Below are 57,671 nucleotides of genomic sequence, written 5' to 3' on the forward strand. Positions count from 1 at the left end.
AGATCGTGGACACCGTCGTCACCGGTCCGGTCGGGTTGCCGACGCGCTCCCATTTCGCGATCCTCGGCGACGGGTCGACGGCGGTGGTCGAGATGGCGGCGGCCGCGGGTCTCCGCCTGGTGCCCGCCGATCGGCGCGATCCCGGGCGCACCACCAGCCGGGGCGTCGGCGAGCTGATGATCGCCGCGCTCGACTCGGGGTGTTCGTCGGTGCTCGTCGGCTGTGGCGATTCCGGCGTGTCCGACGGCGGGGCCGGGGCGCTCCAGGCGCTGGGTGCCCGGGTGCTCGATCGCGCCGGTCAGGAGGTGGGACCCGGCGGGGCGGAGCTGGCGCGGGCCCGGCATATCGACGTGTCCGGCCTCGATCCGAGACTCGCGGGCACCGAACTCCGGCTGGCGGTCAACCCGCACAACGTCCTGTGCGGCCCCCGCGGCGTCGCCAGGGTGTTCGGCCCGCAGAAGGGCGCCACTCCCGAGCAGGTGGAGCGCCTGGCGGCGGCGCTCGACCACTGGGCCGACGTCCTGCGCCGCGATCTGGGCGCCGACGTCGCGCTCGTCCCAGGATCGGGTGCTTCCGGCGGTCTCGGCGCGGGGCTGTGCGCGGCGCTGGGAGCCCGGCTGCTGCCACGCTTCGAGGTCCTGCTGGACCACGTCGACCTCGACGCGCGGCTGGCGGCGGCCGATCTCGTGGTCACCGCCGAGGGCACGATCGACGCCCAGACCCCGCACGGGAAGGTGCCCGCCGAGGTCGCGCGCCGGGCCAAGGCGCACGGCAAGCCGGTGGTCGCGCTCGCCGGGCGGATCGGCATGGACGCCGACACCACCTACGCGGTCGGCATCGACGCCTTCCAGGCCATCCAGCCCGGTCCGGTGGATCTGGACGAGGCGATCCTGCGCGGCGCGGAGTTCCTCACCGACGCCGCCGAACGGTTGCTGCGGATGGTGCTGGTCGGCACCCGTCTGTCCGCGCCCGTTATGTGAAGATTCCTTCATCTTGTCCTCATCTTCGCCACATCGACGACCGGAAGGGTGGAGCCATGGCCCGTTCGCCGCGTATCGCCCTGCTCATCGCCGCCGTGGCGCTCCCGCTCGGTGCGGCCGCGGTCACCTGGGCATGGCCGGAGCCGCCCGCACCGCAGGCGCCGATCGAGGTGAAACTGAAGGAACATCCGACGTCGACCACCCAGCCCCCTCCGCCGAGCAGTTCCACGCCGGTGGTCGTGCCACCGCCCCCGGTGGTCCCGCCCGGCGACGACCAGGACGACGACGGTGCTGACGACGACTGAAACCAGGATGCGGGCGATCCCCGCGCGCGTCCGGATCATGGGCTGGCTGCTGCTGCTCGTCGCCGTGGTGACGGTGTCGACGACGCTGGTCACGTACAACCTTTTGCTGCGCGAGGTCGACAGCGACGTCAACGCCGCACTCGAACAGGAGGCCGCCGAACTCGGCCAGGTGCTGGCAGAAGGGGTGGACCGCGCCACCGGGCAGCCGTTCCCGGACGTGCGGTCCGCGCTTTCGGCGCATCTGCGCCGCCAGTACGTCGACGACGACGAAGTGGTCCTGGCCTGGACGCCGTCATCCGGGCCGATCCTGCAGGACCGCGAGGAACCGTTCCGGCTGGGCGAGAGCCCGGCGGTGCTGGATCCGATCCTCGCCGACCCGGCGCGCAGCGGCAGCGTCGAGACCCCCGCCGGGGAGATGCGCTGGATCCGGGTCGACGCGTCCGGCACCCGAGAGGGTGACCGCGGTTCGTTCGTCGTCGGTTACTTCGTGGACCGCGACCGCGCCGAGATCGCCACCACCGTGCGGACCCTGCTGTTCGTCGGGCTGCTCGGGCTCGTCCTGGCCGGGGCCGCGGCGTGGCTGGTCGCCGGGCAGATCCTCGCCCCGGTGCGGCTGGTGCGCCGCGCCGCCGCCGAGATCACCGAACACGATCTGACCCGCCGCATCCCGGTGGACGGCCGCGACGACGTCGCCGCGCTCGCCGAGCAGTTCAACGCCATGCTCGACCGGCTCGACCTCGCGTTCGCCACCCAGCGGCGCTTCCTCGACGACGCCGGCCACGAACTGCGGACACCCATCACGATCGTGCTCGGCCATCTCGAACTGCTCGACGACGACCCGGTCGCGCGGGCCGAGGCGATCCGGCTGTGCGTCGACGAACTGGACCGGATGAACCGCATCGTCGGCGATCTCCTGCTGCTGGCGAAGGCCGAGCAGCCCGACTTCGTCACCCTGGCTCCCACCGACGTCACCGAGCTGACCAGCGATCTTTACGCCAAGGTCCGCACCATCGGCGATCGGCGCTGGCGGCTGGAGGCGCTCGGCGAGGGCCAGGTGCCGCTCGACGAGCAGCGCACGACCCAGGCCGTGGTGCAGCTGGCCCAGAACGCCGTCCAGCACACCGAAGACGGCGACGAGATCCTGATCGGCTCGGCCGTCACCGAGGACACCGTGTCGTTCTGGGTGGCCGACCACGGCCCTGGAGTGCCGCGGGAGGACGCCGACAAGATCTTCCAGCGGTTCAACCGGGGGCCGTCGGGCGGTCATCGGAGCGGGGCCGGGCTCGGGCTGGCGATCGTGCGCGCCATCGCCGAGGCGCAGCACGGCCTGGTGCGCCTGGAGTCGGCACCCGGCCGCGGCGCGCGGTTCACCATCGAAATCCCGGTCCGTTCAGCCGAAGGAGGCACGCTGTGGCCCGTATCCTGATCGCCGAGGACGAGGAGCGCATCGCGTCGTTCGTCCGCAAGGGGCTCGTCGCCAACGGCTTCACCACCACCGTCGTCGCGGACGGTGAGCAGGCCCTCCAGTACGCCCTCGGTGACGGCTACGACCTGCTGGTGCTCGACCTCGGCCTGCCCTCCCGCGACGGCCTGTCCGTGCTGCGGACGCTGCGCGAACACCACAACACCACCCCGGTGGTGATCCTCACCGCGCACGATTCGCCGCAGACCACCCTGGCCGGGCTGGAGGGCGGCGCCGACGACTACATGGCCAAACCGTTCCGCTTCGACGAGCTGCTGGCCAGGATCCGGCTCCGCCTGCGCCGCACCGAACTCGTCGCCGAGACCACGGTGCTGCACGCGGGCCCGCTGTCGCTGGATCTGCGCACTCGCCGCGCGGACGTCGACGGCACCGGCGTCGACCTGACGTCGCGCGAGTTCGCCCTGCTGGAGCTGTTCATCCGTCACCAGGGCCAGGTGCTGACCCGTGAGCAGATCCTCTCCCACGTGTGGGGGTACGACTTCGACCCGGGCTCCAACATCGTCGACGTCTACGTCCGCACCCTGCGCCGCAAGATCGGGGCGGGCCACATCCGCACCGCACGCGGGATGGGGTACGCGTTCGACCCCGGTCACACATCACCTTGACTCCCGCCTGAGCGCACCGGAGAGTGAACTCGACCCATGCGACGGCAGAGGGAGGAACCCGGTGAGAGTCCGGGGCGGTCCCGCCACTGTCACCCTCCCGGCACGGGAGGGGAGCCAGGAACTCCGGCCGTCGCGACCACCCGACCCGGGGCGCGGACACCCCGAGTGAGGACTGCCGTGATCCTGCTTCTGTCCACTTCGGACACCGACCTGCTCAGCGCCCGCTCCAGCGAAGCCGAGTACCGGCTGGCCAACCCGGCCCGCCTCGATCTCGCCGAGCTGCCCGCCCTGCTCGACGGCGTGAAGATCGTCGTCGTCCGGATCCTCGGCTCCGAGCGCAGCTGGCAGGAGGGTCTCGACACGGTCCGCGCGAGCGGCGCGCACGTCGTGGTCCTCGGCGGTGAGCAGACGCCGGACGCGCAGCTCATGAAGCTGTCCACCGTCCCGGCGGGCACGGCGGCGGAGGCGCACGCGTATCTCGCGCAGGGCGGCCCGGCCAACCTCACCCAGCTGCACCGGTTCCTGAGCGACACCCTCCTGCTCACCGGTGACGGCTTCGAGCCGCCCGCCGTGCAGCCGCTGTGGGGCGTCCTGGAGCGCGAACCGAAGAGCACCGAGGGCCCGATCGTCGCGATCCTCTACTACCGGGCGCACCACCTGTCCGGGAACACCGAGTTCGTCCACGCCCTCGCCGACGCCGTCGAGGACGCCGGTGGCCGCGCGCTCCCGATCCACTGCGCCTCCCTGCGCACCCGCGAGCCGGAGATGATGGCCGAACTGGCCAAGTCCGACGCGCTCCTGGTCACCGTGCTGGCGGCCGGCGGCACGCGGCCGTCCGAGGTCGGCGCCGGTGGCGACGACGAGGCGTGGGACGTCGCCGAGATGGCCGCGCTCGACATCCCGATCCTGCAGGCACTGTGCCTCACCAGCGATCGCGAGACCTGGTCCGCGAACGACGACGGCCTCTCCCCGCTCGACGCGGGCAACCAGATGGCCGTCCCCGAGTTCGACGGCCGCCTCATCACCGTCCCGTTCTCGTTCAAGGAGATCGACGACGACGGCCTCCCCAAGTACGTGCCGGACGCCGAGCGCGCTTCGCGGGTCGCCAAGATCGCGCTCGCGCACGCCCGCCTGCGCCACACTCCCCCGCCGGAACGCCGGATCGCGCTGATGCTGTCCGCGTACCCGACGAAGCACTCCCGCGTCGGCAACGCCGTCGGCCTCGACACGCCCGCGTCCGCGATCGAACTGTTGCGCCGCATGCGGGACCAGGGTTACGACCTCGGTGAGGATCCGTTCCCCGGCGTCGAGCCCACCGGCACCGACCAGCCCGACGGCGACGCGCTGATCCACGCGCTCATCGCCGCGGGCGGCCAGGATCCGGAGTGGCTCACCGAGGAACAGCTGTCCGGCAACCCGATCCGTGTGCCCGCGGACAAGTACCGCGAGTGGTTCGCCGAGCTGCCCGCGGAACTGCGCGAGGGCATGGAGGAGCACTGGGGCCCGGCGCCCGGCGAACTCTACGTGGACAACGGGGACATCGTGCTGGCGTCGCTGCAGTCCGGCAACGTCATCCTGATGATCCAGCCGCCGCGCGGTTTCGGCGAGAACCCGGTGGCGATCTACCACAACCCGGACCTCCCGCCGAGCCACCACTACCTGGCCGCGTACCGCTGGCTGGAGGAGGAATTCGGCGCGCACGCCGTAGTCCACCTCGGCAAACACGGTTCGCTGGAATGGCTTCCCGGCAAGACCGCGGGTCTCTCGGACTCGTGCGCGCCGGACGCCGTCCTGGGCAATCTGCCGCTGATCTACCCGTTCCTGATCAACGACCCCGGCGAGGGCGCGCAAGCGAAACGGCGCGCGCACGCCACGATCGTCGACCATCTGATCCCGCCGATGGCCCGCGCCGAGAGCTACGGCGACATGGCCCGGCTGGAACAGCTCCTCGACGAGCACGCCAACATCGCCGCGATGGACCCGGCGAAACTGCCCGCGGTCCGCGCACAGATCTGGACGCTGATCCAGGCCGCGAAACTGGACCACGACCTCGGTGTCGAAGAACGCCCGCACGACGCGGAGTTCGACGACTTCCTGCTGCACATCGACGGCTGGCTGTGCGAGGTCAAGGACGCCCAGATCCGCGACGGACTGCACATCCTCGGCGCCGCGCCGGTGGGCGAAGCGCGGATCAATCTCGTGCTCGCCATGCTGCGCGCCCAGCAGATGTGGGGTGGCAAACAGGGCGCGGTCCCGGGCCTGCGGTCCGCGTTGGGGCTCAAGGAGAACAGCGACGCCCCACTGTCCGAAGTGGACGCCATCGAGCAGACGGCGCGCTCACTCGTCGAGGCGATGGAGGCCAGGGACTGGTCCCCCGCCGCCGTCGCCGAGGTCGTCGCCGAGGTGCCGGAGCACCAGGAGGTCGCCCGCGTGCTGACCTTCGCCGCCACCGAGATCGTGCCGCGCCTGGCGGGCACCGGCGCCGAGATCGACGCCGTGCTCCACGCGCTCGACGGCGGCTACATCCCGGCGGGCCCCAGCGGTTCTCCCCTGCGCGGCCTGATCAACGTGCTGCCGACCGGCCGCAACTTCTACACCGTCGACCCGAAGGCCATCCCGAGCCGCCTCGCGTGGGAGACCGGACAGGCGCTCGCGGACTCGCTTCTCCGCCGCTACAAGGAGGACACGGGCGACTGGCCGCGTTCGGTCGGTCTCTCGGTCTGGGGCACCTCGGCGATGCGCACGTCGGGTGACGACGCGGCGGAAGTCCTCGCCCTGCTGGGTGTCCAGCCGGTTTGGGACGAGGCTTCGCGGCGTGTCACCGGCATCGAGGCGATCCCGCTCGCCGAACTCGGCCGTCCGCGGATCGACGTCACCGTGCGGATCAGCGGGTTCTTCCGCGACGCCTTCCCGCATGTGATCACCCTCCTGGACGACGCCGTGCGCCTGGTGGCGAACCTCGACGAGCCGGACGAACAGAACTTCGTGCGCGCCCACACTCGCGCGGATCTGGCCGCGCACGGCGACGAACGCCGGGCCACCACGAGGATCTTCGGCTCCAAGCCGGGCGCGTACGGCGCGGGCCTGCTGCCGCTGATGGATTCCGGGAACTGGCGCGACGACAAGGATCTCGCCGAGGTCTACGCGGTCTGGGGCGGGTTCGCCTACGGCCGCGACCTCGACGGCAGGCCGGCGCGCGAGGACATGGAGAACTCGTACAAGCGGATCGTGGTCGCGGCCAAGAACACCGACACCCGCGAACACGACATCGCCGACTCCGACGACTACTTCCAGTACCACGGCGGGATGATCGCGACGGTCCGCGCGCTGACCGGGACCGCGCCCGCGTCCTACGTCGGCGACAGCACCACCCCGGACGCCGTCCGCACCCGCACGCTCGGCGAGGAGACCGCCCGCGTCTTCCGGGCCCGCGTGGTCAACCCGCGCTGGCTGGCGGCGATGCGCAAGCACGGTTACAAGGGTGCTTTCGAGCTGGCGGCGACGGTCGACTACCTGTTCGGTTTCGACGCCACCGCGGGTGTGGTCGGTGACTGGATGTACGAGAAGCTCACCGAGTCCTACGTGCTCGACGAGGTCAACCAGGAGTTCCTGCGCCAGGCCAACCCGTGGGCGCTGCGCGGCATCATCGAGCGGCTGAACGAGGCGGCCGATCGGGGACTGTGGGCGGAGCCGGACGCCGATCTTTTGGCTCAGCTGCGCGAGGTCTACCTATCGCTGGAGGGGGATCTCGAATCGTGACATCACCCGCTGGAGCAGTGCCGTGGCACTCCCGGCGGTACCACTGTCGTATGCGCAGAACTTAGCGTGACAAGGGCGGTGGGACGTCAATGATCGGGAGGACAGCGATGATCAAGCGTCTGTTGAGGGTCGTGCTTCGCCACGGTTGCTGCTCGGCGTGCACCGGTCAGGGCTGCGGCTGCTGCGACGCCTGCAAGTAGCTCACAGGTGGACACCCGGGATATGGGTGTTCGCGCGGCGGACGTCGGCGGCGAGGGCGGGTACCTCGATCACCCGGCGTCCGGCCGCCTCCAGTGTCTCGGCGCCGACGCAGTCGACGAACACCGACGGCTCGCGCCAGGCGAAGACGACGCGCGGGATGCCGGCGTCGAGGATGAGCTGGGTGCAGCTTCGCGGATGTGACGTCCGCGAGCTGCACGGCTCCAGTGACGTGTACATCGTCGCCTCCGCCAGCCTCGGATCCCCCGGTTCGAGTTTGGCGAGCGCGGCTTCTTCGGCATGGTTGGCGGGATCGCCGTCGCCCGAGAAACCGGTGGAGAGCACTTCGCCGTCGGCGGCGGTGATCACCGCGCCGACGCGGAACGTGCGCGGCGGGCAGTTCTCCGCCAGCGCGATGGCCTCGCGCAGGCGCCGGATGTCCACATCGGACGGTTCCGGCGTCGCGTGGTACTCCAGAACGGCGATGTCGCCCAGCCTTGTGCTTTCGACCAAGGTCAGCCCGCGCGGGTACGCGCCTGGCCCTACGAAGCGCGGCGCGTTCGGGTCGCCGACGAAGAACGGCGCGACGGCCAGATGCAGCTCGTCGACCAGGCCCTCGGTGAGGAACTGGGTGTGGATCGCGCCGCCGCCTTCGACCATCAGCCGCCGGATGCCGCGCGCGTGGAGATCGGCCAGCATTTCATTCAGGCCGGACAGTTCGACGACGGTCGCCTTCACCCCTGTGACGACGCCGGGCGGCGCGTAGACGAGCTTCTCGGCATCGCCGACAGTGAAGAACTGCGCCGCCGGATCGAGTGACCCGCTCCGGGTGAGGGTGACCTTGACCGGTTGCTCCGGGCGTCCTTCCGCGACCCTTGTCGCCACGAGCTCCGGCGAACGCACCAGCAACCGCGGGTTGTCCGCACGCACCGTGTTCGCGCCGACGAGGATCGCGTCCGACGCGGCACGCAGGCCGTCCACCCTGGCCCAGTCCTCCTGGTTCGACAGCACCAGCCGGGTGTCGCTCGCGTCGTCGAGGTAGCCGTCGAGCGAGACCGCGGCGGAGAGCAGGACATGAGGGCGTTCGATCACGCTCGCCAGTATGCCTCTCGCGGGTCTTTGGGACAGGCCGTGACTCGGGGCTCTGTGGCGGGTCGTTCGTTGCCGGGATTCGGCGACGGCCCGAGCCGGGGTCGGGTGTCGCGTCGGGGCGACGCTCTGGTGCCGTTGCCGGTATTCGGCGACAGCGCCTGCCGGGGACCGGCCCGATGCCGCATCAGGGCCGACGCACCTGGCGGCCGTTACCGCAATTCGGCAACGACCACCTGCGGGAACCGGGACCGGCCCGACGTCACGTGACCGAGACCGACACGCCTGCACCGTTGCCGGAAATCGGCGACAACACCTGCCGACACCAGGGACCACCCCAGCACCGAATCAGGGCCGACCGCACCGGCGACCATTGCCGCAATTCGGCAACGACCGCGGAATCCACGACGCTAACCGCAGCCACATGACCGACTCCCCCGCGTTGCCGCAATTCGACGACAGCGCCTAGGGCACCAGGAACCGTCCCCGTGTCGCCGAATATCGACGACGGTGGTTGCGGTCGCATGATCCAGAGCTGCGACCGGGCCCACGAAAATCGGTCGCCACCCGGCCACCCAAGAGCTACCCTGCCACGGTGATCTTCTGAGACGAACCTGCGCCCTCATCCACCTCCTTCGCAGGGAGTCTCATGTCTTCTTCCTTGACGCTTTCCGACGTCACCTTCACCTGGCCCGACGGCGCCCCGGCGTTCGAGCGCCTTTCGCTCACCCTCGGCACCGGCCGCACCGGCCTGGTCGGCACCAACGGATCCGGCAAATCCACGCTGCTCAGGCTGCTCGCCGGCGAGCTGCGGCCCACGACGGGTTCCATCACCACACCGGGTGAACTCGGCTACCTGCCGCAGAACCTCGTCCTCGACACCGGACGCCGCGTCGACGACGTGCTCGGGGTCACCGCGATCCGCGCGGCGATCAGGGCCGTCGAGGACGGTTCCGCCACCGAAGAGCACTTCGCCACCATCGGCGACAACTGGGACGTCGAGGAACGCATCCGCGCGATCCTCGACCGGCTCGGCCTGGCAGCCGTCCGCCTGGACCGGCGGGCGGGCGAGCTGTCCGGCGGCGAACTCACGTTGCTCGGGCTGGCCGCCCTGCTGCTGCGCCGTCCCGCCGCGTTGCTGCTCGACGAGCCCACGAACAACCTCGACCTGCGGGCCCGTGAACTCGTGCACCGCGAGGTCGCGGGCTGGGGCGGGATCCTCGTCGTGGTCTCGCACGATCGCGAACTGCTCCGGCTGGTCGACCGGATCGCCGAGGTCCGGGACCACGAGGTCACCTTGTACGGCGGCAACCTCGCGGACTACGAACACGCCGTCGAGGTCGCGCAGGAGGCCGCCCGGCGACATGTGCGCGCGGCGGAGTCGGACGTCAAACGACAGAAGCGGGAGCTGGTCGAGGCCGGGATCAAACTCGCCCGGCGGGCCCGCTACGGCCAGCAGATGTGGGACCGGAAACGCGAACCCAAGGTGCGGATGCGCAAACGTCAGGAGGACGCGCAGATCGCCGCGGGCAAGTACCGGAACCTGCACACCGACCGGCTGGAAGGCGCCGTCGAGGCGCTGAAGGCCGCGGAGGAACTGGTGCGGGAGGACGCCGAGATCCGCGTCGAGCTGCCGGAGACGACCGTCGCCCGCGGCACGGACGTGCTCCGCATCGACGCCGTGCCCCGGTTCGGCCCGGCGGTGGACCTGCACGTCATGGGCCCCGAGCGGATCGCGCTCACCGGCCCGAACGGGTCGGGGAAGACCACCCTGCTGCGGACGATCGCCGGCGAGCTGCCGCCGAAGTCGGGTGAGGTGGGGCTCTTCGTCCCTGCGAGGCTGCTCCCCCAGCGGATCGACGTACTGGACGACACGCTGTCCATTGTGGACAACGTGCGGCTGGTCGCACCGTCGCTCACGGACAACGAGATCCGCGCGAGGCTCGCGCGGTTCCTGTTCCGGGGCAAGGCGGCCGACCGCGAGGTGGCGTCGTTGTCCGGCGGCGAGCGGTTCCGGGCGGCGCTGGCGACGTTGCTGCTGACCGAGCCCACGCCGCGGCTCCTGCTGCTCGACGAGCCGACGAACAACCTCGACCTGGCGAGCGTGCGGCGGCTCACCGAGGCGCTGCTGGCCTACCGGGGCACGCTGATCGTGGCGAGCCACGACCGGCCGTTCCTCGCCGACATCGGCATCACCCGGTGGCTCCCCCTCCGCAATTAGTCCTCTGGATGCGGTACTTGCACACGCAAGTACCGCATTCAGAGGACGAAACGCGGGGGTGGGTCAGGCGTCGAAGTCCACGGTGACGGCATCGGAGACGGGCACCGACTGGCAGGTGAGGACGAAACCGGCGTCGACTTCGGCCTTTTCCAGCGCGAAGTTGCGCCGCATGTCCACCTTGCCGTCGCAGATCTTCGCCCGGCAGGTGCCGCACACGCCGCCCTTGCAGGCGAACGGCAGATCCGGGCGGAACTTCTGCGCGCCGTCGAGCACCGAAGTCCCGCGCGGCAGCGTCATCGTCGTCGACCGGCCGTCGAGCACCAGCGTGACCTCGCTGGACGCCCCCACGACGGCCGGGTCGACGTGATGCACCGGCTCCGGCGGAGTGTCCACATAGAACAGTTCCTGATGCACGCGTTCGTCGGCGACGTCCAGCGAGCGCAGGAGTTCCTGCGCGCCGGTCACCATCTCGAACGGCCCGCACAGCCACCAGTGCGCGACGTCCTCGACCGGGATCAGCACGCTGCACAGGCGCCGCAGCTTCTCCACGTCGAGCCGCCCGGTGAACAGTTCGGCCTCGCGCGGCTCACGGGAGAGCACGTGGACGAGTTCGAGCCGCGCGGGGTAACGGTCCTTCAGATCCGCGAGGTCGTCGGCGAACATGACGGTGTCCGTGCGGCGGTTGCCGTAGAGCACGGTCACCGTCGCGTCGGAGTCGCTGAGCAGCGAAGACGCGATCGACAACACCGGCGTGATCCCCGATCCCGCCGCGATCAGCACGTGATGCCCGGCCGCTTCCAGATCGGGGCTGAAGTTGCCGGTCGGCGGCGCCACCTCGATCTCGTCGCCGGGTTTCACGTCGCGCACGAGCCACGACGAGAACAGCCCGCCCGGCACCTCGCGGACGCCGACCCGCGGCGCCGCGCCGGCGGGCGCGCAGATCGAGTACGACCGGCGCTCGTCGCGGCCGTCGATCTCGCGGCGCAGGGTCAGCGATTGCCCCGCCTTGAAACGGAAGGTGTCCGCGAGCTCTTCGGGCACGTCGAAGGTCACCGCGACGGCGTCGTCGCACAGGCGCTGGACGTCCGCCACCTTCAGGGCGTGGAATCCCGTGCGGCGCAGGGTTGCGGTCACGCTAGATCTCCTTGACGTGTTCGAACGGTTCGAGGCAGAACCGGCAGCGGCGCAAGGCTTTGCACGCCGTCGCGCTGAACCGGGACTGCTCTTCGGTGTCCGCGGAACCACAGTTCGGGCAGCGGACCGACGACACCGCCGGGCTCAGCGTGAGCGGGATCGGCCCGGCCCGCCGCGGCGCGGCGCCCGGCGGCGCGATCCCGGCCTCGGCCAGTTTCCGTTTGCCGTCTTCGGTGATCCAGTCGGTGGACCAGGCGGGCTGCAGCACCGTGCGGACCTCGACCTCGCCGTAGCCCGCGCCGGTGAGCGCGTGCACTAGGTCGTCGCGCATGGTGTCCATCGCCGGGCAGCCGGTGTAGGTCGGGGTGATCGCGACGACCACCCGACCGTCCTCTTCGGACACTTCTCGCAGCACGCCGAGGTCGGCGAGGGTGAGCATCGGCAGTTCCGGGTCGGTGACCGTGGCCGCCACGGCGTACGCGGTCACCATGTCGCGTCCGGATGTTCCCTGGCGACACTCTGCAGCGTCGCCAGCAGGTAGCCCATCCGCTCGGTGTGCACGCCGTCGCGGCCCATCCGACCGGAAACCCCGGCGAGGGCACCGGCTTCGGGACGTTTCAGCGTCGCGGCGGCCAGCACCTGATCCAGGATCGCGTCGAACTCCGGCCGCAACGACGGCGACTCGACGAACTCGACCTCGTGCGCCGCGAAAAGCTCGTCCACGTACGGCCAGACCGCGTCGAGGCCTTCCTGCATCCGCGCGTGGGACAGCTCGGTGCCGTCGCCGAGGCGCACGGCCCACTGGGCGGCGTAGTCGCGGTGGTACGCGACTTCCTTGACCCCCTTGTCCGCGATGGCCGCGAGCACGGGGTCCACAGAGGACTGAAGCCGTTGCAGCAAAGCGAGCCGCCAGATCGAGAACACCAGCAGCCGCGCGATCAGATGCCCGAAGTGCCCGCCTTCGAGCTCGGCCAGCCGGACGTTGCGGTACTCCTGCTCGCTCCGGAAGAAGGCGTACGAATCCTCCGAACGCTCGCTGCCGTCGGCCTTGCCCGCGCGGGCCAGCAGCAGCCGGGCCTGGCCGAGCAGGTCGAGCGCGATGTTGGCGATCGCGACCTCGTCCTCGAGTTCGGGCGCGTTCGTGCACCACTCCTGCAGCCGGTGCGAGAAGATCAGCGCGTCGTCGCCGAGCATCAGGCAGTAGGCCGCCAGCCTGTCACCGTCCACACCGGACGGGACCGTGGTGTCCACACCGGACAGCGGATCCTCGAACCCGGTGCCGAAGGCCCAGCGGGAGTCGTTCTCCTCGGTGATCGCCTCGTAGGCGTTGTCGAAGCTCATGTCAGATGTGGGGGACGTTGTCGGGGATTTCGTAGAACGTCGGGTGCCGGTACACCTTGTCGCCGCTGGGCGCGAAGAACGGGTCCTTCTCGTCCGGCGAGGAAGCGGTGATGTCCGACGCGCGCACGACCCAGATCGACACGCCCTCGTTGCGGCGGGTGTACAGATCCCGCGCGTGGTGCAACGCCATGTCGTCGTCCGCCGCGTGCAGCGAACCCACGTGCACGTGGTTCAGCCCGCGCTTGCCCCGGACGAACACCTCGTACAACGGCCAGTCGTGTTTCATCGCGAACCCTTCTTCGCTGCGTGCGCCGAGGCGGCTTCCCGCACCCACGCGCCGTCTTCCTGGGCCCGCCGCCGGTGCGCGACGCGCTGGGCGTTGCATGGGCCGTTGCCCTTCAACACGTTCTTGAACTCGTCCCAGTCGACGGCGCCGAAGTCGTAGTGCCCGCGCTCGGCGTTCCACTTCAGGTCCGGGTCCGGGAAGGTGACCCCCAGCGCCTCGGCCTGCGGAATGGACATGTCGACAAACCGCTGGCGCAGCTCGTCGTTGGTGTGCCGTTTGACCTTCCACGCCATCGACTGCGCGGTGTTCGGCGAATCCGCGTCCGGCGGGCCGAACATCATCAGCGACGGCCACCACCAGCGGTTCACCGCCTCCTGCACCATCTCGCGCTGCTTCTCGGTGCCGCGCATCATGGTCATCAGCAGTTCGTAGCCCTGCCGCTGGTGGAAGGACTCCTCCTTGCAGATGCGGATCATGGCGCGCGCGTACGGCCCGTACGAGCTGCGGCACAACGGGACCTGGTTGCAGATCGCCGCGCCGTCCACCAGCCAGCCGATCACGCCGACGTCGGCGAAGGTCAGCGTCGGATAGTTGAAGATCGACGAGTACTTCTGCTTGCCGTTGATCAGCTTGTCGGTCAGATCCGCGCGGTCGGCGCCGAGCGTGGCGGCCGCGGAGTACAGGTACAGCCCGTGCCCGGCCTCGTCCTGCACCTTCGCGAGCAAGATCGCCTTACGCCGCAAGGAAGGCGCGCGGGTGATCCAGTTGCCCTCCGGCTGCATGCCGATGATCTCCGAATGCGCGTGCTGCGCGATCTGCCGGATCATCGTCTTGCGGTAACCCTCGGGCACCCAGTCACGCGGTTCGATGCGCTGGTCGCGCTCGATCGTCGCCTCGAAATGCCGTTCGAGGTCTTCTTCCGGCAACGTCGCGGTCATGACTGCTCCTTCGCCACCAGGGTGAGGACGTCGTACTTGGCGACCGAGTCACCGTCGGCGTTGGTGACGTCGGCGTCCCAGCGGACCTCGCCGTACTCCTGGTCGATCCGCGGGGTGATCTGCTTGGCGGTCAAGGTCACGGTCAGCGAGTCGCCGACCTTGACCGGGGTGAGGAACCGCAGGTTCTCCAGGCCGTAGTTCGCCAGCACCGGGCCAGGCTCCGGCGAGACGAACAGGCCCGCCGCGAACGAGACCACGAGGTACCCGTGCGCCACGATCCCGCCGAACAGCGGGTTCGCCGCCGCGGCCTCGGGATCGGTGTGGGCGTAGAAGGTGTCGCCGGTGAACTCGGCGAAGTGGTCGACGTCCTCCTGGCTGACGGTGCGCGGACCGGCGACCACGGAGTCGCCGATCTTCAGCTCCGCCAAGGACTTCCGGAACGGGTGGACGTCGCCTTCGGCGCGCGGCGCACCCGCGACCCAGCGGCCGGTGACCGTGCTCAGGGCGGCGGGCGAACCCTGGACCGCCGTGCGCTGCATGTGGTGCAGCACGCCGCGGACGCCGCCCATCTCCTCGCCGCCACCGGCACGGCCGGGACCACCGTGCACCAGCTGCGGCATCGGGGAACCGTGCCCGGTGGATTCCTTGGCGTCTTCGGCGTCCAGCACCAGCAGGCGGCCGTGGTACGGCGCGACGCCGAGGACGACCTCGCGCACGAACTCCTTGTCGGCGGAAACGACGGAGCCCACGAGGCTGCCGCCGCCGCGGGCGGCGAGCTCGATGACCTGCTCGGTGGAGGTGTAGGGCAGCAGCGTCGACACCGGGCCGAACGCCTCGACCTCGTGCGGCTCGGAGCGCTCCGGGTCGGCCTTCAGCAGTACGGGTGAGATGAACGCGCCGCGTTCGGCGTCCGCGCCGACCACCTCGACCTGCTCCGGGTCGCCGAAGACGACGGTGCCGACGTCCAGCAGCGCCTTGAGCGACCGCCGGACCTCCTCGCGCTGCTCCAGGCTGGCGAGGGCACCCATCCGGACGCCCTCGGCGGTCGGGTTTCCGACGGTGGTCTTCGCCAGGCGTGCGCTCGCGGCTTCGGCGACGTCGTCGAGCAGGTCGGCGGGGACGAAGGCGCGGCGGATGGCGGTGCACTTCTGGCCCGCCTTGACCGTCATCTCGGTGGTCAGCTGCTTGACGTAGAGGTCGAACTCGGTGGTGCCGGGTTTGGCGTCCGGGCCGAGGATCGACAGGTTCAGCGAGTCGGCCTCGGCGTTGAACCGCACCGAGTTGCGCACGATCGCGGGGTGCGCGCGCAGCTTCTGCGCGGTCGAAGCGGAACCGGTGAACGAGACGAGGTCCTGTGCGGTGACGTGGTCGAGCAGGTCGCCGACGCTGCCCGCGACGAACTGCAGCGTGCCCTCGGGCAGGATGCCGGATTCGATGATGATCTCGACCAGCCGCGCGGTGAGGTACGCGGTCTGGCTGGCCGGCTTGATCAGGCTCGGCACGCCGGCGAGGAACGCGGGCGCGAACTTCTCCAGCGGACCCCACACGGGGAAGTTGAACGCGTTGATCTGGACGGCGACCCCGCGCAGCGGCACGGCGATGTGCTGGGCGACGAAGGTGCCGCCCTTGCTCAGCGGCTCGACGTTGCCGTCGACGTAGACGGTGTCGTTCGGCAGTTCGCGCTTGCCCTTGCTGGAGTAGGCGAACAGCACGCCGATGCCGCCGTCGATGTCGACCATCGAGTCGCCCTTGGTCGCGCCCGTCCGCGCGGAGAGCGCGTACAGCTCTTCGCGGTGCTCGCGCAGGTGGGAGGCCAGCGCCTTCAGCAGCGCGGCACGCTGGTGGAAGGTCAGCTCGCGCAGCGCGGGGCCGCCGACGCGGCGGCCGTACTCCAGCGCGGCGGCGAAGTCGATGCCGTCGGACGAGACCCGGGCGACCTCTTCGCCGGTGGAGGCGTCGTGCAGCGGTACTCCGTCACTTTCCGCCGTGTGCCACCCGCCGGAGACGTAGCTGCGCAGCAATGCCATGGGGCCGACCCTTCGATGGTGGGATTAACAGACCGTCCGTTCAGTAATTCACTGTAGCTCCTGACCGGGGTCTTGCAAACCCCCCGAAGGCGGTGGACCCTTGACATCTGCCCGAAGGCGCGCCTTTACTTGCGGCACCCTTTAACAACCGTCCGTTCGGTCAGTAACCAGGTGGTCTCGTATGACTGGCAACGCCGCGCACACGATGTTCGCCGACGACCAGGCGTCGAAGGCGCTGGGCATCGAGCTGATCGAGGCCGCCGAAGGCCACGCCGTCGCCACCATGCGGATCACCGAGACGATGGTCAACGGCCACGACATCGCCCACGGCGGCTACGTCTTCCTGCTGGCCGACACGACCTTCGCCTGCGCCTGCAACAGCCACGGCCCGGTGACCGTCGCGGCCGGCGCGGAGATCTCCTTCGTCGCGGCGGGCAAACTCGGCGACCACCTCATCGCCACCGCCACCGAACGGACGCGTTACGGCCGCAACGGCATCTACGACGTCACCGTGCACCGGGAGACCCCCGACGGGCCGGAGGTCGTCGCCGAATTCCGCGGCCGCAGCCGCACCATCCAGAAGGCGTGACGATGACTTTCAGCGACGAAGCCGAGAACCTCACCATCGACGAACTCCAGGCGCTGCAACTGAAGCGCCTCCGGTGGACGCTGCGGCACGCGTACGACAACGTGCCCTTCTACACGCGGAAGTTCGACGAGGCGGGCGTTCACCCGGACGACTGCAAGGCGCTGGAAGATCTGGCGAAGTTCCCCTTCACCACCAAGCAGGATCTGCGCGACAACTACCCGTTCGGCATGTTCGCCGTGCCCGAGTCGCAGGTCAGCCGCATCCACGCGTCCAGCGGCACCACCGGGAAACCGACCGTCGTCGGCTACACGTCCGAAGACATCGACACCTGGGCGACGGTGATGGCGCGTTCGATCCGCGCCGCGGGCGGGCGGCCGGGCGACAAGGTCCACGTCGCCTACGGCTACGGCCTGTTCACCGGCGGGCTCGGCGCGCACTACGGCGCCGAAAAGCTCGGCTGCACGGTGATCCCGGCGTCGGGCGGTATGACCGCGCGGCAGGTGCAGATCATCACCGATTTCAAACCCGAGATCATCATGGTCACCCCGTCGTACATGCTGACGCTGCTCGACGAGTTCGAGCGGCAGGGCATCGACCCACAGACGAGTTCGCTCAAGGTCGGCATCTTCGGCGCGGAGCCGTGGACCGAGCAGATGCGCACGGAGATCGAGGAACGCGTCGGCATCGACGCGGTCGACATCTACGGCCTGTCCGAGGTGATGGGCCCCGGTGTCGCGCAGGAATGCGTCGAGACCAAGGACGGGCTGCACATCTGGGAGGACCACTTCTTCCCCGAGGTGATCGACCCGTTCACCGAGAAACCGACCGACGCCGAGGGTGAGCTGCTGTTCACCTCGCTCACCAAGCAGGCGCTGCCGATCATCCGGTACCGCACGCGCGACCTGACCAGGCTGCTGCCGGGCACCGCGCGGCCGGCGTACCGGCGGATGGAGAAGGTGACCGGGCGTAGCGATGACATGATCATCCTGCGTGGCGTCAACGTCTTCCCCACGCAGATCGAGGAAGTCGTGCTGGTGACCCCCGCGCTCGCGCCGCATTTCCAGCTGATCCGGTCCACGAAGGGCCGGATGGACCACCTGACCGTCCGCGTCGAAGCGCGTCCGGACGCCACCGCCGAGCAGCGCGCCGAGGCCGCCGCCCGGCTGATCGCCGGGGTGAAGGACGGGGTCGGCGTGAGCGTCGGCGTCGAGGTCGTCGACCCGGACACGCTGGAACGTTCGCTGGGCAAGATGCGCCGCGTCCTCGACGAACGGGACCGCGCTTGAGCACCCCCGCCCGCCGGGGGCGCCCCGGGTACGACCTCGAGTCGCTGCTGCAGGTCGCGGTGAAGCTGTTCAACGAGCGCGGCTACGACGGCACCAGCATGGAGGACCTCTCCCGCAAGCTCGGCATCACGAAATCCGCGATCTACCACCACGTGCCGAGCAAGGAGGAGCTGCTGCGGCTCGCCGTCGACCGCGCGCTGAACGGCCTGTTCGCCGTCGCCGCCGAGACGGAATCCTTCGAGGGCAAGGCGATCGAAAAGCTGGAGCATCTGGTGCGGGGCAGTGTCCTCGTGCTGGTCGACCAGCTGCCGTTCGTGACCCTGCTGCTGCGGGTGCGCGGCAACACCAAAATCGAACGGGCGGCGCTCGCTCGGCGGCGCGAATTCGACCGGCTCGTCACGGAACTGGTGAAACAGGCCGAAACCGAGGGCGACGTGCGCCCCGACATCGATCCCGCGGTCACCGCGCGCCTGCTGTACGGCATGGTGAACTCGCTGATCGAGTGGTACCGGCCGCGTCGTGGTTCGGCCGGGACCGAGCTGGCGGACGCGGTGTGCAAGATCGCCTTCGACGGCCTGCGGACCCAATAGCCGGACGTTCAGCCTTTCGGCGGCCGCCGCGCCTGCCAGACCAGCGCGTCGCGTAGCTGCTGGATGAGCTGTTCGTCGTCGGCCTCCGACGGATCCACCCCGAGCGGGATCCAGCGTTCGCAGACCTCGGCACCGTTCTCGAAACTCGTGATCACGATCCCCGCGTAGGAGACGCTTTCCTCCCCGCTGTCACCTTGGATGCGGACGTCACGATGCTGCAGCCGCACACTGACCCACCGCCCGGCGCGGCGAACCGGATCGCGCTCAGCACTGGTCATTCGTCCCTACCCATGACACCCGGTCCCCCCGCCCCGAACGTCGCCGCGAAGGCCCCGGGGGTTACCGAGGGGTTGTTCCGAATGAGTAACGGCAGGCGGCCACGTGAAACGGTTACGCTCGGCCCATGAGCACCGATCCGGAAGCCCGGCGGCGCCGCCTCGAACCGGCCGCCCGGCGGGCCGAGATCCTGACCGCGGCCCGGCGGCTGTTCGGCGAGGGCACGTACGCCTCGGTTTCGACCTCGGACATCGCGAAGGCCGCCGGGGTGGCCCGGCCGCTGATCAACCACTACTTCGGCGGCAAACGCGAGCTGTACCTGGAAGTCGTCCGGCAGATGATGATCGTCCCGGCGCCGGTGATCGAGAACCTGCCGGAGACGACCGCCGAAGAGCGGCTCGCGATCAGCGTCCGGCACTGGATCGAGGTCGTCGAGCGCAACGAGCAGGCCTGGCTGACGGCGATCGGCCCGGAGGCGGTGGGCCGCGATCCGGAGATCGAGCGGATCATGCTGGAGGGTGACGAGATCGCCGCCGATCGCGTGCTCGCGGCCGCGTTGATGAGCGACGTCACCGAGGGTCGCGAAGAACTGCGCGCGATGATCCGGTCGTACGGCGGGATGCTGCGCGCGGCGTCACGCGAATGGCTGATCCGCGGCACGCTCGGCAGGGAGGAGCTGCGGGTGTTCCTCACCGAGTCGATCCTGCATCTGCTGCGGGTCACCTACCCGGCCGTGCTCGCAACGCGTTCCGCCGGGCATAAGCCGCCGGCGTCATCCCCTTCCAGCGTTTGAAGGCGTAGATGAAACTCGACGCCTCCGCGTAGCCCAGCCGCAGCGCGACGTCCTCCACGGTGAGCGCGCCGGTGTCCAGCAGTTCCTCCGCCAGCGCCTGGCGGACCTCGTCGAGCAGGGCCCGGTAGCCGGTCCCGGCCTCGAACAGCCGTCGCCGCAGGGTCCGGGGGCTGAGCGCGAGCTGCCGCGCGACCTCCTCCATACCCGCGTCGACCCCGCCGAGCCGCACCAGCCTTTCCCGCACCTGCTGGGCGATCCCGGATCGCTCCCGTTTCCGTGACACCAGCAGTTCGCATTGCGCGGCGCACACCGCGACGGTCTGGTCGTTGGCCTGCGGCAGCGGTTTGTCGAGCAGGAGCGGGTCCAGGGTGGCGACATGTGACGGCGCCGAGAACGACGGCGCCAGCCCGAAGGTCCGCACGTATTCGTCCACAGTGGAGGGTTTGCCGTGCCGGAAGGCCAAGGAGCGCAAGGAGATGTCCGGCAGGATGTCGCGCATGACGGTGTGGATGGCGCCGAGGTCGCGCAGCAGCAGGAAGCGGGCGACGTCGCCGGGCACGCGGCTGTCGTCCATGGCGAGCGCGAGTCGTCCCGCCTCGACGGTCACGTGCGGGATGCAGAACGTGAAGCTCAGGTCCAGGTAGCGCAGGGCGAAGCGCATCGCGTCCCCCAGCGTCGGGCTGCTGATGCACGCGAACCCGAAGATGCCGAACGCGCTGACCCGGTATCGCCTGCTCAGCCGCAGCGCGACGGCGTCCTCGCCGCCGAGCCCGCGGACCAGGGCCCGGACCACGGCGAGTTCCTGACGCGCGTCGACCTGGCCGTCCACGGGGGCGTGCTCGTAGGACTCCAGCCCCTCGACGCCGTTCTCCGCGGCGAAGCGGGCCATGAGCACGATGCTCGCCGTGCCGCGCGGGTAGTCCCAGTCCCGGATCACCGGCGGCGGTAGTTCCATGGCCGGGATTATGGATCCCCTGGCGTCGATCGGCCCATTGAGGACCATAACTGTCCTTGATCCCCTTTAGGGTGAGCGGCATGTCCGACACGTTGAGCAGGCGCGCGCTGAACCGCGCCATGCTGGACCGGCAGTTGCTGCTCCGGCGTTCGAAGATGACCGCGCTCGAAGCGGTCGAGCATCTGGCGGGCCTTCAGGCGCAGGCGCCGAACCCGCCGTACTTCGCGCTCTGGACCCGGCTGCACGGCTTCCGCCAGGAAGACCTGGCGAGCCTCCTGCTGGACAAGAGTGTCGTGCGGATCGCGCTCATGCGCGGCACGGTGCACCTGGTCACGCCGTCGGACGCGCTCGCGTGGCGCCCCATCGTGCAGCCGCTCTACGACCGCTCGGTGCTCGGCAACACCCAGCACGGCCCCGACATCAAGGGTCTCGACCACCAGGAGATCGCCCGCACCGCCCGCAAGCTGCTGGGCGAGCGGCCGCTTTCGTCGGCAGGCCTCGGCGCGGAACTGGCGAAGCACTGGGAGGGCGTCGCGCCGTCGTCGCTGGTGCACGTCGCGCGGGCGCTGCTGCCGCTGGTGCAGATCCCACCGCGCGGCGTCTGGGGCAAATCCGGGCAGCCGACGTACCAGACCACCGGGGACTGGCTGGGCGCCGAACCGGACACCGCGCCGTCGCCGGAAGCGATGTTCCGGCGCTATCTGGCCGCGTTCGGGCCGGCCAGCGTGCAGGACGCGCAGGCCTGGGCCGGGATCACGAAACTCGGCGACGTCGCCGAGCGGCTGCGGCCGGAGCTGCGGACGTTCCGTGACGAGAACGGCCGCGAGCTCTTCGACCTGCCCGAGGCCTCGCGTCCGGATCCGGACACCCCCGCGCCCGCGCGGCTGCTGGGCCCGTTCGACCAGACCGTCCTGTCCTACGCCGACCGCACGCGGGTGATCAGCGACGAGCACCGCAAGGTCGTCATCACGCAGAACGGCCTGGTCAAGGGCACCATCCTGGTCGGCGGCATGGTGAAGGGCTTCTGGGAGATCAAGACGGTGAAGAAGGCGGCTTCGGTGGTGATCACGCCGTTCGAGCGCGTCCCGAAGCGCGATCTGGACACCCTGGAGAGCTCCGCGCACCGCCTCCTGGCCTGGGCGCACCCGCAGGCGGAGACCCACTCGGTGCATTTCGTCCTCTGAATGCGGTAGTTGGCAGCGCGAACCACCGCATTCAGAGGACGAAATGCGGGAGGGGCGTGGCCGGAAATCTCGATCGAGTGGCCGCTCGTGTACTTCCACCAGGGGTGACCGCTGGGTAACTTCGGTCGGCATGGGCGATACGAGTGTGCTGATCGTAGGGACGGGCTTCGGCGGGGTCGGGACGGCGATCGAGCTCAAACGCGCCGGCTTCGACGACTTCACCATCCTGGAGAGCGCCGACGAACCCGGCGGCGTCTGGCGGGAGAACACGTACCCCGGCGCGGGCTGCGACATCCCGTCGCCGCTCTACTCGTTCTCCTACGAGCCCAATCCCGACTGGCCGAAGCGGTTCTCGCTGCAACCGGACATCCACGAGTACCTCAAACGCGTGGTGCGCCGCTACGGGCTCGAACCGCACATCCGGTTCGGCGTCCGCGTCACCTCCGCGGCCTTCGACGAGGAGCGCGGGCTCTGGCGGGTGGAGACCGCGGGCGGCGAGACGTACGAGGCGAACGTCTTCGTCCCCGCCGTCGGCCAGCTCTCGCGCCCCGTCCAGCCGGACATACCCGGCCAGGAGACCTTCGAAGGCGCCAGTTTCCACTCCGCGCACTGGGATCACGACGTCGACCTGCGCGGCAAGAAGGTCGCGGTGATCGGCACCGGCGCGAGCGCGATCCAGTTCGTGCCCGAACTCCAGCGCCAGGCGGGCGAACTGACCGTTTTCCAGCGCACCGCGCCCTACATCATGGCGAAACGGGACACCAGCTACCGGCGCTGGCAGCAGCGGCTGTTCCGGCATCTGCCCGCCACCCAGTCACTCGGCAGGCTCCGGATCTTCCTGCTCGCCGAATACGCGACCTACGCGATGACGAAGCATCCGTTGCTGGCCAAGATCTTCGAGCTGCGGACGGCCCAGCTGCGCCGCCGTCACATCAAGGACCCGGCGCTGCGCGAGAAACTCACGCCGGACTACCCGCTGGGCTGCAAACGGATCCTGTTCACCAACGAATACCTGCCCGCTCTGGCGCAGCACAACGTCGCCGTCGAGACGCGGCGCATCAGCGCGATCACCCCGTCCGGCGTGCTCACCGAGGACGGCGTCGAGCACGAGGCCGACGTCATCGTCTACGGCACCGGTTTCGCGGCGACCGACTTCCTCGGCGAGCTGAAGGTGGAAGGCCTCGGCGGAAAAGCGTTGTCGGACGCGTGGAAGGGCGGCGCGCGGGCGTACCTCGGCATGACCGTGCCGGGCTTCCCGAACCTGTTCTGCGTCTACGGTCCCAACACGAACCTCGGCGCGGGCTCCATCATCTACATGATCGAACGGCAGGCCCGCTACATCCGCCAGGCCGTCGAACACCTCGCGAAACCCGAAGTGTCCTATATGGACGTCGTCCCGGAGGTCGAGCAACGGTACGACGAGGAGATCCAGCGGCGGCTGGGCAAGAGTGTCTGGACGTCCTGCGCCAGCTGGTACCGCCAGGAGAACGGGCGCGTGAGCACGAACTGGCCCGGTCTGGTCACCGAATACGACCGCCGGACGAAGACGCTCGACCTCGGCGACTACCGGACGGCGGGACCGCGGTGAACTACGACGTGCTGGTGATCGGCTCCGGTTTCGGCGGCAGCGTGACCGCGTTGCGGCTCACCGAGAAGGGCTATCGGGTCGGCGTGCTGGAGACCGGACGCCGCTTCGCCGACGACGAGTTCGCGAAAACCTCCTGGCGGCTGCGGAAATACCTGTGGGCGCCGAAACTGGGCTGCTTCGGCATCCAGCGCCTGACCCTGCTGAAGAACACGTTCGTCCTGAGCGGCGCGGGTGTCGGCGGCGGCTCGCTGGTCTACGCGAACACGCTCTACGAGCCTCCGGACACCTTCTACCGGGATCCGCAGTGGGCGCACATCACCGACTGGAAGGCCGAACTCGCCCCGCATTACGACCAGGCGAAACGGATGCTGGGCGTGGTCGAGAACCCGCTGGTCACCCCGGCCGACCGCGTGCTGCGGGAAGTCGCCGAGGACATGGGGATCGCGGACACCTACCGGCCGACCCCGGTCGGCGTCCACTTCGGCGCACGCGACGTCGACCCGTTCTTCGGCGGTGAGGGCCCGCTGCGGAAACCGTGCACGCACTGCGGTGAGTGCATGACCGGCTGCCGGGTGGGCGCGAAGAACACGACCGTCAAGAACTACCTGTACCTGGCGGAGAAGGCGGGCACGGAGGTCCACCCGCTGACCACCGCGGTGTCGGTCCGGCCGATCGGCGGCGGCTACGCCGTCGACACCGTCCGAACAGGACGGTGGGTCCGCAAGGCAAAGCGGACCTTCACCGCCGAGCACGTCGTGTTCGCCGCCGCTTCCCTGGGCACGCAACGACTTCTGCACTCGCTCAAGGATTCGGGCATCCTGCCGGAGCTGTCGCCGCGGTTGGGCCTGCTCGCCAGGACGAACTCCGAGGCCGTCCTCGCCGCGCGCTCGCTGCGCGACGACACGGACTTCACGCGCGGCGTCGCGATCACGTCGTCGATCCATCCCGACGCCGTCACGCATGTCGAACCGGTGCGCTACGGCAAGGGCAGCAACTTCATGGGCCTGCTGACGACGGTGCTCGTCGACGCCGAACCGGGCAAACGCCGATGGGTGCTGGGCGCGCGCGAACTGTGGCGGAACCGGCGGAACCTGGTGCGGCTGCACAACCCGCGACGCTGGTCGGAGCGGATGGTCGGGCTGCTGGTGATGCAGACGCTGAACAATTCCGTGACCACGTACACGAAACGTGGACTCTTCGGCCGCCGGATGACCACGAAACAGGGCGTCGGCGAGCCGAACCCCGAGTGGATCCCCGCCGGGCACGAGGTCACGCGGCGGGTGGCTGACAAGATCGGCGGGCTGGCGCAGGGAGCGTGGACGGATCTGGCGAACATCCCGATCACCGGGCATTTCATCGGCGGCTGCGCGATCGGCGACAGCGCCGAGACCGGCGTCGTCGATCCGTACCAGCGGGTGCACGGATATCCGGGGCTGCACATCGCCGACGGCTCGGCGATCTCGGCGAACCTCGGCGTGAACCCGTCGCTGACCATCACCGCGCAGGCGGAACGCGCGATGTCGTTGTGGCCCAACAAGGGCGAGGAGGATCCCCGGCCGCCGCTCGGCGCCGCCTACCGGCGCCTGTCCCCCGTCGCCCCGCTGAAGCCCGTCGTCCCTCCGGAGGCCCCGGCGGCCCTCCGCCTGCCCCTCACACCCCTCTAACCCCCGCGCGTTTCGTCCTCTGGATGCGGTAGTTCGCCCTGCCAACTACCGCATCCAGAGGACGAAACGCATGAAGTGGAAAGGGCGGAGCACCGTCGCCCGCGCGACGACGGTGCCCCGCCCCGGTCTAGCGGATCATCACGGGAGGCCGGCCAGGCCCGCGCTCACCGTGTTCGACCACGCGTAGCCCTGCGAGGCGTCCCAGTTGATCGACCAGGTCATCGCGCCGCGGATCGCCGGGTACGTCGTCGAGGGCTTGAACGAGCCGCAGTTCGTGCCCTTCGCGAGGCAGTTCAGCGCGCTGACCGTGTTGCCGGGCGCCTGGTAGCCGCCACCGGCCGCCGAGCCCGACGCGGGCAGGCCGAGACCGACCTGGTCGGCCCGCAGACCGCTCTGCAGCTGGATGCAGGCCAGCGCGGTGAGGAAGTCGACCGTGCCCTGCGAGTAGACCTTCTGGTCGCAGCCGAGCATCGAGCCGCTGTTGTAGTACTGCATGTTGACGATGGTCAGGATGTCCTTGACGTTCAGCGCCAGCTTGAAGTACTCCGCCGCCGGGCTCTGCATGTCGATCGTCTGCGGCGCCATGGTGATGACGGTGCCGCCCGCCGCGTGGATGCTGCGCAGCGCCTGCGCCATGTAGGTCGCGTTGACGCCGTTCTCGAGGTCGATGTCGACGCCGTCGAAGCCGTAGGTCGCGATGAGCGACTTCATGCTGTTGGAGAAGTTCGTCGCCGCGGCCGAGGAGTCGACGCGGATCGTGCCCTTCTCGCCGCCGACGGACAGGATGACCTTCTGTCCGCGCGCCTGCGCCGTCTTGATGTCGGCCTTGAACTGCGCGTCGGTGTAGCCGCCGAGCTGGCTCGACAGACCGGAGTCGAGGGTGAAGGTGACCGCGCCCGGCGTGGTCGTCGCGTCCGCGAAGGACACCGCGATGATGTTGTACTTCGTCGGGACGTCGGCGAGCTTGAGCGCCTTCGCGCCGTTGTAGAAGTTCTGCCAGTAGCCGGTGATCACGTGCTTCGGCAGGTTCCCGGTCGGCGGGGTGCTCGTCGTGGTCGTCGGCGGGTTCGACGTGGTGGTCGTCGGGCTCGTGGACGTCGTCGGCGTGGTCGGCGTCGTGGTCGGCGAGCCGCCGGGGCCGTCGAGGTTCACGTCGTCGGCGAAGTACGCGGGCTGGCCGTACCAGCCGTGCAGGTAGATCTCGACGCTGGTGGTGGACGCGCCGGTGGTGAAGCTCAGCGAGAGCTGGCTCCAGCTGCCGCCACCCGGGGTCCAGGTGTTCTTGTCACCCGTCCCGGTGCCGGTGACACCGAGGTAGGTGTAGCTGCCCTGCACCCACGCCGAAAGCGTGTACGCGGTGTTGGCCTTGACCGCCACGCTCTGCGAGCAGCGGGCGTTGTCCTGTCCGGCCGGGGTGGCGCTGAGCGCGCGGCTTCCCGAGTGGACCGGCGTGGTGACCACGGAGGACGTGCCGGAGCAGGTCCAGCCGCTCGTGGTCCCGAGTTCGAAGCCCGGATTGGTCAGGATGTTGGCGGCCGAGGCGTTGCCCGAGACCGCGAAAGTCACCCCCAGGCACACGGCCAGTGACGACAGCAGGGCGAGGAACGCGTGTTTCGGCTTCACTTTCACGACTGGCCTCCACGAACAGGTGATGTCGGCCACATCAAAATGGTACAGACCAATACAACTGTCAAGGGTTCGGTTAGGGGAGGCCATACGAAAGTCGGCTCGGCGCGAGCGGCAGAATGCAGGGTCCGAGAGCACCCGAGGGCGGATTTCAGGAGTGTGGGAGTGAGCGTGCAGGGCCTGCAGACAGTCGAGCAGAAGATCGCCGAAGAACTCGGCGTGCGCGAGGGGCAGGTCAAGGCGGCCGTCGACCTGCTGGACGGCGGATCGACCGTGCCGTTCATCGCCCGGTACCGCAAAGAGGTCACCGGGATGCTGGACGACACCCAGCTCCGCACCCTCGAAGAACGCCTCCGCTACCTGCGGGAACTCGGCGAGCGCAAGGTCGCGGTGCTGGAGTCGATCCGCAGCCAGGGCAAGCTGGACGAGGCGCTCGAAGCGTCGATCATGGCGGCCGACACCAAGTCCCGTCTCGAGGACATCTACCTGCCGTACAAGCCCAAGCGGCGGACGAAGGCGATGATCGCCCGCGAGGCCGGTCTGGAGCCGCTCGCCGACGGGCTGCTGAGCGACCCGAACACCGACCCGCAGGCCGCCGCCGCGGTGTTCGTCGACGCCGACAAGGGTGTCGCGGACGCACAGGCCGCCTTGGACGGTGCCCGCGCGATCCTCGTCGAGCGCTTCGCCGAAGACGCCGACCTGATCGGCGAGCTGCGCGAGAAGATGTGGGCGGAAGGCCGCCTGGCCTCGAAGGTCCGCGACGGCAAGGCCGAAGAGGGCGCGAAGTTCTCCGACTACTTCGACTTCTCCGAGCCCTACACCAAGCTCCCCTCGCACCGGATCCTCGCGATGTTCCGCGGCGAGAAGGAAGAGATCCTCGATCTGTCGATGGAGTCGGAGGAGCCCTCCGAAGAGCCGCGCACGGGGCCGACCGAGTACGAGAACCGCATCGCGCACAAGTTCGGCATCGCCAACGAGGGGCGCCCGGCCGACAAGTGGCTCGGCGACACCGTCCGCTGGGCGTGGCGCACGAAGATCCTGCTGCACCTCGGGATCGACCTGCGGATGCGGCTGCGCCAGTCGGCCGAGGACGACGCCGTCCGCGTGTTCGCCGCGAACCTGCGCGACCTGCTGCTCGCCGCCCCGGCGGGCACCCGCGCCACGATGGGTCTCGACCCGGGCTTCCGCACCGGCGTCAAGGTCGCCGTCGTCGACGCGACCGGCAAGGTCGTCGGCACGCACGTGATCTACCCGCACCAGCCCGCGAACAAATGGGACCAGTCCATCGCCGAACTCGCCGCGCTGTGCGCCCGCCACAAGGTGGACCTGATCTCGATCGGCAACGGCACCGCTTCGCGCGAGACCGACAAGCTCGCCGGCGAACTGATCAAGAAGCACCCGGAACTCAAGCTGACGAAGGCCGTCGTCTCGGAGGCCGGCGCGTCGGTCTACTCGGCGTCGGCGTTCGCTTCACAGGAACTGCCGGGCATGGACGTCTCGCTGCGCGGCGCGGTCTCGATCGCGCGGCGGCTGCAGGACCCGCTGGCGGAACTGGTGAAGATCGACCCGAAGTCGATCGGTGTCGGGCAGTACCAGCACGACCTGTCGGAGATCTCGCTGTCGCGGTCACTCGACGCGGTGGTCGAAGACTGTGTGAACGCCGTCGGCGTGGACGTCAACACCGCGTCGGCGCCGCTGCTGACCCGCGTTTCGGGGATCACGACGACGCTGGCGGAGAACATCGTCGCGCACCGCGACGAGAACGGGCCGTTCAAGACCCGCAGCGGGCTCAAGGAGGTCGCGCGGCTGGGCCCGAAGGCCTTCGAGCAGTGCGCGGGCTTCCTCCGGATCCCGGACGGCGACGACCCGCTCGACTCGTCCTCGGTGCACCCTGAGGCGTACCCGGTGGTGCGGCGGATCCTTTCGTCGACCGGCACCGACATCCGTTCGCTGATCGGCAACACGCGGACGCTGCAGGCGCTCAAGCCCGCGGAGTTCGTCGACGACACCTTCGGTCTCCCGACGGTGACCGACATCCTCTCCGAACTCGAAAAGCCGGGCCGCGACCCGCGTCCGGCGTTCAAGACCGCGACCTTCGCCGACGGTGTCGAGAAGATCGGCGACCTCAAGCCGGGGATGCGGCTGGAAGGCGTCGTGACGAACGTGGCCGCGTTCGGCGCGTTCATCGACGTCGGCGTGCACCAGGACGGGCTCGCGCACGTGTCGGCGCTGTCGAAGAACTTCGTCAAGGACCCGCGTGAGGTCGTGAAGCCGGGCGACATCGTCAAGGTGAAGGTGCTGGAGGTCGACGTGCCTCGCAAGCGGATCTCGCTGACCCTGCGCCTGGACGACGAGCCCGGCAAGCCCGCCCGCGAGCAGGGCGGCGGCGGTCGTGACCGCGGCCAGGGCGGCGGTCAGCGTCAAGGCGGCCAGCGCGGCGGCCAGGGCGGCCGTGGCGGCGGCCGGGACCGCGGCGGCAACTTCGGTGGCGGCGGCGCCATGGCGGACGCGCTCCGGAAGGCCGGCTTCGGCAAGTAAGGTCACTTTGCGCGTGAAGGCCCCCTTCCCTCGGCTGAGCCGAGGGAAGGGGGCCTTCACGGGACTTCAGGGGTTCATCGCGTAGGCGCCGGAGAGATCGCGGACCAGGGACCACACGTGGTCGAAGCGGTCCGCGTCCACGACCGGCTTCCGGATCGATGCGAGCGCCAGCGCCTGCTGCGCCTCGGTCGAGGACGACTTCCCGTGCAGGTCGATCGCCGCGACGCTGAAGTCCTGCACCAGCACGGCGAAGATCTGGTCGACGACCTCGGTCTCGATGCCGGTGATCTCCGCCTGCTCCAGCACCAGCTGCCCGTAGACGACCAGCGTGAACAGCTCGGTCAGCGCGAGGCCGAAGTCGAGGTCCTGCTGCTGCGCCTCGTCCGGGGCCGCGTCGGTGAACAGCTTCACCAGCGCCTCGGCCTGCTCGGTGAACCGCGCGACGTTCGGGATCGCGGACGCCTTGGCGTAGGCCTCGCGCCAGTCGTGGAACCGCACCTTCGACAGTCCGCGTGCGGGGCCCTGACGGAACAGGAACTCGTCGTCCGCCGCGTCGGAACGGGTCGGCACCGGCTCGTAAGCCTGCGGCGCGAACAGGTACGCGGGCACGAACTTCGCGATCAGCGCGAGGTTCACCGCCACCGTGCCTTCGAGCTTCGGCAGGCCGTCGATGTCGTTCTTGGACATCGCGAGATAGGTGTCGGCCTCGAAACCCTTGGCCGCCACCACATCCGCGACCAGGCCGATGACCTTTTGCGCCTCGGTGGTCACCTTCATCTTGGTGATCGGGTTGAACAGCAGGTATCGGCGGTCGTCCGCGTTCGCGCTGCGGAAGTAGTCCACGGCGCGGTCGGAGAACAGCTTCATCGCGACGAGCCGCGCGTACGCCTCGACGAATTCCCGGCGCACGTGCGGGAAATCGGTGACCTTCTTGCCGTAGAGCACCCGGTTGTGCGCGTGCGTGATCGCCTCGTACAGCGAGTGCGTCGACATCCCGATACCGCCGAAGCACAGGTTGAACTTGCCGATGTTGACCGTGTTCAGCGCCGCGGAGAACGCTTCGGCGCCGACGTGCAGGATGTCCTCTTCGGACACCGGGTAGTCGTTGAGCTCGAACTCGGCGACGTACATCTGCGACGGCACGACGTTCTTCACCACGCGGTAGTTCGGGTGTTCCGAGTCCGCGTAGAAGAACACGTACTGGTCCGGCCCCTCGACACCTTCGATGCGGCCGAAGACCGACACCGTCCGCGCGCAGTTCCCGTTGCCGATGTAGTACTTCGAGCCGTTCGCGCGGTAACCGCCCGAGCCGTCCGGGGTGAGCACGAGGTCCGACGAGTAGATGTCGGCCCCGTGCTCCTTTTCGGAGAGTCCGAACGCGGCGACGCCGCCGGCCGCGAGCGAGTCCGCCGCGCGTTTGCGGGCGGCCTCGTTCGCGCTCTGCCACACCGGGCCCAGGCCGAGGATGGTGACCTGCCACGGGTACCAGTAGTTCAAGCCATAGAAGCCGAGGATTTCCGACAGCGCCGCGACCCGCGCGGTGTCCCAGCGCTTGTCGGGGTTCCCCTCGGCGTTGGCGCCGGGAGTGAGGAAGGTCGAGAACAGCCCTTCCTTGCCCGCGAACTCGATGAAGTCCGCGTAGAAGGTCCGGTCGTGGTAGTCCTCGACGAGCTTGCGCTTGCCACGCTGTTCGAACCACTCGATGGTGGCACGCAACAGGCGACGCGTCTCCGGGTCGAACTGCTGGGGGTCGTACCCACCCGGGTTCAGCAACAACGCGGTCGCCTTTTCGCTCATGGTCACTCCTGGTCAGCCGAAGTTACTACCCGGTAACCGTAGCGCCTCGCTTCGCCGTCCGGCCACCGAACTCGACCGAAGTCACCCGTCCACGCTCGTCGCGCAGGAATCGCGCGGTGGGCTTGCGGGTGTCCGCGGCCGGGGCGATCGCGTCGTCGCCGACGAACACGGCCTCGAACGGCGGAGGCGAGGGGAAGTCCTCGATATCGGCGACCATCTGAGCGCAGAGGGCGCCGTCCCGGTCGCTGATCACGAACGCCAGGTCACCGGTCTGGTAGCGGCCCAGGTACTCCGCGATATCCGGCTGGGGCACGGACGGCGGGCTCACGAGCGGGGGCAGCCCGACCACGTTCTCCAGGCACCAGTCGACGATCTTGGCGCCCAGCGCCGATCCGCCCGCGCTGTTGGTCAGCACCGTGACGGCGAAATCGTGCTCGGGCAACGTCACGAACTCCGACAGCTGCAGATTGCTCACGTTGCCGCCATGCCGGACCAGCCGGGCCTCGCCGTGCGTCGTGTGCAGCCAGCTCAGGCCGACCTCTTCGAAGCGCAGCGCCGCCTTGCGCTGCGGCGCGCGCATGAGATCGCGGGTGGCCTCGCTGAGCGGCGCCTTCCCCTCGGCCTCACCGGTCAGGAAGAACCGCGCCCACTTCAGCTGGTCACCCGCCGTCGACCAGAGACCGCCGCTCGCGCTGTCCGCGCGGGTCAGGCCCACGGTGTGCTCGACCGCCGGTCCGCCGTCTCGCAGGACGTGACCGACGGCGTGACGGCGCGTGAGCACCTCCCACGGCAGGTAATACGACTCGGTCATGCCGAGCGGTTCGAGCAGCCGGGCGCGGACGACGTCTTCGAAAGGCTCGCCCGCGGCCACCTCGACGACCCGCCCGGCCAGCTGGAACCCGGCGTTGCAGTAGGAGAACACCTCGCCGGGCGCGAAATTCTGCGGGAGGTCGCCGAACTTCGCGATCGCGAGGGCCAGCGCGTCGTCACCCCACCCGGTGGTGAAGTCCACGTCGCCGAGGAACCCGGCCGAATGCGTGAGCAGCTGGCGCAGGGTCACCGTCTTCCGCGCCACCGGATCCGCCAGCGGGAGATCGGGAAGGTGTTCGACGACCGGCTGGTCCAGGTCCAGTACCCCGTCTTCGACCAGTGCCATGACGGCGGCCGCGGCGAACGTCTTGCTGGTGGAGCCGATCATGAACAACGTGCCGGGGTCGACCGGGAGCCCGGTGTCCACACTGGACACTCCGGTGGCGAACACCGACTCCTCGCCCCGGTGCGTCACCCCCACCGCGGCCCCGGGGACGCTCGCGCGACGCGCCTCCTCGTCGAGCACCCCTTGCAGTTCCTGAACGTTCGACACCCGTGTCCCCTTTCGTCCGGTCAGGTCAGCGTTTCACCGCGAGGCCGGGTCCGGCTCGTACGAACCGACGAACATCGGCGGGCCGGTGCGGGCGATATCACGTAGCCCGGGAGATCACGACCCAGTACACTGGCCTTGCGGTCCGCTCAGTTCTGCCTCGGGCCGCGTTTCGTTGTCGAAGACCACGCGCCGCGGCCCCCGAGGTCTGCGCCGGGCAGGACAACCGTTTCTACTCTTACGGAGATACCAGGGCGCCCGTGCGCCCACACGCTTATGAGCACACCTACCTTCACCGAACTCGGCCTGTCCAAGACGATCGTCGACGCCCTCGCCGAACAGGGCGTCACCAGCCCGTTCCCGATCCAGGCCGCCACGCTGCCGCATTCGCTGGCAGGCCGGGACGTCCTCGGCCGCGGCCGCACCGGCTCCGGCAAGACGTACGGTTTCGTGCTGCCCGTCCTCGCCCGGCTCGCCGACGGCCCGACGCGGCGCCGCCCCGGCCGCCCGCGCGCGCTGGTCCTGGCGCCGACCCGCGAGCTGGCGACCCAGATCGAGGCGTCGTTCCTGCCGCTGGCCAAACCGCTCGGCCTCAAGGTCACCACGATCTTCGGCGGGGTCAGCCCGAACCCGCAGATCACCCGCCTGCGTGACGGCGTCGACATCGTCGTCGCCTGCCCCGGCAGGCTCGCCGACCACATGCGGTCCGGCGAGGCGAAGCTCGACCACGTCGAGATCACCGTGCTGGACGAGGCCGACCACATGGCCGACCTCGGCTTCCTGCCCGACGTGCGGCGCATCATGGCCGAGACCCCGGAGCGCGGGCAGCGTCTGCTGTTCTCCGCGACCCTCGACGCGGGTGTCGACGTGCTGGTCAAGCGCTTCATGCACGACCCGGTGACGCACAGCGTCGACTCGGCGCAGTCGCCGGTCGCGACCATGAAGCACCACGTGCTGCACCTGGAGGAGACCCACCGGCTGCCGGTGCTGATCGACCTCACCGCCGCCCCGGGCCGCACGCTCGTGTTCACCCGCACGAAGCACCGCGCCAAGCAGCTGACGCGCAAGCTCATGGCCTCCGGCGTGCCGGCGGTCGAACTGCACGGCAACCTCGGCCAGACGGCGCGGACCCGCAACCTGGAGGCGTTCGCGTCCGGCGCGGCGAAGACGCTGGTCGCGACCGACATCGCCGCGCGCGGTATCCACGTCGACGACGTCACGCTCGTCATCCACGCCGATCCGCCGGTCGAGCACAAGGCATACCTGCACCGCTCCGGCCGGACCGCGCGGGCCGGGGCGTCCGGCACCGTCGTCACGCTGATGACCGACGCGCAGGTCGGCGACGTCCGCGACCTCACCCGCAAGGCGGGTATCAAGCCGACCACGACACAGCTCGGCCCCGGCCACCCGCTGCTGTCGGAGCTGGCGCCCGGTGAGCGTTCGTTCACCGCGTCGCCGCGGCGGCCGATCGTGGACACGCGGCCGAAGAAGGTCACCGCGTCCGGTGAGGCCATCCCGGCCAAGGGTGCCGACGAAGAGCGTCCGGCTCGCGGCGGGCGCGGTGCCCGCGGTGGTCGTGGCCGCGGTCCCTCGGCCGGTGGCCGTGGCGCTTCCGGCGGCGGACGTCGCGGTGGCTCCTCGGACGGCCGTTCGCGTCAGCCCCGTACCGAAGGCGACCGTCGCGGCGCTTCCGCGGGCCAGGGCCGTCGCGGTGCCGAGTCCACCGGACGTCGCGAAGGCGCGCCCAAGGGCGGCCAAGGTCGTCGCGCCGCCGCCGAGGCGCAGCCGCGCCGCGGCTCCGGCGCCGCGAAGTCGCAATCCTCGCGGAACCAGTCCGGCGGTGCTCCGGCCCGTCGTGGTGGTGCCGCCGCGTTCTCGTCGGGAACCCGGGCCGGCTCGCGCCGCTCGCGCTGATCCAGCCCGGACACGCGTGATTGAAGGCGGATCACGCGTGTCCGGAGGCGTAACTCGCGTGATCGAAGGCGTAACTCCGTGATCTGGCTCCAATCACGCGAGTTACGCCTCTGATCACGCGAGTGACGGCTCCGATCACGAGCGACGGGCGGCGGAGCGGGCCTCGGCGGCCGCGCGACGTTCTTCGAAACGTGACGCCTGGGTGTCGAGGGCCTTCAGGAACTGGTCGAGTTCGTCCCGCGCCTTCTCCCCCACCTCGCCGAGCCCTTCGAGCTCGAAGATCTTCCACTGCCGCAGCAGCGGCCAGATCACCTCGTCGTGGTGGATCCGCAGGTCGTAGATGCCCGCCTTCGCGATCAGCGCGGCCTTCCGCACGAAGCTCGGGATCACCGCGCCCGGCATCTGGAACTGGACGACCTCGTCGGTGATGGCGCGCATCATCGCGTCGGGTGAAAGCTCCAGCGACGCCTGCACCAGGTTGCGGTAGAAGAGCATGTGCAGGTTCTCGTCCATCGCGACCCGCGCGAGCAGCTTCTCGCACAACGGATCCTGCGTGTACTTCCCGGTGTTGCGGTGCGAGATCCGCGTCGCCAGCTCCTGGAAGGACACGTACGCGAAGACGTTCAGCAGCGCCTTGTCGCCGCTGTCGTAGCCGGCCTCCATCGTCTGCATCCGCATACGCTCCAGCTCGACCGGATCGACCGCACGCGTCACCAGCAGATAGTCGCGGATGCAGATGCCGTGGCGGCCTTCTTCAGCGGTCCAGCGGTGCACCCACGTCCCCCACGCGCCGTCGCGGCCGAAGGCACGCTCGATCTCGCGGTGGTAGCTCGGCAGATTGTCCTCGGTGAGGAGGTTGACCTCCAGGGACGTCCGCGCGATCGGCGACACCCGAGACTGCTCGGGATCCCACGCCTCGCCGCCGAGATCGGCGAAGTTCCGGCCCTCGTCCCACGGCACGTACTCGTGCGGCATCCATTCCTTGGCGACCGAGAGATGCCGGTTGAGGTTCTCCTCGACCGTCCCCTCGAGCTCGAGCATCAGCCGGGTGGTTTCGGGGACCGTCATGCGTTTCGTCCTTCCAGGGTACGGAAAACGCTACCTACGACACCGTAACTTACGGTGTCGTAGGTTTGCCACCTCCGGAAGATGAACGACTTACAGCGAGGCCGTCAGCCCCCTCGCCCGCAGCACCGAACGCTCCAGCGGACGGAACACCAGCAGCTCGATACCGACGCCGACCAGCAGGATCAGGAAGATCGCCGACATCACGGCCTCCATGCTGTTGAACGACGAGCCCTCGTTGAGGTACGCGCCGAGCCCCTTGCCCAGCGCCGGGGACAGCGCGATCAGCTCGGCGGCCATCAGCGAACGCCACGAGAACGCCCAGCCCTGTTTGAGCCCGGCGAGGAATCCGGGCAACGCGGCGGGCAGCAGGATGTGCCTTGCCGACGAGAGCCGGTTCGCGCCCATCACCTGTCCGACGCGCGGCAGGATCGGCGGGATCTGGTCGATGCCCGAGACGAGGCCGTTCGCGATCGAAGGCACCGAACCCAGCAACACCACGAAGTAGATCGAAGCGTCGTTCAGCCCGAACCACAGGATCGCCGCCGGCACCCACGCCACCGACGGAAGGCTTTGCAGCCCGGTCAGGAACGGCCCGACCGCGGCGCGCACGATGCGGACCTTCGCCACCAGCAGGCCGAGCGGGGTCCCGATGACCACGCCGATCAGGAAGCCCAGCGCCGCCCGGTGCACCGACGTCCAGACGAATTCGAAGATCTCGCCGTCGACGGTGATCCCGACGAGTTCGTCCCACACCGCGAGCGGCGCGGGCAGCATCGCCTCCGGCCAGAACGCGGCGGCCCACAGTGCCTGCCACAGCGCGATCAGCAGCGCGAGGAAGACCACCGGCGGCACGAAGCCGCGCAGGAACCGCTTGCCCCGGCTTTCCCGGCGTTCCCCGGTCGGGGTGTCGAGCGAATCGAGTCCCGCGCCGACGGCCTCGTCGGCGTCTTCCACCGCGGCTTCAGGGCGGTCAAGCCGCGGCATGGGTACTGATCACCTCCCGGAGGTGACCGGTGATCTCCAGGGTCAGCTCTTCGGCGTCGGAGGCCTGGACGTCGCGCCATTCCCGCACGACCCGGCCCGGCCGCGACGAGAGCAGCACGACCCGCTGGCCCAGCCGGACGGCCTCGCGGACGTCGTGGGTCACGAACAGCACCGAGGTGCCGGTGCTCCGGTAGACGCGCAGCAGTTCACCCTGCAGGACGTCGCGGGTGATGGCGTCGAGCGCGGCGAACGGCTCGTCCATCAGCAGCAGCGACTGCTCCGCGTCACCGCCGACGCGCAGGGTCGCGGCCAGCGCCCTGGCGAGCGCGACACGCTGCCGCATCCCGCCGGACAGCTCGTGCGGCCGCTTGTCACCCGCGCCGCCGAGGCGGACGAGTTCGAGCAGTTCGGCCGCTTTCTCGCGGCGCTCGGCCCGGCCGAAACCGGCGAGCCGCAGCGGCAGTTCCACGTTGCGGGCCGCGGTCAGCCACGGCATCAGCGCGGCTTCCTGGAACATGACCGCGGGCCGGGAGGTTTCGAGCGTGATCGAGCCCGAAGTCGGCTGGTCGAGGCCGGCGACCAGGTTCAGCAGGGTGCTCTTGCCACAGCCGGAGGCGCCGAGGAGACAGACGAACTCGCCGGGCGCGACCGTCAGGTCCATCCCGTCGAGGGCCACGACGGCGCGGCCGGTCGGCCCGAACGCCTTCCGCACCCCGTCGAGCCGCACGGCGACCTCGGTGGACAAGCCGGGCTCCAAGGTGGTCGTCATCGCTGATCCCCTCCGGTCACTTCGTCAGCCCGGGCGCGTTCACGCCGGGCTTGCCCTGCTCTTTGAGCACGGCGTTGAGCGGGCCGAAATCGGCGAACCCCTTGAGGTCCACCGCGGACTTCACCACGCCCGCGGTCACCGAATCCTGGGCGAGCTGGGTGAAGGTCGACGCCACCGGATCGATGCCGAGTTCGATACCGGAGAACGCGCGATCGAGGACGGCCTCGCTCAGTGTGCTGCCCGCGAGCGCCTTGAGTTCTCCGTTGACCACCTTCTTCGCCTCGGCGGGGTTGGTCTTCGCCCACTCGATGGCGGCGAGTTCACCCTTGAGGATGGCGGTGACGGTCTCCGGGTGCTGCTGCAGGAACTCGCTGCGGACGATCACGACCGTGGTCGGGAACTTGCCCTCCGGCCAGAGGTTCTTCTCGTCCAGCAGGACCTTCGCGCCCGCGTCCAGCACGAGCCGCGAGGACCACGGTTCGGGCAGCCAACCGCCGTCGAGCTCGCCCTTCTTGAAGGCGTCGAACGTCTTCGGGTTCTCGAGGTTGGTGATCTTGACGTCGGGCAGCTTCTTCTCGGCGATGAACTTCTTGAGCGCGACATCCTGGGTGTTCGCCAGCGACGGTGTCGCGATGTTCTTGCCGGTGAGCTGCTCAGGAGCGGTGATCTCGGGCTTCACCACCAGCTGCGCGCCGCCGGTGACCGCGCCGGAGACCAGCTGGATCGCGCCCTTGGACTTGGTGAAGGCGTTGATCGCGGGCCCGGAGCCGATGAAGGCGATGTCGAGCGAGTTGCCGAGCAGCGCGTTGACCTCTTCGGGTCCGGCGTTGAACGTCTGCGTGGTGAGCTTCGTCGAGCCGATTTCCTTGGCGAAGAAGCCGTTCTTGACGCCGATCAGCGCGGGCGCGTGCGTCACGTTGGGGAAGTACCCGACACGCACCTCGGCCGCGGCGCCCTGGCTCTTCTGCTCCGCCGGAGCGGCGCCGCTGTCCGCGCGTGAACACCCCGCGATCCCGCCGGCCAAGGTCAAGGCGGCGAAGGCCGCGGCCAGCAAACGGGTTCTGTGGTGGGTGCTCACGGAAGGTCGCCTTTCGGAGGGTACGACTTCGGCTCGGGTGGTGGCGCGAGAGTCGCATGTTCACCCACGTGCCTGCATCGCCATCCGAATGACGGGAAAGATGCTGAGAATCCTTGACACCTGGCGGAACAGGTGTTCCACATTTCAGGACCGGTGTAACGGTCCGGGCCGAACGGACGAATCACGCTTAGTGGTGACGCACCCTCGGACCGTCGCGATGGCGGGCGTGCTGACCGCCGGTATCGGCATGGGCGTCGTCGCGACGACGCTCAAGATCGCCGACGGCACGCACACCGTGCTCGACACCACTCTGTCGTCCACGACGGGGTTCCTCTTCCTCCTCGCCGGCGCCGTCGCGCACGTGCGCCGGGCCTCGAACCCCATCGGCCTGCTCATCGCACTGGCCGGGCTCGCGTTGTTCACCGAGGACCTCCAGTTCTCCGACGAGCCGCTCACGCACACCCTCGGCCTGGCGCTCTCGGCCGCGTCAAGTCCGGTGATCGCGCATCTCGTACTCGCCTTCCCCCACGGGAAACTCCGGTCCCGAGGGGAGCGGATCCTCGCGTTCTCCGCGTACGCCGTGGTCTTCGGGTCGGCGGTCCTCGGCCTGCTGGTCAACGACGATCCGCGGAACCTCGCCGCGGTCGCCGCCTCGCCGGAGGCCGAACAGCTGGTCAAACGGCTGCTGGAGCTGGTCGGCGCGCTGATCGGCGGCGGGGTCGTGGTGGTGCTGCTCTACCGCTGGCTCGCCGGGCGGCTTCCGCAGCGGCGGCTGCTCTCCCCCGTCCTCGCGATCGCCGTGGTCGGCGCGGTGAGCACCACGGTCGGCAGCGCGCTCGGCTCCGGGCACCCGTTCTCCGAACCGCTGCTGGACGTCTACCGGATCTCGTTCTGCCTGTGGCCGCTGACGTTCCTGATCGGGGTGCTGCGGGCGCGGGTCGGCAACGCGGAGATGATCCGGCTCCTGCTGGAACGCGACGGCTCCGGGCTGGCCGCGCTCGTGCAGGACGACGAGGTGTGGAAGGACAGCCGGTCGATCGACGCGCTCAACGCCGCCGCGGGGCTCGTGCTGGACAACCAGCGGCTGGCCGCGGAACTGGAGGAACGTCTCGTCGAGGTCCAGGCCTCCCGCGCCCGGATCGTCGCCGCCGCGGACGACGAGCGGCGACGGGTCGAACGCGACCTGCACGACGGGGCACAGCAACGCCTGGTCAGCGTCGTACTGCTGCTGCGGATGGCGGAACGACGGCTCGGGGACGACCTCACGCCCGCCGTCGCGACCCTGCTGACCGGCACGATCGACGAACTGCAGGCCACCGTCACCGAATTGCGTGAACTCGCGCGCGGACTGCGGCCCCCGATCCTCACCGAGGCCGGGCTGATCCCCGCCGTCCGGTCGCTGCTGGACCGCGTCCCGATCGCCGTCGACCTCGCGGGGGCGGACGTGCCCAGGCTCAGCGGCGCCGTCGAGGCGACGGCGTACTTCGTCGTCTCGGAAGCGGTCACCAACGCGTTGAAACACGCGCAAGCCGAGCAGGTCCGGGTGTGCATCCGCGTCGGGGAGGACGGCCTGCGGGTGGACGTCCACGACGACGGCGTCGGCACGGCCGACCTCGGCGGCGGTTCCGGGCTGCACGGCCTTCGTGACCGGGTCCGCGCGCTCGGCGGCGAACTGACCGTCGCGAGCGAACCCGGCTCGGGCACCACGGTTTCGGCCGTCATCCCCTTGGACGCCTAGCCCCCTGCCGCGGTCCGGCGCGTGTGTCGTCCATCCAGTCACGCGTGTCGTCCGTCTGATCACCAGTGTCGTCCCCGCGGTCACGCGAAATGCCCGATCGCAGACCGAATCGCGCCGGCGACCGACCGCGGCTAAGCGAGCCCGCGGATCGCGCGCGCCGGCGGCCGCACACCCTGGATCGACGCGACCATCTCCAGAACATGCCGGGTACGCCGCACTTCGTGCACCCGGAACACCTTCGCCCCTTCGGCCACCGCCCAGGCCGTCGCGGCGAGGGTGCCGTCGACCCGCTCCGCGAGTTCCACACCGAGCGTCTCCCCGACGAAGTCCTTATTGGACAGTGCCATCAGCACCGGCCAGCCGGTGTCCGCCAGTTCCCGCGCGTGCCGCAGGAGCGCGAGGCTGTGCCACGTGTTCTTGCCGAAGTCGTGCGTCGGGTCGATCAGCACCCCTTCCCGCGGGACACCGAGCGCCACGACGGCTTCGGCGTGGGCCGTCGTCTCCGCGACGACGTCCGCGACGACGTCCGGGTAGCGCACCCGGAACGGGCGGGTACGCGGGACGGCGTTCCCGGTGTGCGAGCAGACGTAACCGGTGCCGAATTCCGCGGCGACCTCGGCCAGTTTCGGATCGGCGCCCGCCCAGGTGTCGTTGATCAGATCCGCGCCGGCCTCCGCCGCGCGCCTGCCCACCTCGTGGCGCCAGGTGTCGACGCTGATCACCAGGTCGGGATGCAGTTCCCGGATCCGCTCGACGAACGGGACCACCCGTCGGATCTCTTCCTCGACGTCGACGTCCGCGCCGGGGCCCGCCTTCACCCCGCCGATGTCCACGATGTCGGCGCCCTCCGCCACCACCCTGGCGACGGCGGCGAGCGCGTCCGGATCCGAGAAGGTCGCGCCCTTGTCGTAGAACGAATCGGGGGTCCGGTTGACGATAGCCATGACCAGGGCGCGGTCCCTGGCGACGCGGCGCCCGCGGAAGGTCAGCTCGTTCACGCACCGATCGTAGGCGAGCGCGGGCCAGGAGACGGAAAGTGCCGCCCAGCGGGACCGTCCCGGCGACCGGGAGCGCCCATTCGAGTGGCATATCTGATATATGACGTAAGAGATCGGATCTCTCTTGACTCGCCGTCGAACACGCGGGTAGACGTTGTTCGGCCGGGATGGCGACGGACGGCGGATCGGCGTCCCGGCCACTCATTCTCCCGGTTCCCCGGCGCAGGAAGGACCTCGAATGGCACCGGATCCTCTTCTCGCGGCACGGCTTTCGCGACGCACCGTGCTGGCGGGAACCGCGGGCGCCCTCGGCGCGCTCACCCTGCCCGGCGTGGCCACCGCGGCGCCGGTGGACTGGTCGCGCGCGGTCGTCGACTCGACGATGAAACGCCACACCCCGGCCACGCTCGGCGGCTGGGGCTACACCCGTGGCCTCTACCTCTACGGCCAGTACCTGGTGTACCGGCGCACCGGCGAGAAGTCCTACCTCGACTACATCCTCGCGTGGTACGACCGATTCGTCACCGACAGCGGTATTTCCAACGGGTTCACCAATCTGGACGCGATGCGCTCCGGGCAGATGTTCCCCTTGCTGTACACCGAAACCGGGCAGGCGAAGTACAAGACCGCGGCGGAGCAGCTGCGTGGCCGCTTCCCGTCCTATCCCCGGACGTCCGACGGCGGGATGTTCCACGCCACGAGCCGGGTCGGGCAGCTGTGGGCGGACGGCGTGTACATGGCGCAGCCGTTCCTCGCCCTGTACGGCAAGACCTTCGGCGATGCCGGCTACTGCTACGAAGAGGCCGCGAAGAACGTCAGCGTCTATTTCGACCACCTCAAGGAACCCGCCAAGGGCCTGCTCTACCACGCCTACGACGAGGACGGCTCGGAACCGTGGGCTTCGGGCGCCGGACGGCATTCGAAGTACCACTGGGGGCGGGCGATCGGCTGGCTCGGGATGACGGCGATCGACCTCCTCGAAATCCTCCCCCGCGACCATCCGCGGCGGCGTCGTCTCGTGGACGTCGTCGGATTCCTCGCGGCCGGCTACCGGCGCTGGCAGGACCGGGCTTCGGGCCGCTGGTTCCAGGTCGTCGACCGGGGCGGCGACAAGGACAACTGGCTGGAGACCTCGGCTTCGGCGATGTACACGTTCCTGCTGTCCCGCGCGGTGCAACGCGGCTACGTCGGCCCCGAGTACGGGCCTGTGGCCGCGAAGGGGTACCGCGGGGTGCTGTCCCAGGTTTCGACCAATCCCGAAGGATTGACCGATATCGCGAACATTTCCGAAGGCACCAACGTCGGCGACACCGCGTATTACTACGCGCGTAAACGCAACACCAACGATTTCCACGGTCTCGGCGCGTTCCTCATCATGAATGAGCAACTCGCCCGCTGAGGTCGCCGCACCGGCCGAAGGACGCCTTCCCCGCTTCCGACCTGGGGAAAGCGTCCTTCGGTCGGTTTCCGGGCGGGTGCCGGGTATTGACCGGAGGCGCTAACATCGCGTGCTGCGACGCCCACTCCCAGGAGGGACGACCGGATGCGCGAGACGCCGCCCCCGGCTTCTTATACCCGGCTCGAACTCGGTGACACCAGCACGATCCCGGTCGGTGTGACGGTTTCCCCGCACATCTCACTGGTTTCGATGCTCGTCGAGGTCGTCGGCGGGTACGACCGCGGCCTGCCCGCCGCCTGGCGCCGTCAGGTGGGCTCGGCGATCCCGGAGCAGGGATACCGCGCGGCGAGTGCCCTCGCCCGCCGCGGCACTTCGGTACAACCGGACTTCATCGTCCCGATCAGCCCCGGCGCGGACTCCTCCGCCGCCGCACAGGCGGAGATGCTGCGCGAACTGCCGGAGGCCGACATCCTGAAAGGCCTGGAAGAGGTCTTCGGCGACCGCTTGCCCGCGCAGTGGCGGCAGGCCGCCGACCAGCCGAGACGCTGGGCCGCCTCGCTCGCGGACGCCTTCACCGCGACCAGGCTGGCGACCGAAAATCTCTGGACCAAGGCCCGTCCCCTGCTCGACCGCGAGATCGAACGCATCGGCGTCGCCTCCGTCCGCGGCGGGACGGACGCGGTACTCGGCCTGCTGCGGCCCCATTTCCGGTTCAGCAACGGATGTCTCCTGCTGCCCGACGCCGAACCGGCGCGATACACCACCCGCGGCCGCAAACTGATCCTCGTCCCGATGCTCGCGGGCAGCCGTTCGGTGGTGTCCAACTTCGACGAAGAGGACGCCATCTGGATCGGCTACCCGTTGCCGGGGCTCGACGGTCTGCTCGACGGTGGCAAGACCGAACCGGTCCCCGGTGTCGACGGGCTCGACCTGGTGGTCGGCGCCCACCGCGCGAAACTGTTGCGGCATCTGGGAAAACCCGCCCGGATGGGCGAGATCGCGAATCTGCTGTCGTGCGCGGCGAGCACCGCGACCTACCACTGCGAACAGCTCGTTTCGGCGGGTTTGATCCAGCGGCACCGCGAGGGCCAGGTCGTGCTGGTGGTCCGGACTCCTCGCGGTGACGCGCTGGTGGACCTGCTCTCCTGACTAGACCCGCTGCAGTCCCGGCTTGCCCGCCTCGACGACGTACGAACGGTCCGCGGCCAAGGTCACCTTCGAGAAGTCGTACTCGGTGGTGTCCGAAACCGTCATGAAATCCGCCCGCATCTGGGTTTGCGACGCCGTCACCCGGACATAGCCGCGCTTTCCCCGGCAGTACTTGATGTGCGGGTTGTTCGCGAGCCAGGTCGACGACGGGTCGGTCGCGGTGTCGCTGTTGCTCGTGACCGAGGTCGTCACGAGTTCCGAACCGAACACCGGGTCGCTGTGGTTGAAGTAGTCGCGGCGCAGATCGGCCGCCCAGTGCCGGTGGACGTCGCCGGTCAGCACGATCGGGTTCGGCACCTTGCGGTCCACGATGCCCTTCGCGATCCGGTCGCGCGAAGCCTCGTAACCCTGCCAGGAGTCGGGGCTCTCGCACGTCGCCTTGTTGCCGTCGCCGTCACGGGTGGCGAAGAAGACCTGCTGGCCGAGGAAGTCCCACTTCGCCGGCTGCGTCTCCAATGCCTTCAGCAGCCACGCTTCCTGTGTGGTGCCGAGGATGCTGCGCGACGTCGACCGCATGTCGGTGCACGCCGGTCCCGTCGAACCGGACGGGTCGGGCACCTGCGCGCTGCGGTACTGACGGGTGTCGAGCATGTGGAACCGGGCGAGGTTCCCCCACGTGAACTGGCGGTACAGGCGGATCGACGCGCCGCTCGGCTTGGCGGTCGACCGGATCGGCATGTTCTCGTAGAACGCCTGGAATCCGGCTGCCTTGCGCGCGTCCGTCGCCGGGCTGGTGGTGCCGTTCCAGTTGTTCATCACCTCGTGGTCGTCGAAGACCACGAGCCACGGCGCCATCGCGTGCGCGTTCTGCAGGTCGGCGTCGGTCTTGTGCTGGGCGTGCCGCGCGCGGTACTGGGCGAGGGTCGTGACGTCCTCGGTGAAGGCCAGCCTGCGCGGATTCCGCTCGGCGGCGGCACGGCCGGACTTCCGCTCGTACATGTAGTCGCCCAGGAACAGCACCAGTTCCGGGTTGTCGGCGAGCATGCCCTTGTACGAGTGGTACCAGCCTTCCTCCCAGTGCTGACACGAGGAGAAGCAGTACTTCAGCTGGTTCACCGCGGCACCGGCGGCGGGAGCGGTCCTGGTCCGGCCGACCGGCGAGATGTAGCCGCTGGTCTTGAACCGGTAAAAGTATTCACGTCCCGGCTCGAGTCCGACCGGTTCGATGTGCACGCTGTGCCCGGAGGCGCGGGCCGCGGTCGCGGTGCCCCGCTGCACGATCGAGGTGAACGCCTGGTCGTTCGCGAGTTCCCAGTCCACTGTGTACGAAGCGTCCGGCATCCCGCCGAAACCGTCGGGGTTCAGCGGGGCGGGCGCGAGCCGCGTCCACAGCACGACACTGTCCGGCAGCGGGTCACCCGAGGCGACCCCGAGCTGGAACGGATCGTGGATGGCGGGTGCCGCCGCCAGCGTTCTCGCGTTCGCCCACGAAGGCACCGTCGACGACAACGCCGCCGCCGAAACCGCCGCGGCACCGCCGAGGAGTACCGCCCGCCGATTCACCTGGCCCATGAAAATTCAACCTTTCGAAGTGGGGAAAGAACGGGGAGGGATTTCACGCGGCGTAATCGGTGATGCCGCCACTACAGGCTTCGAGCGTCGGATTGGCGGCGGCGTTGGCGACGCAGACCTTGTAATAGACCCACGATCCCTTCGCGACCGGCACGGCCTTGTCGACGTGGGTGCCGTTGCCGCCGGAAGCCCAGACGTAGAACGGGCCGGCGCCGCCCTTCAGCCAGTAGGCGACCACGGCGGACTTGCCGTCGGCGTCCTTGTCGTAGACGAGGAAATGAGCATCCGATGAACGGAACTGCCCCTCACCCGCGCAGACGCCGGTCGAACATTCGGCACTGCCGGAACCGACTCCGCAGTCGGGCGCGATGCGCTGATCGGAACCGGTGTAGACGTAACCGTCCGAGATGTAACCGCCCAGCGCGGGAACGTAATCCCACAACGTCGTCGTGCCCAGCGGGCCGGCGACGGAGGTCCCGATCGTCTGGCAGTCGATGGTCACCGAGGCGCCGTTGGCGACCGTGCGCACCGCGGTCGAGGAGGTGCTCGGTGCGCGGCGGACGTTCAGCGGATCACCCGCCGTCTTCACGGTCCCAGTGGCCGCGGCCACCGCGGGAGTGGCTCCGGCGAGACCCAAGGCGCCCGCCGTCACCAGCACGAGAAAGAAACCGGCGAGCCGCCGGACACTTGAACGCTTCATGACCGCAGGGTCGACCGGCGTCGTACACGTCACGTACAAACGCCGACCGGTGTCTGCACATGCATGCGAATGGATCTAGCCAACCATGGCGGGACGGCAATATTATCGGCGGATATGGGGCTCCTGCCGTATTGGCGGTTTAGGTGACTATTCTCGGGTTTCGCGTTCTCGGTCCGCTCGAAGTGGCGGTGGACGGGCAGGTGGTGCCGCTCGGCGGCCCCAAACCCCGTCTGCTGCTGGCCGCTCTCCTGCTCCAGCCCAACGTCGTCGTCTCCACCGAACTGCTGATCGAGGTCCTGTGGCCTTCGTCGGCTCCCCGGTCGGCGGCCGCGAACATCCGCACCTACGTCCACTCACTTCGCAAACGCCTCGCCGACCACGACCCCGCGCTCGGGGAGCGCATCGGGAGCCGGGCGTCCGGCTACATCCTCAAGGCCACGCCCGAGGAGATCGACCACATCCGGTTCGGCGAACTGGCCGCCCGCGCGCAGGACTCGCTCGGCCGCGGCGAGGCCGAATCCGCTCTCGACCTGCTGGATCAGGCCGAAGCCCTGTGGCGCGGGGAAGTACTCGAAGGCCTCCCCCACGACCACGGCTGGGGCGCGACCGTGGCCCGGCTGTCGGAACTGCGGCTGGCGGTGCAGGAACAGCGGCTGCGGGCGAGGATCGAACTCGGCCGGACCGCGGAGGCCGTCGCCGAACTGCGCGGCCTGGTCACCGAGCATCCCCTGCGCGAGGAGCTCTGGCAGCAGCTGATCGTCGCGCTGCGGGCCGACGGCCGCACGGCCGACGCGATCGAGGCCTACGAAACGGCCGAGAAGGTGCTGGCCGAGGAGCTCGGCACCGAACCGGGCCCGCGGCTGAGGGAGCTGCGGGCCTCGCTGGTCCTCACGCCGTCCGCGACCCAGGACGCGGTGTCCGCGGCCCTCGCCCGGCCGATGGCTCCGGTCTGCCAGCTGCCGCTGGACCTGCCGGACTTCACCGGCCGTGACGACGTGGTCGGCGAGCTCGTCGGCCTCTTCCGCGAGCGCCGGGAACAGGGGAAGCCGGCGATCGCCGTGCTTTCCGGGGCGCCAGGGATCGGCAAGTCCTCCGTCGCGATCCGGGTGGCGCACGCGGTCCGGGACGACTTCCCGGACGGTCAGCTGCACGTCGACCTCGCCGGGACGTCGTCCTCGCCCCGGCCCCCGATGACGGTGCTCGCCGAGTTGCTCCGCGCGCTGGGCGTCCCCGACGCGGGGCTGCCGCGCGATCTTCCCGAACGCGCGGCGTTGCTGCGGTCGCGGCTGTCGACCATGCGGATGTGCGTGGTCCTCGACGACGCCGGCAGCGCGGCGCAGGTCCGGCCGCTGCTGCCCGGTGCGGGTTCGTGCGCGGTGCTGATCACCAGCCGGATCCGGATGCCGGATCTGGCCGGGGCGACCCCGGTCGACGTCGAGCTCCTGCCCGAAGCCGAGGCCGCGAAGCTACTCGAAGGCATCGTCGGTGCCCAGAGGGTCGCCGCGGAGCCGGAGTGCGCGACCGCGATCCTGCGTCACTGCGGGTATCTGCCGCTGGCGATCCGGGTCGCCGGGGCGAAGCTGACGCACCGGCCGGGCTGGACGTTGCGGGTATTGGCGGACCGGCTGCGGGACGAGAGACGAAGATTGGACGAACTCCGCGTCGGCGATCTCGCCGTGCGGGCGAGCGTCACCCTCAGCTACGACCTGCTGCCCATGTCGGCGGCGACCGCGTTCCGCGGCCTCGGCGGGCTCGGCTCGGTGCAGTTCCCCGGCTGGGTGGTCGCGGCCCTGCTCGGCCGCGAACACGGGGACGACGTCCTCGACGTGCTGGTGGACGCCCATCTGGTCGAGCTCAGCGGCTCGGACACCACCGGCGAGCCTCGCTACCGCCTGCACGACCTGTTGCGGTGTTACGCACTCGAACTCCGCGCGCAGGACGTCCCGGCGAAAGCCCATGACGCCACGAAACGGGTGCTGGAGGGCTATCTCGCGCTCGCGGTCGAGGCCGCCGACCGGCTGCCGATCCACTTCTTCGGCCTCTACCGGGACGACACCGCGGTCCAGCCCGCGCTCCCTCGGGGGACCGGCAGGCTGATCGAGGATCCGGCCGCGTGGTTCGCCGCCGAACGGCACACCTGTGTCGCCGCCGTCTCGCTGGCCGCCGACCTCGGCTTCGATTCGCTGGCCTGGCGGCTCGCCGCCGCGCTGGCACCGTACTTCGACCAGCGCGGTCACCAGGACGACTGGCTGCACACGCACGCCGTCGCGCTGGCCGCCGCCCGGCGGTCCGGCGAGGTCCGCGGCGAGGCGATCATCCAGCGCAACCTCGGGCAGATCCAGCTGTACCAGGACAGTTACGCCGAGGCCCTGGTCGCGTTCGAGCAGTCGCAGCTGCTGTTCGACAAGGTCGGCGACGCGCAGGGCGCGGCGATCGCGCTGGCCGGGCTCGGCACGGTGCTGCGGATCAAGGGCGAGGACACCGTCGCGCTGGAGCATTGTCACGCGGCGCTCGACCAGTTCTCGGCGGCGGGCGACCCGCATGGCGAGGCCCTCGCGCGGATCGCGATCGGTGCGGTGTGGCTCGCGCGGCGCCGGTTCGCCGAAGCGGAACGCTGGTTCACCGAGGCCCTCGAACAGTCCGCCCGGATCGGGGACCGGCATCGGGAGGCGCACGCGTTGAAGCGGCTCGCGATGCTGCGTCAGCACCAGGGCGACCTCGCGGGCGCGCGGGAGTGGGTCGACCGCGCCATCGCCCTCTTCAACGAACTCGGCGACGACCACTGCGTCGGCTACGCGAACCAGAATCTCGGCGAGCTGTACCTGCACAGCGGCGATCTGGCGCACGCGCAACTGCTGCTGGTCAATTCGCTGAGCGTGCACCGGCGGAACGGGGACCGCCGGTCCGAGGCCGAGGTGTCGCAGTTGCTCGGCGAACTGCACGAGGCGCTGAGCCAGCCCGAGCGGTCTCGGACCTATTCGGAACGCGCGCTGGCGTTGTGGCGGGAACTCTCCGCACGGCCGCAGGAATCCGCGCTCGCTTCGCGCCTGCAGGAGTCGGCCGAAGCGTCCTACAACGACTCCGCGAGCGCCTGACCGTTTCGCCTTTCGGCACCTGAGCGCGGTGTTCACGCACCGCGATCGGGTGCCGACTTGCGTTTGTATCGATCGTGTACAGCCCCCGGCGAAGCTCCCTTCGTAGCAACCGAGAGTGCTCGAAGGGAGACCGGAATGGTCCGGACCGTGAAGGCCCGCCGGGTGATGGCGGCCGTGCTGGCCGTGGGGGCGGTCACCGCGCTCGCCGCCAGCCCCGCGAACGCCGCGCCCGAAGGAAGCTGGCGCGCCGACCTGTCCACTGTGGACGGCGACGACGTCAACGTCCGTAGCGACGGCGGTGTGCTCAGCCTGGAAAACGCCGCCTGGCACAGAAAACCCGACTCCATCGGCAGCCAGGGCTACCTGCTGCTGGCCGAGCAGAAGCTCGGGAAGCCGGTCAACCGCGTCACCGCCCAGGTGACCGCCGACGTGCCGAAGGGCACCGAGGTCGAGGTCGACGTCCGCGGCAAGCTCAACTCCCAGGACTGGACGGAGTGGACTCCCGCCGACGGTGGCACCCAGCTGTCCGCTTCGGTCTCCACGGTCCAGGTCCGCGTCGGACTGCGCACGGTCAACGACGGCGTGACCGCGAAGGTCAGCGACGTCACCCTCCTGGGTGAGCTCGCGCCGCAGGTGAACGCGATCGGCGCGGCCGCTGCCCCGCTGACGTACAAGGTCTACGGCACCCGCGAAGGCCTCGTCGGCGGCACCACCGCCAACGGGCACGTGATCAAGTCCCGCGACCACTTCGTCGCCCTCCCCTCGGGCCGCGGCCTGGCGCCGAAGAACACCGGCAACTACACCGTCCGCATCTGCCGCACCGACAACAGCCGCTGCGAATACGCGCCGGTGTGGGACGTCGGCCCGTGGAACACCAAGGACGACTACTGGAACCCGTCGGCCACCCGCCAGATGTGGAAGAACCTGCCGCAGGGCAAGCCCGAGGCGCAGGCCGCGTACCAGGACGGCTACAACGGCGGCAAGGACGAGTTCGGCCGCAAGGTGGCCAACCCGGCGGGTATCGACCTCGCTGACGGCACCTTCTGGGACGGCCTGAAGATGACGGACAACGGCTGGGTCAACGTCTCCTACCTGTGGACCGGCTCCGGTCCGACCGGCGTCGTCAGCACCGCGGGCGACCCGATGAACGTCCGCGCTTCGGCGAGCACCTCGGCGGCGATCAAGGGCCTCGCGGCGAACTACGCGAAGGTCAACATCGAATGCTACGTCGAGGGCGAGACCGTCACCGGCAAGTTCGGCACCAGCAACATCTGGGACCGGATCGGGCCGGGACACTACATCTCCGACACCTACCTGCAGACCGGATCAGACCTGCCGGTGGCACCCAAGTGCTGACGCACTCCTGATCGCGAAGGCCCGGCGTACCCCATAACGCCGGGCCTTCGCCCTTTCGTCCGCCCCTTCTCCCGCTCGTGCGGACCTTGGGCCGCGGCGTCCGCCATCGAGACTTGCGGTAGCCACGACCTGAGGGGGTCCCCATGAATCCGCCCGAAACGACCACGTTGCGCGAAAAGCTCTCCGGCACGGTGGTCACCGCCGCCGATCCGGGCTACGACACCGCCCGCGCCGTGTGGAACGGCGACATCGACCGGCGTCCGGCGGTGGTCGCCGAATGCGCCACCCGCGAAGACGTCGTCACCGCGCTGGCCTTCGGCCGCGAAAAGGGTCTCGAGATCACCGTTCGCGGTGGCGGGCACAGTTTCAGCGGTTCCGCCGTGGCCGACGACGGTCTGGTGATCGACCTCGGCGGGCTACGCCGGATCACCGTCGATCCCGACGCCCGCACCGCGCGGGCCGGGGGCGGCGCCGTCTGGGCCGACCTCGACGAAACGACGCAGCGGTACGGGCTCGCGACGGTCGGCGGCACGGTGAGCGACACCGGCGTCGGCGGCCTCACCCTCGGGGGCGGCTTCGGCTGGCTGACCGCGAAACACGGGCTCACGATCGACAACCTGCTTTCGGCGGAGGTCGTGACGGCCGACGGCCGGATCCTGCGGGCGTCCGAAGCAGAGCATCCGGATCTGTTCTGGGCCTTGCGCGGCGGTGGCGGGAACTTCGGCGTGGTCACGGAATTCGAGTTCCGGCTGCACCGGGTCGGTCTCGCCGAGGTCGGGCTGTTCTTCTGGACACTGGCGGACGCGCCCGACGCGATGCGGTTCGCGAAGGACGTGATCGCGACGCTGCCGCCGGGCACCGGTTCCATGCTCGTCGGGATCACCGCGCCGCCCGCGCCGTTCGTCCCGCCGGAGCACCACTTCGCGCCGGGGCTCGCGCTGGTCGTCGCCGGCTTCGACGGCCCCGAGCGGCACGAGCGGCTGGTCGAGCGGATCCGGGGCGGGCTGCCCACGGCGTTCGAACTCGTCACGCCGATGCCGTACGCGGACCTGCAGAAACTGCTCGACCCGACCGCGCCCCGGGGCATCCTCGCCTACGAGAAGTCGCTTTACGTCTCCGCACTGTCCGAAAAGGTCATCGACGTGATCGCCTCGCGCTTGCCGGACAAGGCGTCGCCGACGACCGTGATGCCGATCGTGCCGTTGCAGGACACGTTCTCGACGGTGCCCGACGACGCGACCGCGTTCGGCGGACCGCGGACGCCAGGGTTCGTCATCGGCCTCGCTGCGACCGCGCCGACGCCGGAACTCCTGGCCGCCGACCGGGCTTGGGTGCGGTCGTTGTGGGAGGAACTCCTGCCGCATTCCAACAACTACGGCGGTTATCTCAACTTCATGAACGAATACGACGAAGACCGCGTGCGTACGGCGTTCGGCGCGGAGAAGTACGCGCGGCTGGCCGCCATCAAGGCGGTGTACGACCCGGACAACGTGTTCCACCACAACGCGAACATCCGTCCCGCTGAGTGACGCGGTTATTCACAACCATGAATGGTCTTCACAAGTCCGTAATCGTCGTGCGAAACTCCCGTGACGCGTTCCCACTGACGAATGGCGGACATTGTGAACGTTTCCCGGCGAACCCTCTTGACCACCGCTGCCGGTGCCGCCGTCGCGGCGACGACGATCACCCCGGCCGCCAGCGCGGCAGGGGAAGAAGCCGACGGGCTAAGGACTTTCCGCCGAACGGCCGATTACGCGGTGACCAAGCTGCGGGCCGTCGCCCCCGGCGTCACGGCCTTTCCGGAGATCACCCGATTCGAGAAATGGACCTATTCGCAGAACGGCGGCTGGATCGGCGGATTCTGGCCGGGCACTTTGTGGCTCGCCTCGATCTACAGCGGTGATCCGCTATTCCGCACACTCGCTATGACATCGGCGGAAAGGCTCGCGCCGCGCCAGTACGAGACCAGGGATCACGACCTCGGATTCCTCTTCTACCCGTCGTGGGTGACCGGTTGGCGGCTCACCGGCGACGAGAAGTGGCGGGCCGGCGCACTCAACGCGGCCGCGTCGCTTATCCAGCGCTACAACGAAAAAGGCCGGTTCATCCGGGCGTGGGGCGCGCTCGGCACGCCGGGCAACGCGGGCCGGGTCATCGTCGACACGATGATGAACCTGGACCTGCTGACCTTCGCGAGCCAGCAGACCGGAGACCGGAAGTACCTCGACATCGCCGTCGCGCACGCGAAGACCACCGAACGGGTCTTCGTGCGCCCGGACGGTTCGACCCCGCACGTCTTCGATTTCGACCCGGAGACCGGCGCCGAGATCGGGCCGAACACCGTGCAGGGCTACAGCCCGACGTCGTGCTGGTCGCGCGGTCAGGCCTGGGGCATCTACGGGTTCACCACCATGTACCGGCGCTCCGGGGATCCGCTGTTCCTGCGGACCGCGCGACGCCTGGCCGACTTCGCGCTGCGCGCGCTGACTCCGGACAACGTGCCGGTGTGGGACTACCTCGCACCGCAGGCGCCGTACGACATCAAGGACTCCTCCGCCGGGGCCGTGATGGCGTGCGGATTGCTCGACCTGGCGAAGGTGGCGAACCGGCCGCAGTACCGCGAAGCCGCGATCCGGATCCTCACCGCGCTGTGCGACACGTGCCTGACCGCGAAATCCACGCGGGCCGAGGCGATCATGGCGCGGGGCACGCGCAACCGGCGGGCCGAGGACGGTGTCGAGGTTTCGTTGCCGTACGGCGACTACTACCTGCTGGAGGGCATTCTGCGGGTGCTGATGCCGAGGGAGATCGACCGGGCCGTCGATCTGTCGAGCGTCTGAGCCCGGCGGGCTTTCCGGCTGCGGCGTGGTGTTGCGAAAGCCACTTTCGCAACGTTGAAGGTTGCGAAAGTGGCTTTCGCAACGCGTTCCGGCGCGGCCGCGCGTGACCAGTGGTGTAACCGGGAGCGCCGAAGAACGGCTCAGTGACCACCGTGGTGCGCGTGGACCTTCGCGTGCCCCAGCCCGCGCCCGATCATCCACTTGTTCACCGGCACCGTCAGCACGAACGCCACCGCCAGCGAGAACACCAGCGCACCCCAGAACAGCAGGGTGCCGAGCCCGGCGTCCATGGCGCCCGGCACCACCAGCATGACCGCGTTGTCGACGATCTCCATGACCGCGATCGACACGGTGTCGGCGGCCAGCGCCACCTTGAGCGCGGCGCCGAACGGCAGCCCCGACTTCAGCACGCCGCGCATGGTCAGCGCGTAACCGAAGACGAAGGCGAGCACCACCGAGAGGATGACCGTCGCCAGGTTGCCGAGGCCGAGCGCGGTGCCGACGACCATGCCGAGGACCTCACCGATCGCACAGCCGGTGAGGCAGTGCAGGGTCGCCGACACCGCCATCGGCAAGCTTGCTCCATGCCTTGCGCCGTCCATACGGGAGACCATACCCCCCGCCCGTATTGAACGCAGGGCGAGTCGTCGCTCACCGTCACCCCCGGAGGCCGACTGGGTAATCGTCCCAGGTCGATGAACTCACTTCCGTAACCCTTTGCGCTCATCCGGTTGACCGGGGTAACCGGAGACCCCTAGTTTCGCCGGAGGTCTCCACCGCGCGTAGACCGATCGGCTGGTTCAGATGGTTCCGTGACTATGGGGTGGAGATGCGAGGGCCGACGAAGACGCTCGTCGTTGCCACTGTGCTCGTTTTGGGCATGGTGTTCGGGCTGGCCGGATGTGACGGCGAAGAGCCGGCGGGCATGGCGGCCAGGCCGATCCGGATCGCGTTCGTGCCGAAGGTCGCCGGCATCCCGTACTTCGAGGCGATGAACACCGGCGGGCGGGCCGCGGCCAAGCAGCTCGGTGTCGAATGGACCTCGACCGGTCCGGTCACGGTGGACCCCGCGGCGCAGGTCTCGATCGTGCGCGGCCTCGTCGACCAGCAGGTGGACGTCATCGCGATCGCGCCGAACGATCCCAGGGCGATCGCTCCCGCGATCACCGACGCGCGGGCCAAGGGCGTCCATGTGATCACTTCGGACACCGACGCGCCGGGCACCGATCGCGAGCTCTTCGTCAATCAGGCGACCTCGGAAGGCATCGGCAAGGCGCTCACCGACGCGCTGATGAAGAAGATGGGGAACGCGGGCAAGTACGCGATCGTCTCCTGTGGCGAGACCGCCGAGAACCTCAACGCGTGGATCGCCGTTCAGCGTGCCTATACCGCTACCCAGTACCCCCATGCCCAGCTCGTCGAGACGGTCTACGCCGGTGAGGACAAGGACAACGCCACCGCGCTGGCCAAACAGCTGATGACCAAGTACCCGGACCTCACCGGCCTGGTCGGCGAATGCACGACGTCCGCACCCGGCGTCGCCGAAGCGGTCCGCTCGCAGCAGAAGATCGGCCGCGTCTTCACCGTCGGCGTCGGGACCCCGCAGGCGATCAAGCCGTACCTGCTGGACGGTTCCGCGTCGCTCTCGGTGCTGTGGAACGTCGAATCGCTCGGCTACCTCACCGCCTGGGCGGGCAAGCAGATCGCCGAGGGCAAACTGCCCGGCCCGTCGAACAAGGTCAACCTCGAACTCCCCGCGATCAAGTACGAGGAAGACAAGAAGACCCTGCTGCTGGGCGACCCGCTCCTGATCACGCGCGAGAACGTGGACCAGTTCAAGTACTGACTCACCGCGCCCGCCGGACGGCACCGGCCGCCGCGCCACCGCCGAGGATCAGGACCAATGCGGTCAAGCCCCACCGTCGTTTCTCCTTCGTGCGGGCGTGCGCGTCGACCTCCGCCGCCACCTCCTTCCGCTCCCTGGGCGCCGCCGAACGAGACGGCCTCGGCGGGGAAACGGGCGGCTGCGGCATCACCTGGGGAGCGGACGTGGGCGCCGGACTCGACGACGGCGAAGGCGAAGGCGTCTGCGACGGACTCGGAGTCGGGCTCGGGCTCGGGCTCGGCGAAGGAGACGGTGACGGACTGGGCGACGGCGGCGTGGAAGTAGGCGAAGGAGTGGGTGTGGGCGTCGGTTTGGGTGGTTCCGGCTTCGGCGGCTCAGGCTTGGGCGGCTCAGGTTCCGGCGCGGTGAGACAGCCCGCGGCGTCCGAACCCGCCAGCGGCGGCCCCGAAAGCACCACGGTCACCTGCCCGCTCCGGTCCAGCCGGTAGAGCACACTGCGCCCGCCGATCCGGTTCGCCGTGGCGTACAGGGCACCGTCGCGGCCGAGCACCACCGAGCCGTAGACGTCGGCGGGCGGGAAACGCGCGTCTTCGGCTTCACGGACCTTGCCGGTCTCCGGATCGATGGTGATCACGGCGCCTTTTCCGCGCCAGGTGGTGGAAACCCCGTACAGCAAACCGTTGTGGTAGGCGAAATCGTTGACGTCGTGGGCGAGCGTGATCGGCCGCAGGAACACCGTCCTGATCACCCGCAGGAACCGCTCCCCCGGCGTCAAGTCCACTGTGTACAGTGTGCCGTTCCTGAGCAGGTACCAGGAATCCCCGCCGATCGCGCCGGCGGTCACCCCGGCGACGGGGCTCCACAGCGGCAGCCGGTTCCCGGCGCGGGTGATCGGGCCGAGGTCCCGGGTCTTCCCCGCCCGGTCGATCGTCACCGCGTGCGCGCCCCGGCTGAGTCCTTCGGCGACACCGAAGACCAGATCACGCGTCGCGGAATAGCCGAGCGCGTTGAGCCGGTAGCCCGGCTCGGTCACCCGTGACGTCGTGCCGGAGCCGACGTCGAGCCAGCGCAGTTTCGACTTGCCGTACGACCCGGTCTCCGCCTGCACCACCAGGCACGATTCGGCGGCTCGCGCGGCCATCGGCGCCAGGAGCGCCGACGCCCCCACCAGCCCGGCGACGGCCACCGTCGCCGCCGCGCGGGTCACCCCGTCCACAGTGCTCACCGGCTCAAGAGATCCTCGCCAGCGCGGCGGTGAACGCGTCCGGCGGAATCCGCACCCCACCGCCGAACGGGTTCTGCAGCTGGTAGATCGCGAACAGCAGCAACGTGACCGTGCCGGCCAGGGTGGACACGATCACCAGATGCGCGGCCAGCCGGGTGCCGCCGAACAGGTTGGGCAGCAGTGCCGAGATGAGACTGCCGAGGATGAGCGCGAACCACACGACACCGCCGACCCGGCCGCCCACGACCGCGTTGAGCCGCTCCTGCCGCGCCTCGTAGACCTGCCAGAGCTGGGTGTTCGCCTCGGTCTTGCGCTCGCGGAGCCAGTCGTCGTCCGTCGGGGCCTTGTCCACCGCCTTGCGCAACCGGTCGAGCTGCGTCCAGCCGGCGTCCGGGAGGGTCGTCTGCCCTCCGGCCATCAGCGGCCATTCCTTCTGCTCGACCGTGGTGATGTACTCGGTGCTCAGCTTCCGGACCTCGTCCTTGACCTCGGTCCCCAGCGAATCGGCGGCCCAGACGGCGGCGACCAGGCTGTCCGCCTCGTGGTAGGAGCCCTCGCGCGCCGCGCTCGCGGAATCGAAGAGGGAGATCAGGATGAACGCGACCAGGACGGCGTGCAGCCCGCCGACGATGGTGAACACCTGGCCGGCGGCGTCGTTGTTGTCGGGCCGTCCTTCGTCCCAGCCGAACTTGCGGACGAGGTAGCCGACGAGTCCCGCGAGGGCCGCCGCGCCGACGACCCAGGCGATGCCGGTCAGGTAAATACCCATTCGAGTCCTTCCAGGCGGGAGACTGCTGAAACTAGTTCACCCTTCGACGAACGGAAAAGACCGGTTGAATCAATTCATACCAGCGGCGGACGGAGAGAAGTCGATCATCACCGGCTCGGCCCAATTTCCCACGACTCGAAACCCTTTCCGACACGCGCCGGAAAGGCCCGTCACCGGTCGGAGAACCCCGCTTCACGACCGGGTGAGCGGCCACCACGAGACGTCACCGACCTCGCCGCATACGGGCATTTCGCGTAGTGACGGCGCCCGATCGGCCGCCGGAGAACGCGCGTCCGGCCCAATCCGGCAAACAGGTGAACCTCTCCGTAGACCCGATCGAGCTGTTTGACCGGGCATTACGCCTTGCTATGTTGACTTTGCGCCCACCCCACTCGAATGGGTATCCGCGAATTGCGAAAAATCGCGGTTCACCGGGTCGACTGAAAGGGAGTCCGTTGACGACCATCGAGACCCATACCGGCGCCCGGCCCGCCGGCGAGGTACTGACCTGGAGCCGGAATCTCCTCGACCCGGCCTTGCGTGAAGCCGTCGACGG

46 protein-coding genes and 1 riboswitch (2 of these 47 cut by a window edge) are annotated in these 57,671 nt (G+C 69.4%); of the genes, 24 read left to right on the forward strand and 22 right to left on the reverse strand.

Annotated elements, in window-relative coordinates:
* The 5 genes from AB8M46_RS37155 to cobN form a co-directional block, all read left to right on the forward strand.
* On the forward strand, positions 1–980 hold the 3' portion of the coding sequence (locus AB8M46_RS37155) for a glycerate kinase (RefSeq protein ID WP_394363210.1). Its footprint begins 175 nt before the window's first position; the window shows 980 of its 1,155 coding nt (coding positions 176–1,155); its start codon lies beyond the left edge, outside the window; its stop codon occupies positions 978–980.
* A 56-nt stretch (positions 981–1,036) separates the two neighbouring features.
* Positions 1,037–1,285: a hypothetical protein gene (locus AB8M46_RS37160; protein ID WP_037346637.1), complete on the forward strand. Its 249-nt coding sequence runs from the start codon at positions 1,037–1,039 to the stop codon at positions 1,283–1,285.
* Complete coding sequence (locus tag AB8M46_RS37165) at positions 1,269–2,711, forward strand: ATP-binding protein (RefSeq protein WP_394363211.1); 1,443 nt, start codon at positions 1,269–1,271, stop codon at positions 2,709–2,711. Before AB8M46_RS37160 ends, AB8M46_RS37165 begins: the two co-directional genes overlap by 17 nt.
* Complete coding sequence (locus AB8M46_RS37170) at positions 2,696–3,373, forward strand: response regulator transcription factor (RefSeq protein ID WP_350594906.1); 678 nt, start codon at positions 2,696–2,698, stop codon at positions 3,371–3,373. The genes AB8M46_RS37165 and AB8M46_RS37170 overlap by 16 nt, the downstream gene beginning before the upstream one ends.
* A 51-nt stretch (positions 3,374–3,424) precedes the next feature.
* A riboswitch (cobalamin riboswitch) is annotated at positions 3,425–3,497 on the forward strand.
* Positions 3,498–3,550: 53 nt separating this feature from the next.
* On the forward strand, positions 3,551–7,132 hold the full coding sequence (cobN, locus tag AB8M46_RS37175; RefSeq protein ID WP_394363212.1) for a cobaltochelatase subunit CobN: 3,582 nt from the start codon (positions 3,551–3,553) through the stop codon (positions 7,130–7,132).
* 201 nt (positions 7,133–7,333) lie between these two features.
* On the opposite strand, the gene AB8M46_RS37180 is transcribed toward cobN, so the two are convergent.
* A complete protein-coding gene (locus AB8M46_RS37180) occupies positions 7,334–8,422 on the reverse strand; it encodes a dihydrofolate reductase family protein (protein ID WP_394363213.1) in 1,089 nt (362 codons plus the stop codon).
* Positions 8,423–9,068: 646 nt separating this feature from the next.
* Here AB8M46_RS37180 and AB8M46_RS37185 point away from each other — a divergent pair.
* Positions 9,069–10,640 carry an ABC-F family ATP-binding cassette domain-containing protein gene (locus AB8M46_RS37185; protein WP_394363214.1) on the forward strand — a complete coding sequence of 524 codons (1,572 nt, stop codon included), beginning with the start codon at positions 9,069–9,071 and terminating at the stop codon, positions 10,638–10,640.
* A gap of 63 nt (positions 10,641–10,703) precedes the next feature.
* Here AB8M46_RS37185 and paaE read toward each other — a convergent pair whose 3' ends face one another.
* From paaE to paaZ, 6 genes are read right to left on the reverse strand one after another with little or no spacing between them, the layout of a single operon-like run.
* Positions 10,704–11,774, reverse strand: coding sequence for a 1,2-phenylacetyl-CoA epoxidase subunit PaaE (paaE, locus tag AB8M46_RS37190; protein ID WP_394363215.1), 1,071 nt, complete (start codon positions 11,772–11,774; stop codon positions 10,704–10,706).
* A 1-nt stretch (position 11,775) separates the two neighbouring features.
* The gene (gene paaD, locus AB8M46_RS37195; protein WP_394363216.1) at positions 11,776–12,264 is read right to left on the reverse strand and encodes a 1,2-phenylacetyl-CoA epoxidase subunit PaaD; all 489 of its coding nucleotides are present in this window, start codon (positions 12,262–12,264) and stop codon (positions 11,776–11,778) included.
* A complete protein-coding gene (paaC, locus tag AB8M46_RS37200; RefSeq protein ID WP_394363217.1) occupies positions 12,258–13,115 on the reverse strand; it encodes a 1,2-phenylacetyl-CoA epoxidase subunit PaaC in 858 nt (285 codons plus the stop codon). Before paaC ends, paaD begins: the two co-directional genes overlap by 7 nt.
* 1 nt (position 13,116) lies before the next feature.
* The gene (paaB, locus tag AB8M46_RS37205) at positions 13,117–13,401 is read right to left on the reverse strand and encodes a 1,2-phenylacetyl-CoA epoxidase subunit PaaB (RefSeq protein WP_037346994.1); all 285 of its coding nucleotides are present in this window, start codon (positions 13,399–13,401) and stop codon (positions 13,117–13,119) included.
* The gene (paaA, locus tag AB8M46_RS37210) at positions 13,398–14,339 is read right to left on the reverse strand and encodes a 1,2-phenylacetyl-CoA epoxidase subunit PaaA (protein ID WP_037346626.1); all 942 of its coding nucleotides are present in this window, start codon (positions 14,337–14,339) and stop codon (positions 13,398–13,400) included. Before paaA ends, paaB begins: the two co-directional genes overlap by 4 nt.
* Entirely contained in the window at positions 14,336–16,366 is a 2,031-nt protein-coding gene (paaZ, locus tag AB8M46_RS37215; RefSeq protein WP_394363218.1) for a phenylacetic acid degradation bifunctional protein PaaZ, read from the reverse strand. The genes paaA and paaZ overlap by 4 nt, the downstream gene beginning before the upstream one ends.
* A gap of 205 nt (positions 16,367–16,571) precedes the next feature.
* Here paaZ and paaI point away from each other — a divergent pair, with 205 nt between their 5' ends.
* The 3 genes from paaI to AB8M46_RS37230 are packed head-to-tail and all read left to right on the forward strand — an operon-like array spanning position 16,572 to position 18,831.
* Positions 16,572–16,955, forward strand: a complete 384-nt coding sequence (gene paaI / locus AB8M46_RS37220) for a hydroxyphenylacetyl-CoA thioesterase PaaI (protein ID WP_038517894.1) — start codon at positions 16,572–16,574, stop codon at positions 16,953–16,955.
* Between the two features lie 2 nt (positions 16,956–16,957).
* Positions 16,958–18,241 carry a phenylacetate--CoA ligase PaaK gene (paaK, locus tag AB8M46_RS37225; RefSeq protein WP_394363219.1) on the forward strand — a complete coding sequence of 428 codons (1,284 nt, stop codon included), beginning with the start codon at positions 16,958–16,960 and terminating at the stop codon, positions 18,239–18,241.
* Complete coding sequence (locus tag AB8M46_RS37230) at positions 18,238–18,831, forward strand: TetR/AcrR family transcriptional regulator (RefSeq protein ID WP_034323145.1); 594 nt, start codon at positions 18,238–18,240, stop codon at positions 18,829–18,831. The genes paaK and AB8M46_RS37230 overlap by 4 nt, the downstream gene beginning before the upstream one ends.
* Before the next feature lie 8 nt (positions 18,832–18,839).
* Here AB8M46_RS37230 and AB8M46_RS37235 read toward each other — a convergent pair whose 3' ends face one another.
* Entirely contained in the window at positions 18,840–19,109 is a 270-nt protein-coding gene (locus AB8M46_RS37235) for a hypothetical protein (RefSeq protein WP_037346621.1), read from the reverse strand.
* A 125-nt stretch (positions 19,110–19,234) separates the two neighbouring features.
* Between AB8M46_RS37235 and AB8M46_RS37240 the strand changes: the two genes are divergently transcribed.
* Positions 19,235–19,900 carry a TetR/AcrR family transcriptional regulator gene (locus AB8M46_RS37240; RefSeq protein WP_378367051.1) on the forward strand — a complete coding sequence of 222 codons (666 nt, stop codon included), beginning with the start codon at positions 19,235–19,237 and terminating at the stop codon, positions 19,898–19,900.
* Here the strand turns inward: AB8M46_RS37240 and AB8M46_RS37245 are convergent.
* Positions 19,827–20,855: an AraC family transcriptional regulator ligand-binding domain-containing protein gene (locus AB8M46_RS37245; protein WP_394363220.1), complete on the reverse strand. Its 1,029-nt coding sequence runs from the start codon at positions 20,853–20,855 to the stop codon at positions 19,827–19,829. The two genes, AB8M46_RS37240 and AB8M46_RS37245, sit on opposite strands and share 74 nt — an antisense overlap.
* 80 nt (positions 20,856–20,935) lie before the next feature.
* Between AB8M46_RS37245 and AB8M46_RS37250 the strand changes: the two genes are divergently transcribed.
* The 3 genes from AB8M46_RS37250 to AB8M46_RS37260 all read left to right on the forward strand — a co-directional run bounded on the left by AB8M46_RS37250 (position 20,936) and on the right by AB8M46_RS37260 (position 25,291).
* Positions 20,936–22,039: a winged helix DNA-binding domain-containing protein gene (locus AB8M46_RS37250; protein ID WP_125735524.1), complete on the forward strand. Its 1,104-nt coding sequence runs from the start codon at positions 20,936–20,938 to the stop codon at positions 22,037–22,039.
* Between the two features lie 130 nt (positions 22,040–22,169).
* On the forward strand, positions 22,170–23,627 hold the full coding sequence (locus AB8M46_RS37255; protein WP_394363221.1) for a flavin-containing monooxygenase: 1,458 nt from the start codon (positions 22,170–22,172) through the stop codon (positions 23,625–23,627).
* Positions 23,624–25,291 (forward strand): GMC oxidoreductase, encoded by a 1,668-nt coding sequence (locus tag AB8M46_RS37260; RefSeq protein WP_394363222.1) that lies wholly within the window; start codon positions 23,624–23,626, stop codon positions 25,289–25,291. Before AB8M46_RS37255 ends, AB8M46_RS37260 begins: the two co-directional genes overlap by 4 nt.
* Positions 25,292–25,429: 138 nt before the next feature.
* On the opposite strand, the gene AB8M46_RS37265 is transcribed toward AB8M46_RS37260, so the two are convergent.
* A complete protein-coding gene (locus AB8M46_RS37265; protein ID WP_394363223.1) occupies positions 25,430–26,920 on the reverse strand; it encodes a chitinase in 1,491 nt (496 codons plus the stop codon).
* 162 nt (positions 26,921–27,082) lie between these two features.
* Here AB8M46_RS37265 and AB8M46_RS37270 point away from each other — a divergent pair, with 162 nt between their 5' ends.
* Positions 27,083–29,455 (forward strand): Tex family protein, encoded by a 2,373-nt coding sequence (locus tag AB8M46_RS37270; RefSeq protein ID WP_394363224.1) that lies wholly within the window; start codon positions 27,083–27,085, stop codon positions 29,453–29,455.
* Positions 29,456–29,521: 66 nt separating this feature from the next.
* Here the strand turns inward: AB8M46_RS37270 and AB8M46_RS37275 are convergent, their stop codons facing one another.
* Together AB8M46_RS37275 and AB8M46_RS37280 are read right to left on the reverse strand one after the other, a co-directional pair.
* Positions 29,522–31,252 (reverse strand): acyl-CoA dehydrogenase, encoded by a 1,731-nt coding sequence (locus AB8M46_RS37275; protein WP_378426369.1) that lies wholly within the window; start codon positions 31,250–31,252, stop codon positions 29,522–29,524.
* A 25-nt stretch (positions 31,253–31,277) separates the two neighbouring features.
* Positions 31,278–32,615 (reverse strand): serine hydrolase domain-containing protein, encoded by a 1,338-nt coding sequence (locus tag AB8M46_RS37280; RefSeq protein WP_394363225.1) that lies wholly within the window; start codon positions 32,613–32,615, stop codon positions 31,278–31,280.
* 273 nt (positions 32,616–32,888) lie between these two features.
* Between AB8M46_RS37280 and AB8M46_RS37285 the strand changes: the two genes are divergently transcribed.
* On the forward strand, positions 32,889–34,526 hold the full coding sequence (locus tag AB8M46_RS37285) for a DEAD/DEAH box helicase (protein ID WP_394363226.1): 1,638 nt from the start codon (positions 32,889–32,891) through the stop codon (positions 34,524–34,526).
* Between the two features lie 135 nt (positions 34,527–34,661).
* On the opposite strand, the gene AB8M46_RS37290 is transcribed toward AB8M46_RS37285, so the two are convergent.
* The 4 genes from AB8M46_RS37290 to AB8M46_RS37305 form a co-directional block, all read right to left on the reverse strand.
* On the reverse strand, positions 34,662–35,594 hold the full coding sequence (locus AB8M46_RS37290; protein ID WP_394363227.1) for an acyl-ACP desaturase: 933 nt from the start codon (positions 35,592–35,594) through the stop codon (positions 34,662–34,664).
* Positions 35,595–35,684: 90 nt separating this feature from the next.
* On the reverse strand, positions 35,685–36,578 hold the full coding sequence (locus AB8M46_RS37295) for an ABC transporter permease (RefSeq protein ID WP_394363228.1): 894 nt from the start codon (positions 36,576–36,578) through the stop codon (positions 35,685–35,687).
* Entirely contained in the window at positions 36,565–37,347 is a 783-nt protein-coding gene (locus tag AB8M46_RS37300) for an ABC transporter ATP-binding protein (protein ID WP_037346592.1), read from the reverse strand. The genes AB8M46_RS37295 and AB8M46_RS37300 overlap by 14 nt, the downstream gene beginning before the upstream one ends.
* A gap of 16 nt (positions 37,348–37,363) precedes the next feature.
* Positions 37,364–38,425 carry an ABC transporter substrate-binding protein gene (locus tag AB8M46_RS37305; protein WP_037346589.1) on the reverse strand — a complete coding sequence of 354 codons (1,062 nt, stop codon included), beginning with the start codon at positions 38,423–38,425 and terminating at the stop codon, positions 37,364–37,366.
* Positions 38,426–38,642: 217 nt separating this feature from the next.
* Here AB8M46_RS37305 and AB8M46_RS37310 point away from each other — a divergent pair, with 217 nt between their 5' ends.
* A complete protein-coding gene (locus tag AB8M46_RS37310; RefSeq protein WP_394363287.1) occupies positions 38,643–40,163 on the forward strand; it encodes a sensor histidine kinase in 1,521 nt (506 codons plus the stop codon).
* A gap of 131 nt (positions 40,164–40,294) precedes the next feature.
* Here AB8M46_RS37310 and folP read toward each other — a convergent pair whose 3' ends face one another.
* Entirely contained in the window at positions 40,295–41,161 is an 867-nt protein-coding gene (gene folP / locus AB8M46_RS37315; RefSeq protein WP_125735531.1) for a dihydropteroate synthase, read from the reverse strand.
* A gap of 238 nt (positions 41,162–41,399) precedes the next feature.
* On the opposite strand from folP, the gene AB8M46_RS37320 reads away from it, so the two are divergent.
* Entirely contained in the window at positions 41,400–42,560 is a 1,161-nt protein-coding gene (locus AB8M46_RS37320; RefSeq protein ID WP_394363229.1) for a glycoside hydrolase family 105 protein, read from the forward strand.
* 144 nt (positions 42,561–42,704) lie between these two features.
* Positions 42,705–43,709 carry a winged helix-turn-helix domain-containing protein gene (locus tag AB8M46_RS37325; RefSeq protein ID WP_378426359.1) on the forward strand — a complete coding sequence of 335 codons (1,005 nt, stop codon included), beginning with the start codon at positions 42,705–42,707 and terminating at the stop codon, positions 43,707–43,709.
* Here the strand turns inward: AB8M46_RS37325 and AB8M46_RS37330 are convergent, their stop codons facing one another.
* Together AB8M46_RS37330 and AB8M46_RS37335 are read right to left on the reverse strand one after the other, a co-directional pair.
* Positions 43,710–45,281, reverse strand: a complete 1,572-nt coding sequence (locus tag AB8M46_RS37330; RefSeq protein WP_394363230.1) for an alkaline phosphatase D family protein — start codon at positions 45,279–45,281, stop codon at positions 43,710–43,712.
* Between the two features lie 43 nt (positions 45,282–45,324).
* Positions 45,325–45,981, reverse strand: a complete 657-nt coding sequence (locus AB8M46_RS37335; protein ID WP_125735535.1) for a hypothetical protein — start codon at positions 45,979–45,981, stop codon at positions 45,325–45,327.
* Positions 45,982–46,124: 143 nt separating this feature from the next.
* On the opposite strand from AB8M46_RS37335, the gene AB8M46_RS37340 reads away from it, so the two are divergent.
* The 4 genes from AB8M46_RS37340 (at position 46,125) to AB8M46_RS37355 (ending at position 53,275) form a co-directional block, all read left to right on the forward strand.
* A complete protein-coding gene (locus tag AB8M46_RS37340; RefSeq protein ID WP_394363231.1) occupies positions 46,125–49,076 on the forward strand; it encodes a BTAD domain-containing putative transcriptional regulator in 2,952 nt (983 codons plus the stop codon).
* A 135-nt stretch (positions 49,077–49,211) separates the two neighbouring features.
* Positions 49,212–50,432, forward strand: a complete 1,221-nt coding sequence (locus tag AB8M46_RS37345) for a hypothetical protein (protein WP_394363232.1) — start codon at positions 49,212–49,214, stop codon at positions 50,430–50,432.
* Positions 50,433–50,575: 143 nt separating this feature from the next.
* Positions 50,576–51,961 (forward strand): FAD-binding oxidoreductase, encoded by a 1,386-nt coding sequence (locus AB8M46_RS37350; RefSeq protein ID WP_394363233.1) that lies wholly within the window; start codon positions 50,576–50,578, stop codon positions 51,959–51,961.
* A 93-nt stretch (positions 51,962–52,054) separates the two neighbouring features.
* Positions 52,055–53,275 (forward strand): glycoside hydrolase family 88 protein, encoded by a 1,221-nt coding sequence (locus AB8M46_RS37355; protein ID WP_394363288.1) that lies wholly within the window; start codon positions 52,055–52,057, stop codon positions 53,273–53,275.
* A gap of 140 nt (positions 53,276–53,415) precedes the next feature.
* Here AB8M46_RS37355 and AB8M46_RS37360 read toward each other — a convergent pair whose 3' ends face one another.
* Entirely contained in the window at positions 53,416–53,844 is a 429-nt protein-coding gene (locus tag AB8M46_RS37360; protein WP_394363289.1) for a DUF4396 domain-containing protein, read from the reverse strand.
* Positions 53,845–54,104: 260 nt separating this feature from the next.
* Between AB8M46_RS37360 and AB8M46_RS37365 the strand changes: the two genes are divergently transcribed.
* Positions 54,105–55,121, forward strand: a complete 1,017-nt coding sequence (locus tag AB8M46_RS37365; protein WP_394363234.1) for an autoinducer 2 ABC transporter substrate-binding protein — start codon at positions 54,105–54,107, stop codon at positions 55,119–55,121.
* 1 nt (position 55,122) lies between these two features.
* Here the strand turns inward: AB8M46_RS37365 and AB8M46_RS37370 are convergent, their stop codons facing one another.
* Entirely contained in the window at positions 55,123–56,346 is a 1,224-nt protein-coding gene (locus AB8M46_RS37370; protein ID WP_394363235.1) for a DUF6923 family protein, read from the reverse strand.
* 4 nt (positions 56,347–56,350) lie between these two features.
* On the reverse strand, positions 56,351–57,115 hold the full coding sequence (locus AB8M46_RS37375; RefSeq protein ID WP_394363236.1) for a hypothetical protein: 765 nt from the start codon (positions 57,113–57,115) through the stop codon (positions 56,351–56,353).
* 455 nt (positions 57,116–57,570) lie between these two features.
* On the opposite strand from AB8M46_RS37375, the gene AB8M46_RS37380 reads away from it, so the two are divergent.
* Positions 57,571–57,671, forward strand: partial view of a family 2 encapsulin nanocompartment cargo protein polyprenyl transferase gene (locus AB8M46_RS37380; RefSeq protein ID WP_037346564.1) — the 5' portion only. It continues 925 nt past the right edge of the window; the window shows 101 of its 1,026 coding nt (coding positions 1–101); it begins with the start codon at positions 57,571–57,573; the stop codon falls past the right edge of the window.

This window comes from Amycolatopsis sp. SB7-3 (assembly GCF_041021335.1).
GTDB lineage: Bacteria > Actinomycetota > Actinomycetes > Mycobacteriales > Pseudonocardiaceae > Amycolatopsis > Amycolatopsis japonica.

Bases quoted from the DNA above. Each gene is read 5' to 3' on its own strand.
- AB8M46_RS37160 (WP_037346637.1), top strand. From the start codon at position 1,037: ATGGCCCGTTCGCCGCGTATCGCCCTGCTCATCGCCGCCGTGGCGCTC.
- AB8M46_RS37185 (WP_394363214.1), top strand. From the start codon at position 9,069: ATGTCTTCTTCCTTGACGCTTTCCGACGTCACCTTCACCTGGCCCGAC.
- paaD (WP_394363216.1), bottom strand. From the start codon at position 12,264: ATGGTGACCGCGTACGCCGTGGCGGCCACGGTCACCGACCCGGAACTG.
- paaC (WP_394363217.1), bottom strand. From the start codon at position 13,115: ATGAGCTTCGACAACGCCTACGAGGCGATCACCGAGGAGAACGACTCC.
- paaB (WP_037346994.1), bottom strand. From the start codon at position 13,401: ATGAAACACGACTGGCCGTTGTACGAGGTGTTCGTCCGGGGCAAGCGC.
- paaA (WP_037346626.1), bottom strand. From the start codon at position 14,339: ATGACCGCGACGTTGCCGGAAGAAGACCTCGAACGGCATTTCGAGGCG.
- paaZ (WP_394363218.1), bottom strand. From the start codon at position 16,366: ATGGCATTGCTGCGCAGCTACGTCTCCGGCGGGTGGCACACGGCGGAA.
- paaI (WP_038517894.1), top strand. From the start codon at position 16,572: ATGTTCGCCGACGACCAGGCGTCGAAGGCGCTGGGCATCGAGCTGATC.
- paaK (WP_394363219.1), top strand. From the start codon at position 16,958: ATGACTTTCAGCGACGAAGCCGAGAACCTCACCATCGACGAACTCCAG.
- AB8M46_RS37235 (WP_037346621.1), bottom strand. From the start codon at position 19,109: ATGACCAGTGCTGAGCGCGATCCGGTTCGCCGCGCCGGGCGGTGGGTC.
- AB8M46_RS37240 (WP_378367051.1), top strand. From the start codon at position 19,235: ATGAGCACCGATCCGGAAGCCCGGCGGCGCCGCCTCGAACCGGCCGCC.
- AB8M46_RS37245 (WP_394363220.1), bottom strand. From the start codon at position 20,855: ATGGAACTACCGCCGCCGGTGATCCGGGACTGGGACTACCCGCGCGGC.
- AB8M46_RS37250 (WP_125735524.1), top strand. From the start codon at position 20,936: ATGTCCGACACGTTGAGCAGGCGCGCGCTGAACCGCGCCATGCTGGAC.
- AB8M46_RS37255 (WP_394363221.1), top strand. From the start codon at position 22,170: ATGGGCGATACGAGTGTGCTGATCGTAGGGACGGGCTTCGGCGGGGTC.
- AB8M46_RS37275 (WP_378426369.1), bottom strand. From the start codon at position 31,252: ATGAGCGAAAAGGCGACCGCGTTGTTGCTGAACCCGGGTGGGTACGAC.
- AB8M46_RS37285 (WP_394363226.1), top strand. From the start codon at position 32,889: ATGAGCACACCTACCTTCACCGAACTCGGCCTGTCCAAGACGATCGTC.
- AB8M46_RS37290 (WP_394363227.1), bottom strand. From the start codon at position 35,594: ATGACGGTCCCCGAAACCACCCGGCTGATGCTCGAGCTCGAGGGGACG.
- AB8M46_RS37295 (WP_394363228.1), bottom strand. From the start codon at position 36,578: ATGCCGCGGCTTGACCGCCCTGAAGCCGCGGTGGAAGACGCCGACGAG.
- AB8M46_RS37300 (WP_037346592.1), bottom strand. From the start codon at position 37,347: ATGACGACCACCTTGGAGCCCGGCTTGTCCACCGAGGTCGCCGTGCGG.
- AB8M46_RS37310 (WP_394363287.1), top strand. From the start codon at position 38,643: ATGGCGGGCGTGCTGACCGCCGGTATCGGCATGGGCGTCGTCGCGACG.
- AB8M46_RS37320 (WP_394363229.1), top strand. From the start codon at position 41,400: ATGGCACCGGATCCTCTTCTCGCGGCACGGCTTTCGCGACGCACCGTG.
- AB8M46_RS37325 (WP_378426359.1), top strand. From the start codon at position 42,705: ATGCGCGAGACGCCGCCCCCGGCTTCTTATACCCGGCTCGAACTCGGT.
- AB8M46_RS37330 (WP_394363230.1), bottom strand. From the start codon at position 45,281: ATGGGCCAGGTGAATCGGCGGGCGGTACTCCTCGGCGGTGCCGCGGCG.
- AB8M46_RS37335 (WP_125735535.1), bottom strand. From the start codon at position 45,981: ATGAAGCGTTCAAGTGTCCGGCGGCTCGCCGGTTTCTTTCTCGTGCTG.
- AB8M46_RS37345 (WP_394363232.1), top strand. From the start codon at position 49,212: ATGGTCCGGACCGTGAAGGCCCGCCGGGTGATGGCGGCCGTGCTGGCC.
- AB8M46_RS37350 (WP_394363233.1), top strand. From the start codon at position 50,576: ATGAATCCGCCCGAAACGACCACGTTGCGCGAAAAGCTCTCCGGCACG.
- AB8M46_RS37360 (WP_394363289.1), bottom strand. From the start codon at position 53,844: ATGGCGGTGTCGGCGACCCTGCACTGCCTCACCGGCTGTGCGATCGGT.
- AB8M46_RS37365 (WP_394363234.1), top strand. From the start codon at position 54,105: ATGCGAGGGCCGACGAAGACGCTCGTCGTTGCCACTGTGCTCGTTTTG.
- AB8M46_RS37375 (WP_394363236.1), bottom strand. From the start codon at position 57,115: ATGGGTATTTACCTGACCGGCATCGCCTGGGTCGTCGGCGCGGCGGCC.